We start from the raw sequence: 56,483 nt of genomic DNA on the forward strand, positions 1-56,483 counted from the left end.
GAATTCCTGCACGCATTTCCCAATACCGAACGCGTGCGCTCAGACCAGCCCGTCACGCTCACGCGGGGCAACGACCGTTTCACGGCCGACGGCATGGAGTACGACAACCTCGCTCAGGTGCTGCAATTGCGCGGGCGTGTGCGCGGCATGATCCTGCCGGGCGCCGTCAAGTAAGCCGTGTCCCTGCCCTTGCCCACTGCCGGAACCCGCATGACCCCTCCTCTTGTTTTCATCACCGGTGCGTCCAGTGGTATCGGCCAGGCACTGGCCCTGCGGTTCTACCGAGCAGGCTACCGGTTGGCTCTGGTGGCCCGCCGCACGTCTGAGGTAACAACATGGGCAAGCGCACAAGGAATAAGCACTGATAGCTATGAAATTTATAGTGCAGACGTTGCAGTGACCGACAGCATCATTGCTGCCGGCCAAGAATGTATGGCACGCCAGGGTCTCCCGGATGTGGTGATTGCCAATGCCGGTATCAGCGTGGGGATGGATACGGCCGTGCGGGACGATATTGACGTGATGACCCGCACCTTTGCGACCAACAACATCGGGATGGCAGCCACCTTCCAGCCGTTTGTGGATGCGATGGCGCAGCGGCGCAGTGGCACGCTGGTAGGCATTGGCAGCGTGGCGGGCATCCGTGGCCTGCCGGGGCACGGGGCCTATTGCGCCAGCAAGGCGGCTGTCATCAGCTATTGCGAGAGCCTGCGGGGCGAGATGCGCCCGCACGGCGTGCAGGTGGTGACCATCTCGCCGGGCTACATCGATACACCGCTCACGCAGCACAACCGATACCGCATGCCGTTTTTGATGCAGGCCAGCGATTTTGCAGACCGTGCCTTTCGGGCCATCACCGCAGGCGTGAGCTACCGGGTCATTCCATGGCAAATGGGCGTGGTCGCCAAGCTGTTGCGCATGCTGCCGAATCCACTGTTCGACAAATTGCTCGCAGGCCGTCCGCGCAAGCGCCGCCAGACTGAGGGGCCGTAGCCGCCCTGGGGCGCAGGGTAGCTCAATGCCTCCAGGGGTGGTGAGGCCAAGTGTTTTTGTCACCCGCTCGGTGCCGATCGGGTGGGCACCGCTCCACGGGCGCCATCCAGTGCGATCCGAACAAGGCCCCAGCGGGCCTGGCGCATGAAAAAAGCCCCTGGAGGGGCTTTTTGATGCACCGAGAGGTGCTTGACTCAGTAGCCGTTGTTGCCACCGCCGCCGTAGCCACCACCGCCGCCGCCATTGCGACCGCCACCACCACCACCGCCGCCATTGCGTGAGCCAGAGCCATAAGGGCTGCGAAAGCCGCCTTCGCTGCGGCCACCACCCCCGCCGTAGCCGCCGCCATCACGTCCGCCGCCGCCACCGCCGCCGTAGCCACCACCACCTTCACGGCCACCGCCGTAACCGCCACCACCACCACCACCACCACCACCACCACTGCGGCCACCGCCGCCGTAGCCCCCACCACCGCCGCCACCACCACCAAACCCGCCGCTGCGGGGAGGGCGGGGCTCCATGGGGCGTGCCTCATTGACGACGATGCCACGACCGCCCAATGGCTGGCCGTTCATGCCGTTGATCGCGGCCTGGGCTTCTGCATCGCTGCCCATTTCCACGAAACCAAAGCCTTTGGAACGGCCGGTGTCGCGTTCCATCATGACCTTGGCGCTGGTGACCGCTCCGAATTGGCCGAAGGCCTGTTCCAGATCGCTGTCGCGCACCGAGTACGGCAGGTTGCCAACGTACAGTTTGTTGCCCATCGAGGGACTCCTCAAAAACACATGGATAAAGCGATGGAGTCCCGAAAACGCAGCCAGCTAATCTCAATGACGCTCTCAGCGAAACTGACGGATCACCGCAAACTTGGAAAGCGGGAAGAACCCGCCAACCCATTATGCGCCACACTTTTGTTGAAAAAGCAAGCGGCTATGCGCGTTGTGGCGGCGATGCCGCGCAGGCATGAAAAAAGGAGCCCTGAGGCTCCTTGTTTGCCGTCAGCAGGCGAAAACGTCTGCTGATGAGGTCTTTTTAGTAGCTGCTACGGCCACCGCCGTAACCACCACCACCGCCGCCGCCGCTACGGCCACCGCCGTAACCGCCGCCGCCACCACCACCGTAGCCGCCACCACCACCGTTGCCGCCGCCGAAGCCACCGCTACGGGGAGCACGTGGCTCCATAGGACGGGCTTCGTTGACCACGAGGTCACGGCCGCCGAAGTTGGTGCCATGCACGCCTTGGATGGCGGCTTGGGCTTCAGCATCGCTGCCCATTTCGACAAAGCCGAAACCCTTGGAGCGGCCGGTGTCGCGCTCCATCATGACCTTGGCGCTGCCGACCGAGCCGTATTGGCTGAAAGTCTGCTGCAGGTCTTCGTCGCGGAAAGAGTAGGGCAGGTTGCCCACGTAAAGTTTGTTGCCCATGAAGGACTCCTGAAAAAACACAAAAACGCGATGGAGTCCGACGCAATCAACAAACCTGTGACGACTTCAAAGACGCGAAACTGACCATTCACCGCTTAGCTAACTGCTTTCCTGCAAGCAGAAAAGCGAGGCCATTATTAATCACTTTGTGTAGGTCGTGGCTTTTTATTTCGGTGCGAGACCCTCTAAAACCGCGAAATTGCGTGGTTTTATGGAGAATCTCCCAGCAAACCCTGGGGTAAAATCCGTGGGTCTTTGGGGAGTAGCCCGCCCGGCAGCGCAATGCGCCGGGGGCATGCGTCAACACACTTGGGTTCTTTGAAACCTATGGCGTATGCGGTTTTTTGAACTGGGCGAGACCATTGACTGCAAACCGATCCACATGGCCGGAGTCGGGGTGCAGTCAATGCGTTTTCCACCCATCCGGCCGGATAGGACCCCATGGAAGCTTTTTTTATTTCTACCGCCATCGTCGCGCTCGCAGAGATGGGCGACAAGACGCAGCTGCTGGCGCTCGTGCTGGCTGCGCGGTTTCGCAAGCCCTGGCCCATCGTGCTCGGCATTCTGGTGGCCACGCTGGTCAATCACGGACTGGCCGGAGCTGTGGGTGCGTGGGTAACTACATTTCTGGGCCCCCAGGTTCTGCGCTGGATCCTCGGCGCTTCGTTCATCGCCATGGCGGTGTGGATGCTTATTCCCGACAAACTCGATGAAGGCGAGGCGGATGGAACACCGCGCTGGGGCGTGTTCGGGACGACTGTGGTGGCGTTCTTCCTGGCTGAGATGGGCGACAAGACGCAGATCGCTACCGTCATGCTGGCCGCCAAGTACAACGCTTATCTGTGGGTGGTGGCCGGGACCACGCTGGGCATGATGCTGGCCAATGCGCCGGTGGTCTGGCTGGGCGAGCGCATCACGCGCAAGGTGCCTATCCGTGCGGTGCATCTGGTATCTGCCGTCATCTTTCTGGTGCTGGGGCTGCTGGCGATTTTTTCGTCTGCGGGTTGATCGTCGCCGTGCACGGGGCTGGGCGACGGGGCGCTGCTTTGGTATATTTGCCGAACGCGCCGATTTGCCACAGCTTGCGGGCGCTTTATAAATCCTGCTAAAGACCCGTCCGACATCTCTGCCCGGCCTCGTTTTTAGCGACGTCGGGTTTTTTTATGTCGTTCATTGCCACGCCCCAGACCCTGCATTTTCCGGAGGTGCTGCCGCTGCAAAGCGGTGCGTCCATCCGCGACTACCAACTGGCCTACGAGACCTACGGCACGCTCAACGCCGACCGCTCCAACGCCGTGCTTGTGTGCCACGCCCTCAACGCCTCGCACCATGTGGCGGGCGTTTACGCCGGGCAAGACAAGAGCGAAGGCTGGTGGGACAACATGATCGGTCCCGGCAAGCCGGTGGATACCGACCGCTTCTTCGTGATTGGTGTGAACAACCTGGGTTCGTGTTTTGGCTCCACCGGTCCCATGCATTTGCACCCAGATACCGGAGAGGTCTATGGTGCGGACTTTCCGGTGGTCACGGTGGAAGACTGGGTCAATGCCCAGGCCCGTCTGCTTGATCGCCTGGGCATACAGCAGATGGCGGCGGTGCTGGGCGGCAGCCTGGGTGGCATGCAGGCGCTCTCGTGGACGCTGCAGTACCCCGAGCGCATGCGCCACGCGGTGGTCGTGGCCAGCGCGCCCAATCTCACGGCCGAGAACATTGCCTTCAATGAAGTGGCCCGCCGTGCCATCGTGACCGACCCGGACTTCCACGGCGGCCACTTCTACCGCCACGGCGTGATCCCCAAGCGCGGGCTGCGCATCGCCCGCATGATCGGCCACATCACCTACCTCAGCGACGACGTGATGAACGAGAAGTTCGGACGCCAGCTCCGGGAAGGCCTGGAGCTGAAATACAGCACCCAGGACATCGAGTTCCAGATCGAAAGCTACCTGCGCTACCAGGGCGACAAGTTCAGCGACTACTTCGACGCCAACACCTACCTGCTGATCACCCGCGCGCTCGACTACTTTGACCCCGCCCGCGCGCACGCCGACAACCTCACGCGCGCCTTGGCCCGTGCCACGGCGAAATTCCTGCTGGTGAGCTTCACCACCGACTGGCGCTTTTCGCCCAAACGCAGCCGCGAGATCGTCAAGGCCCTGCTCGACAACCGCCGCAGCGTGAGCTACGCCGAGATCGACGCGCCCCATGGACACGATGCCTTTTTGCTCGATGACGCACGCTACATGGGCGTGATGCGCTCTTACTTCGATAGCATTGCCAAGGAGTTGCAACCATGACCGAAAAAGCGGCGATGCAAGCCCTGGCGCGCCTGGTGCCCCCCGGCTCGCGCGTGCTCGACCTGGGCTGCGGCAACGGCGCCATGCTCGACTACCTGCAGCGTGAACGCGGCTGTAGCGGCTACGGCGTGGAGATCGATGACGCCAACGTGCTGGCCTGCGTACAACGCGGCGTGGATGTGATCCAGCTCAACCTCGACGAGGGGCTGGCCATGTTCGACGACAACAGCTTTGACGTCGTGCTGCAGATCGACACGCTGCAGCACCTGCGCAATGCCGAAACCATGCTGCGCGAGACCGCGCGGGTGGGCCGCACCGGCGTGGTGGCCTTCCCCAACTTTGCGCACTGGCCCAACCGCCTGTCCATCCTGCGCGGGCGCATGCCTGTCACGCGGCGCCTGCCCTACCAGTGGTACGACACACCCAACATCCGCGTCGGCACTTACAAGGATTTCGAGGTGCTGGCCACCAAGAACAGCTTGCGCATCCTGGACGCCTTTGGTCTGCAGGACGGGCAGGCCGTGCGCTGGCTGCCCAATGCCCGTGCGGGTACCGCCGTGTTCCATTTCGAGCGCGCGTAGCCTGTTGGTGCCGTCGGGCTGGCGACACAACACTGTCAAGCGCATCGGCTAAGGTGCGGGGTCTCATCCACAGGAGACCGCATGAAACGCATTGCACTGCGCGCCGTGACCGCTGCCGCGCTGCTGGCCACCTGGGCGCTGGGCGCCGCCGCACAGGCCTGGCCGCCCACGCCCACCGTGATCGCCCACCGGGGCGCCTCGGCCTTGCGGCCTGAGCACACGCTGGCCGCCTATCAACAGGCCATTGACGATGGTGCCGACATCATCGAGCCCGACCTCGTGATCACCAAAGACGGCGTGCTGGTGGCCCGGCACGAGAACGCCATCGCCATCGTCAACGCCGATGGTTCAGTGAAAGAGGCCACCACCGACGTGATGGACCGCTCCGAGTTCGCCGCGCGCAAGGCCACCAAAACCATCGATGGTCAGGCCATCACCGGCTGGTTCACCGAAGACTTCACGCTGGCCGAGCTGAAAACGCTGCGCGCCCGCGAGCGCATCCCCGCGCAGCGCCCGGCCAACGTGGCCTACAACGGCCAGTTCGAGGTGCCCACGCTGCAAGAGGTGATCGACCTGGCAAAGGCGGCCAGCGCCAAGACGGGTCGCACCATCGGCATCTACCCCGAGACCAAACACCCCACCTACTTCCAGTCCATCGGCCAGCCGCTGGAGGCACCACTGCTGGCCGTGCTGGAGAAAAACGGCTGGAACCACAAGGACGCCCCGGTGTTCGTGCAGTCGTTCGAGGTCAGCAACCTGCAGGCGATCCGCAAGCTCAGCAGCGTGCGCCTGGTGCAACTGGTTGCGCCCTCGGGCCGGCCGTATGACTTTGTGGCACAGGGCGCAGCCAACACGCGCAGCTATGCAGACCTCATCACGTCCGAAGGCCTCAAACAGGTGGCGACTTACGCCAACGCCATCGGCCCTTTCAAGACGCTGGTGGTGCCGGTCAAGGACGGTGTGCCGGGCGAGCCCACTCCGCTGGTGGCGCGTGCCCGTGCTGAAGGCCTGGCGGTGCACATCTGGACGCTGCGGCCCGAAAACGCCTTTCTGCCTGCGGGCCTGAAAAAGGCGCCGACCACCGATGGCATCGTGCGTGGTGACAGCGTGGCCGAGATCACGGCCTATCTCAGCGCGGGCATCGACGGCTTCTTCACCGACGACTCGGCCGTCGGCCGCGCTGCCGTCCAGGCATTCAAGGCGAAGGGGATGGCGGCGACGAAGTGACCCGGGCCGGGCGCGGCGTGCCCGGTGTGGCGCGCAGGCCCTGGCGCCACCCCAGTTGCCGCGCCTTCTCTACCCACTGTGCCAGCCGCTCCGCATGCGCGGTGCGCACCGGGCCAAAACTGTGCACCCGCACGGGCCCGATACCGCAGAACTCCAGAATCGCCTTCTTCATCGGGTAGTGGCCCGGCCTGTGTGTCACCCAGCGGAAGTACCAGTGCGGTGAGTCCATGGTCACCAGCAAATCGGCCGAGCGGCCTGTCAGCAGCTGTGTCCCACAGCGATGAGCCCTTGCTGTACTTGAAGGCGTAACCCGGCAGCAACACGCGGTCGACAAAACCCTTGAGCAGCGCGGGCATGGCGCCTCACCAGATGGGGTAGACCCACACCAGGTGGTGCGCCCAGGTGATGTCGCCAGCAAGTCAGACCCCAGCGCCTGAGCCTGGCGGATCAGCAGCACGCGCGCCACATCGGCCGCTTCATCATGGCGGTAGCTGCCCGTGCGGGCCACGGTGCCCATCAGGCCGCGCGCCTCGTCCAGGCGAATGGCCTTGGGGGTGGTGCCGGTGTGTTGGGCGAGTTCTCCGATGCGCATGGGGGTTCTGGAGTGTGTGGAGAGAAAACTATCAAAACAATAGCTGTCAGCGCTTATGAATAAAGCGCCATAGGCCTATTTGATTCAAAGACTGTGCCGGAGAGGCACTGGAAGGGCCACCGGCTCCGGTGCTGCAAGATAAGCTGCGGCGCTCTGACCCCGTCTTCCATCTCCTGCCTGCACCCGCCATGCCCCAGTTCGCCGCCAACCTGAGCCTGATGTACACCGAGTTGCCGTTTCTGGACCGCTTTGCCGCCGCCGCACGCGACCGGTTCACTGCGGTGGAGTTGCAGTTTCCGTATGCCTTCGCGCCAGCCGAGGTGGCTGCGCGGTTGACGGACCACGGTTTGCAGCTGGTGCTCTTCAATGCCCCGGCTGGCGGTACCGACCGCGCCAGCATGGCCACCGCATGGGAGCGGAACGCGCGTGGCACGGCTGCGCAGCCGGGGCGCGAGGCCGAGTTCCGCGCCGGGGTGCAGGAGGCTCTGCGGTACGCCGAACGGCTGGCCTGCCCACGCATCCATGTGCTCTCGGGCACCGTGCCACCCGGGGTGGAGCGCGAGTCGCTCAAGGACCTCTGCGCCAGCAACCTGCGCTGGGCGGCGGCCGAGGCCGCGCGTACGGGCTGCGAAATTCTCATCGAACCCACCAATCTGCGCGATGTGCCGCGCTACTTCTTGAACCGGCAGGACCATGCCCATGAATTGCTCGATGCGGCACAGGCCGACAACCTCAAGGTGATGATGAACCTGTACCACTGCCAGATCGTGGAAGGTGACGTGGCGACCAAGCTGCAAACCTACCTGCCCACCGGCCGCGTGTCACATATCCAGATGGCAGGGGTTCCGCTGCAGCACGAGCCTGACCGTGGCGAGTTGCACTATCCCTTCCTTTTTGAAGCCATCGACGCCCTCGGTTACGCCGGTTGGGTGGGCTGCGCATACCGGCCTGCGGCAGGGACTTCGCAGGGCCTGGGCTGGCGCGATCGGGCCCTGGCTGCACGCCTCTGACACGGCCCTCAGACGGTTGAAGGCGCGCTTCCAATACGCGCGAATGCGTAAGGGAATGCGTTAATAAATGTAACAAGACTCTGGACTTAGAGTGGCAGCAGACCGGCGATAGCCGGCTTGAGAACCTGCTCACGGCCTCTTGAGAGGTCGTAGACGGGTTCTTGGGCTTTCACTTTTCAGGAGACACACTGCATGGCCGCATCCCTTGCCAACAACCGTTCTGTCGCGCGCCAGGTCACGCTGACCGCCATTGCGCTGGTGGCCCTGGTGCTGGTGCTCGTGGGGCTGGCGATTGCCGTGCTGACCGAGCGCAGCACACGCGCCCTGGTGGCGACGAGCGTGGGCGACACGGCGCAAAGCGTGGCGCAGTCGCTGGACGCAGCCGACAACACCAATCGCGAACTGGTGCAGCTCACCATGAAGGGCTTTCAGCGCTACTTCGAGGCCGCCATGCAGCTCGACGAGGCCTCGGGCGAGCTGCGCAGCTACGGTGCGCTGGTCAACGAGGACTACGGCTCGGTCGACAAGTTCGCCAGCGAAACCGGCGGCATTGCCACCGTGTTCGCCAAAAAGGGCGACGACTTCGTGCGCATCACCACCTCCGTCAAGAACGAAAAAGGCGAGCGCCAGCAGGGCACGCCGCTGGGCAAAGACGACCCGGCCTACGCCACTGTCACCAAGGGCGAGCCCTACACCGGCGTCACCCTCGCCGGTGGCAAGCCCTACATGGGGCACTACCTGCCCGCCAAGGATGCGTCGGGCAAGGTGATTGCGCTGCTGTTCATCGGCAATGACATCAGCGTGTTCCACGCCATGCTGCAAAAGCAGGTGGCACAGACGAAATTTTTTGAGCACGGTGGCACGTATGTGATCAACCCCGGCACCTCGCTGGACAAGGCCGTATTTGTGTACCACCCCACCGCGCGCGGCAAGCGGGTGCTGGAGGCCTACCCGCAGGCCCGCCCGTTCTTTGAGGCACTGGCTGCCGCGCAAGACGGCTTTGTGCGCGAAGCGGCGCCCGTGCTGGGCGCTGGCGCCGAGGACCCCTGGGCCCTGGTGCGCAAGACCAGCGGCGGCTGGTGGGTGGTGGCTGAGGTGCCTGATGGCGAAGCCATGGCCAGCCAGCGCCGTGTGACGATGGCCGTCTGGGGCCTGATGGCCGTGGCCGTGGTGCTGCTCGCCATCGGCCTGTTTGTCATGCTGCGCCGGGGCGTGAGCCGGCCGCTGCAGGACCTGACCCAGGCCATCACGCTGGTGGCGCAGGGCGACCTGACCGAAGCCTTCCGCACCACGCGGCGCGACGAAATTGGCGCACTGGTGCAAGAGGTCGAAGGCATGCGCCAGCGCTACACGCAGATGCTGCAACAGGTGCGCAATGCGGTGGACAGCATCAGCACCGCCAGCGCCGAGATCGCCAGCGGCAACCAGGACCTGTCGACCCGCACCGAGGCCACGGCCAGCAGCCTGGCCCAGACGGCACAGAGCATGGAGCACCTCACCTCCACCGTGCGCCAGTCGGCCGACGCTGCGCGGCAGGCCAACCAGCTGGCCAGCAACGCGGCCGCTGTGGCCGCGCGTGGCGGGCAGGTGGTGGGCGAGGTGGTGACCACCATGGGCGACATCAACCAAAGCTCGCGCAAAATCGCCGACATCATTGGCGTGATCGACTCCATTGCCTTCCAGACCAACATCCTGGCGCTCAACGCTGCGGTAGAAGCGGCCCGCGCGGGTGACCAAGGCCGGGGCTTTGCCGTGGTGGCCAGCGAGGTGCGATCGTTGGCAGGGCGCTCCGCAGCCGCCGCGCGCGAGATCAAGGCGCTCATTGGTGCCTCGGTGGAGCGGGTGGAATCGGGCGCGCGCCTGGTGCAGAACGCTGGCACCACCATGGACGAGATCGTGGGCTCGGTCAAACGCGTGGGCGACATCATTGGCGAGATCACAGCGGCGTCGAATGAGCAGTCTGACGGCATCGGCCAGGTCAATACCGCCGTCAACCAGCTTGACCAGATGACGCAGCAGAATGCCGCGCTGGTGGAGGAATCCGCCGCCGCCGCCCAAAGCCTGCGTGAGCAGGCCACCCGCCTGGCGGGGGCCGTGCAGGTGTTCAAGCTCTCGCGGACCGAGGGTGCTGCCGGTGGCGGCATTGGCTATACATCCCGAACGGCCCTGGCAGCGCCCATGGCGCAAACGGGCGATGGCGAGTCGGCGCAGGCCCCCGGCAGCGGAGCGCGTGCGCCAGCACAGCTGCAATGATGACCGGAGCTTGACGGCGCTCGGGTGCAGACGGCCATCGATCGATTTGTGGACAGCGCCCCTTGGTTTATGCTGGGCTGACTCACTACCACCCAGCCCTTTCCGACCTATGGCCGCCCACGTCCCCACCATGCTGGCAATGATCATTGTCAGCTCGCTCATGATGGCGGCCTCCATGGCCGTGGTGGGTTGGGGCCGACGGCGCGACGGCCTGGGCCGCTGGTCGGCCGCCCTGTTGATCAATGCCATTGGGCACCTGCTGATCATGTTGCGCGGCCTGGTGCCCGATGTGTTGTCCATCGTGGTGGGCAACATGCTGCTGTCTTGTGTGTTTGCCGGGATGATCGCGGCGATCTACCAGTTCCAGGGGCGCCCGGTGCGGTGGTGGATGCTGCTGGCGCCTGCTGGGCTGACCACCATTTTTGTCATTGTGTTCATCGACCACTTTCCCGCACGGGTGAGTTTTGTGGGGCTGGTCATAGGGCTCCAGTCGATATGGGCGCTGTGGGCTGCGCTGCAACGCCGCCATGCCACCGTGGGGCGTGGCCAATGGCTGCTGGTGGGCGGGTTGATGCTGGAGGCGCTGGTGCTCGGTGCCCGTGCGCTGGTGGCCCTCACCATGGGCGGTGCTTCGACAGACATCCTGCAAGGCAGTGGGCTGCAGACGCTCACTTTCATGAGTACGTTTTCCGTGGTGCTGGTCAGCTCCATGGGCTTTGTGTTCATGTCGCGCGACCGGGCCGATGAAAGCAACCGCGTGATGGCTGCGCTGGATGCGCTCACGGGCGTGGCCAATCGCCGTTCGCTGATCGCCGCACTCGATCGCGACGTCGCCCGTGCCGTGCGCATGCACGAGTCCATTGCGCTGATGATGGTGGACATCGATCATTTCAAGAATGTCAACGACCAGTACGGCCACCCCGTGGGGGACCAGGTGCTGTGCAGCGTTGTGAATGTGCTGCGCCAGCGCGTGCGTGCACAGGATCTGGTGGGTCGCTACGGCGGCGAGGAGTTCATGGTGCTGCTGCCCGACACCAGCCTGATGGGGGCCGAGCAGCTGGCACGCGAGTTGTGCAAGGCGGTCGAGGAGTCGCGCTGCCCCGCCGACGGCGTACCGGGCCCTGGTATCGCCGTCACGGTGAGCATTGGCGTTTTTGGCGGGCGGCTGGAGTCGGGCGACAGCTGGGACATGCTGATCGCCGCTGCCGACCGCGCGCTCTACCAGGCCAAGAACAACGGCCGCAACCGCGTGGAGGTGGCCACGGGCTTGCGCCGCCCCAGCGCCCAGCTGGCAGCCCAGGCCCATCCAGAGACCCTGCCCGAGTCTCTGTATTGACCCGCGCAAAACAAGGCACGGGCAAGCGGCGAACCCCAATGCGTGCGGGTGCGCAATCCCGATGGGCGTAAGGCCTCTCTGCAGGGGTCCGTGGCGCTCGGCGGGGGGTTGTGTTGGAATGGCGGACTGATCACCTTTCGCCTTCAGGAGCCCCACCATGAACGCCCGCGTGCCCTCCCAAGTCCTTCAGCCTGAGCTTGCCCTGCAGCGTGTGAGCCAAGCCTGGGACAGCGACATTGTTCGCCAGCTCACCGACTACATCGCCATCCCCGCCAAATCGCCCACCTTTGCGGCCGACTGGGCCGAGCTGGGCCTGCTCGACACCGTGGTGCGCAACGCGGCTGCGTGGGTCGAATCGCAAAAGGTCGAAGGCTTGACGCTGGAGATCGTGCGCCTCGAAGGCCGTACCCCCGTGCTGTTCTTCGAAATTGCCGCAACCCAGCCCGGCGCCACCGACACCGTGCTCATGTACGGCCACCTGGACAAACAACCGGAGTTCTCCGGCTGGCGCAACGACCTCGGCCCGTGGACCCCCAAATACGAAGACGGCAAGCTCTACGGCCGGGGCGGCGCCGATGATGGTTATGCCGTGTATGCCAGCATCGCCGCTGTGCAGGAACTCAAGCGCCAGAACGTGCCCCATCCGCGCATCGTGGGCCTCATCGAGACCTGCGAAGAAAGCGGCTCGCGCGACCTGCTGCCCTACATCGATGCGCTCAAGCCCCGCATGGGCAATGTGGCGCTGGTGGTGTGCCTGGACTCGGGCGCTGGCAACTACGAACAGCTGTGGCTCACCACCAGCCTGCGCGGCATGGCCAGCGGCACGCTCAAGGTCGAGATCCTCACCGAAGGCATCCACTCGGGCGACGCGTCGGGCCTGGTGCCCTCCTCGTTTCGCATCATGCGGCAAGTGCTCGACCGCCTGGAAGACAGCGCCACGGGCCGCTTGCTGCCCGCCAGCTTTCATTGCGAAGTACCCGCCGACCGCGTGGCCCAGGCCCGCGCCACGGCGGCCATCCTGGGGGAAGAGGTGTACAAGCGCTTCCCCTGGGCGCACTACGACTGCGGGGGCTCCACCACGTTTGCGCTGCCCACCACCACCGATCCGCTACAGGCGCTGCTCAAGCGCACCTGGGAGCCCACGCTGAGCGTCACCGGCGCCGAGGGCTTCCCCGCGATGCAGGACGCGGGCAACGTGCTGCGCCCTTACACCGCCTTCAAGCTCAGCCTGCGCCTGCCCCCGCTGGTCGATGCGGCCCAGGCTGTGCAGCAGCTCAAGTCGCTGCTCGAAGACAACGCACCCTACCAGGCCAAGGTCACCTTCCAGAGCGGCGGCGGTGCCACGGGCTGGAACGCCCCCGCGACCACGCCCTGGTTCGAGCAGGCCCTCAACGAGGCCTCGCAGGCGCACTTTGGCGCGCCTTGTGGCTACATCGGCCAGGGGGGCACCATCCCGCTCATGAACATGCTCAGCGAAGGTTTCCCCGCCGCGCAGATGATGGTGTGCGGCGTGCTCGGCCCCAAGAGCAATGCGCACGGCCCCAACGAGTTTTTGCATGTGCCCTACGCCAAGCGTCTCACCGCCTCGGTGGCCCATGTGATGGCGGCCATGGCACAGCAACAGGCCACCACGGCGACCACGGCCCGCTGATACCACCGAAAGGTGCCTGGTCAGCGCCAACGGTGCTTTTTCTTCCACGCTTTCCATCATCGGGTCACACCATGGACAAACGCGCATTTCTGCATGCCTGCACTGCCACCACGCTGGCCGCACTCGCGCCCGCGTCTGGCCTGGCGCAGGCCCCAGCGGGGGGCAGTGCCCCTGGCCCTCTTCATGCGCTGTCTGGCACCAACAGCGAGGGCCAGCCGGTCATGCTGACGGACTTTGCTGGCAAGGTGTGCCTGGTCAGTTTTTTTACCGCAGGCTGTGCCCTGTGCACCAACGAACTGCGCCTCATGCGCGAGTTCTACACCAGCAACCGCCAGCGCGACTTTGTGCTGCTGGGCGTGAACATGGACGAGAAATCCGCCGACTTCATGCAGTACATCGAGCTGCTGAAGGTGTCGGTGCCTGCCGAGCAACGCTTTCCCATTGCCTGGCGCAACGCGCCGGGGCACAAGGACAGCTTTGGCGCCATCACCCGCCGGCCCACGCATTTCGTGCTCAACCGCAAACACCAGCAAGTGCTGCGGCGGGAGGGCAATTTTTTACCCACCGACTGGGACGACCTCTGGGTATCGCTCGCCTGAGGGCGGCCACAGGGCATCACGCCCCGCAGGCTGGCTCCTTGCTGCCCTTGCTGGTGCTTTTCGTACCGGCTTTGTGGTGCGGTCCTGACCATTTAATGCAGTGGGTCTTGGGGTGTGCCGGGTATGCTGTCCCATCATGTCTCGAATGCCCTGCTCCCCATGACTTCTGACGAACTGATCCCCTCGACCCTGACCACCTTCACCGCCAGCGACGGTGAAAACCTGGCCGTGCAGGACTGGCCGCTGCCCGAGGGCGAGCCCCAGCGCGGCACCGTGTTGCTGGTGCATGGCCTGGGCGAGCATGTGGGCCGTTACGACGCTGTGGCGCGCCAGCTCAATACATGGGGTTTTGCCGTGCGGGGCTATGACCAGTACGGCCATGGCGAATCGTCCGGGCCGCGTGGCGGGCTGACCGCCGACATGCGCCTGCTCGATGATCTGGCCGACATGGTGGATGCGACCCGCGCCCGCATGCCGGAAGGCCAGCCGCTGGTGCTGCTCGGCCACAGCATGGGAGGCCTGGTGGCGTCGCGTTTTGTTTCCCTGCACCTGCGGCCGGTGGATGCGCTGGTGCTGTCATCGCCCGCGCTGGATGCGGGCCTGGGCGCCGTACAAAAACTGCTGCTGGCCACGCTGCCACGCATTGCGCCCAACCTGCGCGTGGGCAATGGGCTGGATGCGCAGTACCTCTCGCACGACCCTGCCGTGGTCGCTGCCTACCTGGCCGACCCGCTGTGCCACGACCGCATCAGCGCCCGTCTGGCCCGTTTCATTGCCGAAGGCGGCCCGGCCACAGTGGCCCGCGCCGCACACTGGAGCGTGCCCACGTTGCTGATCTGGGCTGGCAGCGACAAGCTGGTGAACCCCGCCGGCAGCCGCGCCTTTGCCGCTGCCGCACCCAAGGCCCTGGTGCAGTCGCACTGCTTTGAGCCTTTGTTCCATGAGCTGTTCAACGAAAGCCCGGAGCTGGCTGCCCCGGTGCTCGATCTGCTGCAGCAATGGCTGCAGCGGCGCTGCCCGGTGAAGGCATAGGCGCTGCGCCCAAAAATAGGCGGAAAATGGCTGCTAGCGCTTGTGTGTAAAGCGCGGGCAGCTATTATTTTTGAAGCAATCCGCCCAACATTCCGAAAAGATCGTTGGCATTGCCAAAGCCACTCTGCGGTGCCTGGCCCTGGGGGCTGAGATGGTCTACCAGGCCTGGCAGTACCTGGGCCAGCTGGCCCGCTGCGGCGCCAGAGCCCACTCCCAGTTGCGCAGCGATCTGCGACAGGGGGCCGCTGCCCAGCACCTGCGAGAGCTGCTCGCCCGAGATCGCCTGGTTGGGGCCGGCACTGAGCCATGAGGCAATCACATTGCCCATCCCAGCCTGCTGGAACTTGGCCATCAGGCCTGGCAGCCCGCCCACCGGGCCATCGTTGCTGATGAGGGACATCACGGCCTGAACCAGCTGGGGGTTCTGCGCGGCCAGGCTCAGCAGGCCACCCAGCCCGCCTGCGGCCCCACTGTTGGCGTTGGCCTGTGCACCGCCTTGCGACGCACTGTTGATGACGGCACCGAGAACGGAATCGAGCAAACCCATGGTGATCTCCTGCAAAAGGGGGGAAGACGGCCTTGTGCCGACAGGCGCCAAGCATGGCACGTCACCGCCGATGGTACGCGGCCAGGCCCCTGCTTCTGTGTCAACCATTGTGAATTCGTCTCCTGCGGCAACCCCCACCCCGGCCACCGCAGATGCCGCGCACCGCAGGGCTGCGCGCGGCATCCCATGGTGCTGATTTACCGGCTGCGCGCGGGCCGCTTTTCCAGCAGGGGCTCACTGACGCCCTGCACGCCCACCAGGCCCAGCACGGTGACCAGCGAGGTCTGCGCGCCCTTCCAGGCATCGGTCAGATCGATCCATTCGGACAGTGCATGAAAGCCGCCGGTCTTGCCGCCACCGCCGATCACGACGGCCGGGATGCCCAGCGACATGGGGACGTTGGCGTCGGTGCTGGCGCCGCCCAGCACGGTTTTGCGGCCAAACGCCGTGTTGGCGCGCACGGCGGCCTCCACAATGATCGAATCCGCTGCGGTGCGGCCACCGGGCCGGTCGCCAATCAGCTTGGTGGATGCGCTCAAGGTGTTCACACCCCAGCGCGCGTTCTCCTCGGTCACAGCGCTGTCGACGGCGCCCAGCACCTGCTTTTCGGTGGCCAGCAGGGGCGCCATTTCGTCGGAGCGGATGTCCACCGCCATGCGTGCATCGGGTGCGATGGTGTTGACGGAGGTGCCGCCGCCCACCGTGCCCACGGTGAAGGTGGTCTTGGGGCTCTTGGGGGTGCGGATTTCAGCAATCTTGGCAATCGCGCGGCCCATGCCGTGGATGGCGCTGGGCACCTCGCCAAATGCGGCGTAGCTGTGGCCCCCCGGGCCCTTGAAGGTGACCTCATGGCGATGGCTGCCTGTGCCCAGCACCAGCACGGTGCCATCGGGGGCAGGCTCCAGCGCCACCAAGCCGTCGATGTCCAGATGCTCCTTGAACAGGTGTTTCATGCCGCGCAGGTTGCCCAGCTCTTCCTCGCCCACATTGCCCACAAACACCAGGTCGCCCACGGTGGCGATCTTCTGGTCATTCAGCACCTTCAGCCACGACAGCAGCACGGCCAGGCCACGCGTGTTGTCCGAAATGCCGGGCGCGTGCAGCTTGCCGTCGCGCTCCTTCACCTTCACGTCGGTGCCAGCCGGGAACACGGTGTCCAGGTGGGCCGAAATCACCAGCTTGGGGCCGTTGCCCGAACCCTTGCGGATGCCCACGACATTGCCCTCGGTGTCGATGGCGGCGCTGGCCAGGCCCAGGGCCTTCAGGCGTGCCAGGAAGGCTTCGGCGCGCTTTTGCTCCTTGAACGGAGGCGCTTCGATCTCGGTGAGCGTCTTCAGGTCATCGATGCTGCGGTCATGGTCGGCTTTCACGGCATCGAGCAACTGCAGGATTTGGGGCGCGGCCATGAGCTGGGTGTAGGCCTTGTCCACAGCGGGGCGCAAAGTGGTCGGCGTGGCCGCGACAGCGCCCTGGGCATGGGCGGCAGGGCCGAGCAGCGTGGCGGCGGCCAGCGCCACGGCGCCCGCCAAGGGGGTGAAGCAGAGGGTATGGACAGGGTTCTTCATGGTCAGGTCAAAGAGAGCAAAGAGGGGCGGGCTGGAGCCAGGGGCCCAGCGCGGTAGCCAGGTGCCTGGCAGCACAGCCATGCAATTGTTGGACCGTTCAGGCCACCGAAGGTCTGCTTTAATCTACCGAGCCGACAGTTTTTCTGACATGCGCAGACATATTCCCAGCACCCGCGCCCTGCTCGTTTTTGACGCCGTGGCGCGCCACCACGGTGTGAGCAAGGCCGCCGAAGAGTTGTGCCTCACCCACAGCGCCGTGAGCCAGCAGCTGCGCCTGCTTGAAGGCCAGCTGGGCCTGCAACTGGTGCAGCGCGGTGCCCGTGGCTCCACGCTGACCGACGTGGGCCGCCGCTACCACGCGCAGATCGTGGGCGACCTGCTGCGCCTGCAGAACCACACACTGGAAGCCATGGCCCAGCGGCCCGATGGCGCGCGCCTGCTGGTGGGCTGCGTGCCCGTGTTTGCCGAGCGCTGGCTGCTGCCCCGGCTGCCCGCCTTTTTGGCCGCGCACAAAGGTTGCAGCCTGCACTTGCAGGTGTACCCCACGCAGATCTACATGGCAGAGGTTCCGTTTGATGTGGCCGTGCAGTACGACGACGCAGCCTGGCCCGGTGTGTTGCCCGAGCCGCTGATGCGCGAGGTCTGTGTGGCCGTGTGTGCGCCCGAGGCGCGCCACCGGCGCGCCATGGAGCGGGGTGACTTTCGGGCAGTGCCTCTGCTGCAACTCAGCTCCCGCCTGGGGGCTTGGGACGACTGGTTCACCCGTGCAGGCATCACGCGCACCCCCGACCACACTTTGGGCGGCCACCGGTTTGATCTGTTCTCGATGCTGGTGGAGGCGGTACGCGCCGACCTGGGCGTGGGCTTGGTGCCCCGCTATTTTGTGGAGCGGGAACTGCAGTCGGGCGAGCTGGTGCTGGCCCATCCCCACCACGACAGCGGGGTGCGGGGCTACAGCCTGTTCGTGGCCCCGGGCCGCCTGGAAGACCCGGCGGTGGCGGCCTTTGCACGGTGGCTGAGCGCTACCGTGGCAACGGAGGGTCTTCAGGCCTGACCGATGGTGTCAGGCGCTCTTGCGCCTGCGCTCCATGGCCAGCCAACCCAGCGCCAGCCCCGTCATCACAATCGGCAGCAACGAGCCCGCGTTCAGCAGCGTCCAGCCCTGCGTGGTGACCAGCACGCCGGATGAGAAAGCGCTCAGCGCCAGCGTGGCGTACACGCAGAAATTGATGGCAGCCTGGGCGCGGTCTTTTTCCTCGGGGCGGTAGGCGGTCATGGCCAGCGTGGTGGAGCCGGTGAACAGGAAATTCCAGCCCACGCCCAGCAAGAACAGCGCAACGCCGAAGTGGTGCAGCTCCACCCCCATCAGCGCCACGGCCACGCAGGCGACGTTGAGCAACACCCCCGTGCCCATGATGGGCAACACGCCAAAACGCTTGATAAGGTGGCCTGTGACAAAACCGGGTGCGAACATGCCGATCACGTGCCACTCCAGCACCAGGGCCGATGCGTCGAAATCAAAGCCACACACCTGCATGGCCAGCGGCGTGGCGGCCATCAGCAGGTTCATCACGCCATAGCCCAGCGCAGCGCCCACAATGGCCACGATGAAGGCGGGCTGGCGCATCAGTTCAGAAAGAGGCCTGCCTTGCGCCGGTTGCCCTGCGGCGTTCAGCACCACAGGCTGCACCTCGAACCGGATGGCCGCCATGCTCAGCATGGACAACAGTGCCACACCGATCAGCGCGATATAGGCACCCGCGAACGGCACCGGGAACAGCGTGCGCGTGGCGCTGGCCAGGTTGGGGCCCGCCACGGCGCCCAGCAGGCCACCGGCCAGCACCAGCGACACGGCCTTTTCGCGGTAGTCCGGCGGGGCCAGCTCGGCGGCGGCAAACCGGTACAAGCCGCCGTTGGCGCTGTAGTAACCCGCCACCACGGTGGCAGTGCAAAGCAACCAAAAGTTGGCACTGAACGCCGCCCAGGCGCACAGCGCAGCCGACGCGACCGCCACGGCCAGTCCGATCTGGAACGACACCTTGCGCCCCCAGCGCATCTGCGTCCTGGCCACCAGGGGCGTGGACAACGCCCCACCCACCACATAGCCCATCACCGGCAGCGTTGCCATCCAGCCAAACGGCGCCAGCTGCAGGCCCACCAGGCCATTGATGGCAATGAAAACGACGTTGTTGGTGAGGAAAAGGCCTTGGCACAGGGCCAACAACCACAGGTTCTTGTTCACGGCAGGGCGGCGCTTGGGGCGCAGAGAAGGTCGCACAGAAGGTCTTAGCGGGAGGGCGGCATAGATGCAAGTCAAGGCCGGACGGCAGTGTGATGCGCCAGGAAGGCGGAGGCACATCAAAGTCCGACTGCTTTGCTCTGGCATTGTGCACTGCCGTTGATGAAGATCAGCAGATGCGCCGGTCTGCCTCAGTAAGGTGGCGCCCAGTGCTGTGGCTCCCCCCGGGGCCAGCGTTTGAATGCTTGTGATGGAACCCCTGAAATTGATGGAGGCCGCGCTGCCCGTGGCCCCGGTACCGACCTCGCCTGCGATGGAGTTGGTGTGCCCCGCAGGCAGCCTGCCTGCCCTGAAGGCGGCCGTGGACCACGGTGCCAACTGCGTCTACCTGGGCCTGCGCGATGCCACCAACGCGCGCAACTTTGCGGGCCTCAATTTTGACGAGGCGTCCATCGCCAGTGGCATTGCCTACGCGCATTCGCACGGCTGCAAGGTCTTCATGGCGCTCAACACCTACCCGCAGGCGGCCAACCCCGGCCCCTGGCGCAGCGCGGTGGACAAGGCCGTGGACATGGGGCTGGACGCTGTCATCCTGGCCGACCCGGGCCTCATGCAGTACGCCGCCCAGCACCACCCACAGCTGCGGCTGCACCTGTCGGTGCAGGGCTCTGCCACCCACTATGAGGCCATCAACTTCTACCGCGAGCAGTTTGGCATCGTGCGCGCCGTGTTGCCGCGCGTGCTGTCGATGGAGCAGGTGCGCCAGGTCATCGACCGCACGCCGGTCGAGATCGAGGTGTTCGGGTTTGGCAGCCTGTGTGTGATGGTCGAAGGGCGCTGCGCGCTGTCGTCGTATGTGACCGGCGAATCGCCCAACACACACGGCGTGTGCTCGCCGCCAAAAGCCGTGCGCTGGGTGGAGACGCGCGAGGGCCGCGAGTCGCGCCTGAACGGCGTGCTCATCGACCGCTATGCGCCCGGCGAGAACGCGGGCTACCCCACCCTGTGCAAGGGCCGCTTTGACGTGGGCGATGACGAGAACTACTACGCCATCGAAGAGCCCACCAGCCTCAACACGCTGGAGCTGCTGCCCCAGCTGCTCAAGATGGGCGTGCGCGCCATCAAGATCGAAGGCCGCCAGCGCAGCCCCGCGTATGTGGCGCAGGTCACCCAGGTCTGGCGCGAGGCCATGGACCAGTGCCTGGCCCACCCCCACCGCTACGCGCCCAAGACCCGCTGGATGGCGAGTCTCGACCAGGTGGCAGAAGGACAGCAGCACACGCTCGGTGCTTACCACCGGCCCTGGAAATGAAGAACAACCCCCTGAGGCGCTTCGCGCCTTCCCCCTTCTCTCGCCTCGCTTACGCGATGCGGGAAGGGGGACACCGCCAGCGCACGCCAGCGAAGCGCCGCATACGCGGCTTGGCGGCCCTTGCGCGGCGGTCGCTGGCTTAGGCTGCGCCAGATTCGAACTCAATGAGCCGCTCCAAGCGTCTGGATTCCACGATAAAACTCCCGGAGACCGCCCCATGAAACTCTCTCTCGGCCCGCTGCTGTACTACTGGCCCCGTGACACGGTGTTCGCTTTTTACGAGGCCATGGCCGCCACGCCTGTGGACGTGGTGTACCTGGGCGAGACGGTGTGCTCGCGCCGCCACGAGCTGCGCCTGGCCGACTGGCTGGCGCTGGCGCGCATGCTGCAGGACGCAGGCAAAGAGGCGGTCTTGTCCAGCCAGGTGCTCATCGAGTCCAGCGCCGACGTGGGAGTGATGCACAAGATCACCGCCAATGGCGAGTTTCTGGTGGAGGCCAACGACATGGGCGCCGTCAGCTGCCTTGCGCGCGCACCCGCCGGGCCGCAGGCCTTTGTGGCCGGCCCGCACCTGAACCTGTACAACGCGCCCTCGCTGCAGTGGATGGCGCAGCTGGGCGCTAAGCGATGGGTGATGTCGCTCGAAATGTCGCAGGACGCGCTCGCTGCCGTGCTGGCGCAGCGGCCCGCAGGCATCGAGACCGAGGTGTTTGCCTACGGGCGCATGCCGCTGGCGTATTCGGCGCGCTGCTTCACCGCGCGCCACCGCAACCTGCCCAAGGACGACTGCCAATTCAGCTGCCTTCAGCACGCCGACGGCCTGACGTTGCGCACGCGCGAGAGCGAGGGTTTTCTGGTGCTCAACGGCACGCAGACGCAATCGGCCCGCGTCTACAACCTGGCCAACGAACTGGCTGCGATGCGCGCCCAGGGCGTGAACGTGTTGCGCCTGAGCCCGCAGGCCCAGCACATGCCACAGGTGATCGCGTCGTTTGACGAAGCCCGCCGTGCCGTGGCTCCCGAAGAAAACGCTGAAAAGGCGCCTGACTTTGTAGAGCGCATGCAGCCCTTCATGCCCGATCTGCCCTGCAATGGCTACTGGTTCGGTCGCCCGGGCCTGGAGCAGGGGCTGCAGGGGGCAGCGAGTGCTGCTGCCGCGCTGCCTGCGATCAATCCATAACGCGAAGGCGAATCACCGCATGTACCCCGGAGAACGTTTCAACAGCATCAGCCACCTGGTCGGAGCCCTGCTGGCCACGGTGGGCACCGCCGTGCTCATCACGCTGGCGGCGCGCCTGGGCGACCCGTGGAAGGTGGTGGCCTTCAGCATCTACGGCGCCATGCTGGTGGCGCTGTACACGGCCTCCACCGCGTACCACAGCGTGCGCCGGCGCGCCATCAAGGCCGTGCTGCAAAAGTGGGACCACTGCAGCATCTACCTGCTGATTGCGGGCAGCTACACGCCGTTTGCACTCGTGTCGCTGCGCGGGCCCTGGGGCTGGACGCTGCTGGGCGTGGTGTGGGGCCTGGCGCTGCTGGGCATCACGCAAGAGATCTGGTGGGCACGCGGCGCGCGCGTGTTGTCGCTGGCCATCTATGTGGTGATGGGCTGGCTGGCGCTGGTGGCCGTGGTGCCGCTGTGGCAGGCGCTCACGCCCGGGGGTTTTGGCTGGCTGTTGGCGGGTGGCGCCTGCTACACGCTGGGCATTGTTTTTTATGCACTGGACCACCGCGTGCGCCATGGCCACGGGCTGTGGCACCTGTTTGTGCTGGGCGGCAGTGCCTGTCATTTTTTCACCGTGTTTTTCTACGTGGCCTGAGTGCCCACCTCTTCCCTATGGCTGCATCTTCTTCGTCGCCTTCATCGCCTTCCCCTCTGCGGGTGGTTCCTTCTCCCGTGGGGGCCCTGCTGTCGCACCTGCCCGCTTATCCCGGCTCGATGTTGCTGGTGACGGCGCTCAACCTGGCGCTGGCGCGGCACCTGCCCGATGACGTGGGCCGGTTGCTGCTGCACAAAAAGATGCGGGTGCAGGTGCGCGATGCGCGCCTGGCGTTTGACTTTGCCTGGTCGGGTCAGCGTTTTGCGCCCCACGCGCCGCTGGTGCCCCCCGCCGTGGCCGACCTGACGCTGAGCGCTACGGCCCATGATTTCTTGCTGCTGGCCCAGCGCCAGCAAGACCCCGACACGCTGTTCTTCAGCCGCCGCCTGTCGATGGAGGGCGACACCGAGCTGGGCCTGGTGGTGAAGAACGCGCTGGATGCGATCGAGCTGCCCGTGCTGGACCCGCGCCAGTGGGCGCACACGCTGACGCCGCGCCAGGTGCTGGGCCGGCTGCGGCGGCGCCTGGATGCAACACCTCGCACCCGAGGGTGAACCATGACCGCCGACACCCACCCCCTGAACCACCCCTTGGTCTATTCCTGCTCCGGCTGCTCCAGCGCCGCGCAGCTGGCCAACCACGTGGCATTGCAGCTCGATCGGCGCGGCGTGGCCGAGATGTCCTGCATTGCGGGCGTGGGTGGCGATGTGCCGCACCTGATGAAAATCGTGCGCTCGGGCCGGCCCCTCATCGCGCTGGACGGCTGCCCGCTGGTCTGCGTCAAGAGCACGCTGGCGCGCCACGGCATCGCCGCCGACCGGCACTACCAATTGCAGCAGTACGGCGTGAAAAAACGCGTGCACGAAGACTTCGACCCCGTGCAGGCCGCACTGGTACTGGAGCATGTCGAGGCCGATCAGCAGGCCGAGCCGCTGCGTGCGCGGGCCAATGAGGAAGTGCCCCATGGCTGAGCAAAACCTCCCGCGCCGCATCATCGTCGCCATCTCGGGCGCCAGCGGCGCCGTGTATGGTGCGCGCCTCTTGCAGGTGCTGCAGGGCCAGAGCGGCATCGAGACGCACCTGGTCGTCTCCGACGCAGGCTGGCGCAACCTGCGCCATGAGCTGGACATGGAGCGGCCCGCCGTCGAGGCCCTGGCGCACCGCGTGCACGACGTGGCCAACGTGGGCGCGGCCATTGCGAGCGGTTCGTTCCAGTGCCACGCCATGGTGGTGGCGCCGTGTTCCATGCGCACCCTGGCCGCCATTGCGCACGGCCTGGCCGACAACCTGCTCACGCGCGCGGCCGATGTGGTGCTCAAGGAGCGCCGCCGCCTGGTGCTCATGGTGCGCGAATCACCCTTGCACCTCACCCACCTGCGCAACATGGTGGCGGTGACCGAGATGGGCGGCATCGTCTGCCCGCCGCTGCCCGCCTTCTACCTGCGCCCGCAGACCGTGGGCGAGGTGGTGGACTACAGCGTGGCCCGCGCCCTCGACCTCATCGATGTGCCCCACGACCTGGCGCCGCGCTGGCAGGGGTTGGAGTCTGACGCTCCTTAATTGATAGCTGTTGGCGCTTATGAAACGTGCGCTAGCAGCCTATTTCATCTAAATATCTGCATCCCCATGGCCTACCGTGACCTGCGCGACTTTATGGCCCAGCTGGAAGCCACGGGCGACCTGCGCCGCGTGGCGGAGCCGGTCTCGCCCCACCTGGAGATGACTGCGCTGAGCGACCGCGTGCTGCGCGCAGGCGGCCCGGCGCTGCTGTTCACGCAGCCCACGGGCCACCACATGCCGGTGTTGACCAACCTGTTTGGCACGCCCGACCGGGTGGCCCGCGCCATGGGCGTGACCGACCTGCATGGCGTGCGCGCTTTGGGCGAACTGTTGGCCACCCTCAGGGAGCCCGAGGCCCCGAAGGGCTTCAAGGACATGCTCGGCATGGGCCAGCTGCTCAAGACGCTGTGGAACATGGCACCGCACACCGTGGCCCGTGGCGCCCCTTGCCAGCAAGAGGTGTGGGAAGGCCCCGATGTCGATCTGGCCCGCCTGCCCGTTCAGCACTGCTGGCCGGGCGATGTGGCCCCGCTTATCACCTGGGGCCTGACCATCACACGCGGCCCGCGCAAGGCGCGGCAAAACCTGGGCATCTACCGCCAGCAGGTGCTCTCGCGCAACCAGGTCATCGTGCGCTGGCTGGCCCACCGGGGTGGCGCGCTGGACTTTGCAGACCACTGCGCCGCCCACCCCGGCCAGCCCTACCCCGTGGCCGTCGCGCTGGGGGCCGACCCGGCCACGCTGCTGGGCGCCGTCACGCCGGTGCCTGACTCCTTGAGCGAATACCAGTTCGCCGGCCTGCTGCGCGGCGCGCGCACCGAAGTCACGCCCGCGCTGGGCGTGCCGCTGCAGGTGCCCGCCACCGCCGAGATCGTGCTCGAAGGCCATATCCAGCCCGACGCCAGCCACGCGAGCGGCTGGCAGCATGCGCTGGAGGGGCCGTATGGCGATCACACCGGCTACTACAACGAATGCGCCGAGTTCCCCGTGCTCACGGTGGACCGCATCACGCTGCGCAAGGACGCGATCTACCACAGCACCTACACCGGCAAACCGCCCGATGAGCCCGCCGTGCTGGGCCTGGCGATGAACGAGCTGTTCATCCCGCTGCTGCAAAAGCAGTTCCCCGAGATCATGGACTTCTACCTGCCGCCCGAAGGCTGCAGCTATCGGCTAGCGGTGGTCAGCATCCGCAAGGCCTACGCGGGCCACGCGCGGCGCGTGATGATGGGCGTGTGGAGCCACCTGCGCCAGTTCATGTACACCAAGTTTATCGTGGTGGTGGACGACGACGTGGACGTGCGCGACTGGAAGGAAGTGATCTGGGCCATCACCACCCGCATGGACCCGGCACGCGACACCCTGCTGGTGGAACACACGCCCATCGACTACCTGGACTTCGCCTCGCCCGTCTCTGGCCTGGGCAGCAAGATGGGGATGGACGCCACCAACAAGTGGCCCGGCGAGACGCAGCGGGAGTGGGGGCGGCCGATGCGGATGGAGGAGGGGGTGCTGAAGCGGGTGGAGGCGCTGTTTGTGGGGCTGGGGTTGTGAGGTGTGCTTTGCGACGCCCTCGCAAACGTCAGGTAGGCGGCGGTTTGAAAGGAGTTGGGAGAACCGAACCTCTTACGCGCGTCCGCACCTCGAATGACTTGGTTGGTACGTCCTCATGAACCTCCTGATCCGTCAAGCTTTCTGTGAACGTACGACACTAGTGCGAACACGTCCAAGGCGTCCTGTTCAGGCATGGGCCAATTCGCCTTCGGTGCATGGGCGAGAGGATTTCGCACAGCACCGAAAAGACCAACGAGCAAGTTGGCCACGCCCTTTTGCTCGCTCCGTTGGGTCTCGCTCTCTAGTGAGTTGAGGCGAATTAGGGGTGCCTTCACCGAGAAAGCTTCGTTCACCAACTCCGCGCCGTCCGAACTCAAGCCGGACAATTTCCTTATGCGATCAGCCAGTCCCTTCGTTGCCTCAAACACCGCATGGAAGTAGTTGTCTTCCAGCAGCTCAGCGCGGCAGTACGCGAAGACTTCTTGGTGCGTTCCGCGAGCTTCGAGATTGCTTTTCAACCGCCCGGCTCGTGCGCGGGCCCCGGTAAGAGTGGTCTCTCTGGTGGTGTGAACCACTTGTCCTCGTTCGTTGACACCGTATCCAGCAAAGGCAAGCGCCACATTGAGTCCATCGCGGCGCCAATCAAAGATATCCGGCTTGGAAACGTACCTAGCGGGATCCATGGCTAGGTTCACGAACAACACAAGATAGTTGCCTATTTGCTTGTCGTTCTGTACCGCAACCAACGCATTGAACAGCCGCTTCCACTTTGTGTTCCCGGCGTCCAAGTCAGGAACCTTAATTTCAGCAAGGATGTATCCGATTTCTGGTCCTGTCAGCCCATTCATAGTGTCTCCGAGGACACGACATGCCGCTTCGAGGACTGACGATGTGAAGCAAGGTAGATTGGCCATCTTGGTCGCAGCCGAAAGTTGAAGTTGGAACGGCACGCAACGGCATTGCGCCGCAAGGCGCAAGCTCATCAGCATGACTTGTGGCGCAATGCCATTGCGTGTCCGCGTCGAGCGATCAGTCAGGCCGCAGGCTCACTTTTGTAGCACTCCGGCAATTGCTTGCGCAAACAGACCAGCGGCAAGGAAAAGGAACCCATAAAGGCCCGTGAACGCCTGTTCTGCGAACGCGTCGCGAAGTTTTTCCGTCAAATCCGCGTCCCATGAATCCGGAATGTCCTTTAGCGCTGCACGCGTCTTAAATCCCGCCACCACCAGGACGCCGGCGCCAATGAGCTGCAACACAATCCCTGCCTCGTTGAACCACCAGTCGCACGACCGATTTGAAAAGAAAAGCTGAAACATCAACGAGTGGCCCAACGCGAAATATCCCGCAAAGCCTGCGTTACCAACTCGACCGTGCGGGATAGTCTGGCCACCGGATTTCTCCTAAAACTGGCTTGCAGCGAGAGTCTGCACGCGTAAAACGATCAACCATCCCAGTATAGAAACTCCGCAAAACCCGGCAAGTACCAATTGCGCAAACCAGGCTAGCAAGCAGTTCCAGCGACCTGTTTTCGAATAGCTCAAGCTCGGGTAGTGACGGCTTGCATTCGCAAAAAGTGATTGGATCGGTTGGCTGAGTCGCCCAGACGACAAGCACCCCCCGCGTTGTTTGCGACGATGTGCCAGCCCCGCCAAAGAGGGCTTTGCACTGGCACACCGATGCCGCAGTGCAGCACAGAGCGCACCCCCAAGGAGACAACGGCAATGCAGCAGCACCAGCCCGGCAGCATGATGGACCGGCCTTTACTGGTTTCGGCCATCCTCGAACATGGCGAGAGCCAATACGGCGACCAGCAGATCGTCTCGCGCGACACCGATGGCAGCTTGCACCGGTACCGCTTTGCCGACCTGGCGCAGCGCGCCCGGCAGCTCGCCAACGCACTGCAGGCGCTGGGCCTGCGCCCTGGCAGCGTGGTGGGCTCGCTCGCCTGGAACAACCACCGCCACCTGGAGGCCTACTACGCCGTCTCCGGCAGCGGCATGGTCATGCACACCTGCAACCCGCGCCTGCACCCCGAGCAGCTGGCCTACATCGTCAACCACGCCGACGACGAGGTGGTGCTCTTCGACACCACCTTTGCGCCGCTGGTGCGCGCCATTGCTGCGTCATGCCCCCGGGTGCGGCATTGGGTGGCCCTGTGTGATGCCGAAACACTGGGCGCCATCGACCTGCAGGGAGTGCCTGGGGTCGAGGCCTACGAACCGCTGATCGCCCGGGAAGGCGGCTCCTTTGCCTGGCCCGAGTGCGATGAGAAATCCGGCGCGGCGCTGTGCTACACGTCGGGCACCACGGGCAACCCCAAGGGTGTGCTGTATTCGCACCGGGCCCTGACGCTGAGCGCGTTGTCGGCCTGTATGCCGGGCGTACTGAGCATCAGCGCGCAAGAGTCTGTGCTGCCCGTGGTGCCCATGTTTCACATCAACGCCTGGTGCCTGCCCTACGCGGCGTTGATCGGCGGCGCCAAGCTGGTGCTGCCAGGCCCGCGCCTGGACGCCGCCAGCCTGTACGAGCTGATGGAGACCGAGCGCGTCACGGTCAGCGCGGGCGTGCCGACCATCTGGATGGGGCTGATCCAGTACGTGGAGCAGCACCAGCTGCGCTTTACCACCATGCGGCGCACGGGCGTGGGGGGATCGGCCATGCCCAAGGCGCTGATTGCCAAGTTCAACGATGTGTATGACGTGGAGGTGCGCCACGGCTGGGGCATGACCGAGACCACGGCCATCGCCACCATGAGCACGCTGTCGGCAACCGATGCCGAACTGCCGCCCGAAGACCGCCATGCGCTGATCGCCAAGCAGGGCAAGTCGGTGTTTGGCATCGAGCTCAAGCTGGTGGACGAGCAGGGTGTCGCCGTGCCGCGCGACGGCGTTGCGCAGGGCGAGCTGATGGTGCGCGGCCAGTGGATCGTGAGCCGCTACCACAAGGCCGAGCGCTCGGCGCTGGTCGATGGCTGGTTCCCCACGGGCGACATCGCCACCATCAGCCCGCAGGGCGTGGTGCAGATCCGCGACCGCACCAAGGACGTGATCAAGTCGGGCGGCGAGTGGATCAGCTCCATCGACCTGGAGAACGCGGCCATGGCGCATCCTGAAGTGGCCATGGCCGCCGTCATCGGGGTCAAGCATCCCCGATGGGACGAACGCCCCCTGCTCTTCATCGTGCGCAAGCCTGGCCAGCCGCTGGACAAGCCGCAGATCCTGGATTTCCTTGCGCAGCGTGTCGCCAAATGGTGGCTGCCGGACGACGTGCTGTTTGTGGACAGCCTGCCGCTGGGCGGTACCGGCAAGGTGCAAAAAAACGAGTTGCGGCAACGCCATGGCTCGGTGTTCAGCGGCGAGTGACAACGCATTCCCTTGATTCGACTCCCCCATCAACCCCCACGGAGACAGGCATGAACATGGTTCCCAGTAAATGGCTCAAAGCCGGCGCATGCGCCGCAGCGCTGGTGATGGCGGCGCATGCCGGCGCGGCCGAGACGGTCAAGATCGGCTTTATCGATCTGCTGTCCGGGCCGTTCGCCCTCACAGGCCAGAGTTCGCTCAACCAACTGCGGGAGGTGGTGTTGCAGGTCAACGCCAAGGCGGCCCCCAACGAACCGAAGTTCGAGGTGGTGGACTTCGACAACAAGGGCACACCGCAGGAGAGCCTGAACGCGCTCAAGGCCGCCACGGACCGGGGCGTCCGCTACATCACCCAGGGGGGCGGGTCGGGGGTGGCGCTGGCGCTGGTGGATGCGCTCAACAAGCTCGCCGAGCGCGACCCGGAGCGCGCGACGGTGTACCTCAACTACGCCGCCATGGACCCGCAGCTCACCAACGAGCGCTGCAGCTTCTGGCACTTCCGCTTCTATCCATCGAGCGAGATGAAGATCGAGGCGCTGACCACCTACCTGCAGGGCCGCAAGGATGTGAAGCGCGTGTACCTGCTCAACCAGGACTACACCCACGGCCGCCAGGTATCCAAGGCCGCCAAGGAATACCTGGCCCGCAAACGGCCCGACATCGAGATCGTCGGTGACGACTTCGTACCCATTGCCCAGACGCGCGACTTTGCCCCCTACGTGGCCAAGATGGCGGCCGCCAAGGCCGACACGGTCATCACCTCCAACTGGGGCAGCGACCTCACCTTGCTGTTCAAATCGTCCCGCGACTACGGGCTCAACATCAACTACTTCACCCTGAACGCCAACAACCCCGGCACCCCCGCGCAGTTGGGCAACTGGGGCGACGGCAAGGTCGGCGTGGTCTGGAACTGGGTCCACAACGCACCCACCCCAGAGCTGGAAAAGATCTACGTGGACTACAAGAAGAAGTACAACGACGAGTTCATCTTCGCTGCGCACTGGAACACCATGCACATGCTGCGCGAGGCCATGCGCAAGGCGCAGTCCACCGACGCCAAGAAGGTGGCCTTTGCACTGGAAGGCATGGCCTACAAGAGCCCTATCGGCGAGGTGCGCATGCGCAAGAGCGACCACCAACTCGAAGCCCCGCTGTACCTGGGCATCTGGGCCAAGCAAGGCAGCAAAGGTGTGAAGTACGACGCCGAGAAAACCGGCTATGGCTTTCGCTCCGAAGTGGTCTGGGACTCTTACATCAGCGCCCAGCCCACCTCTTGCCAGATGAAGCGGCCGTCCTGAGCCCGTTGAAGCCGTGCGCCGCGCTGGCGCACCTTCAACCCACGGGGGTCACCCCAGCAAGCCCTTGGGCACCTTGTCCGCCTTCTTCTCCACCGGGTTGGCCGTGAGCCACTGCGCCGCGTACTGGCGCATGAACTCCTTGGCCTTTTCGGGGCGGGCGGTGAGCCAGGCGTCGTAGGCGCCTTCGTTCAGGATGGCGGGCATGCTTTTTTCGCTGCCCGGCTGGCCGTAGCGGTGCAGCAATGCGTGGTTGTTGGCGTTCACCGTGAGCAGGCAATAGCTGATGATGACCTCGCCATCAGCCCCCTGCCAGCGCGCCCACAGGCCCGCCACGCCCATGGGTTTGCCGTCCACGCGGGCCACGCGCGTGGGCACGGCCTTGCTGCCGTTGCGCAGGTCGTCTTCGTAAAATGCGGTCATGGGCACGATGCAGCGCTGGCCCCTCAGCCACGCATCGCGGAACGCTGTGCCGGTGGAGGCGGTGTCGGACTTGGCGTTGACCAGCTTGGTTGCGCGCAACTTGGCGTCGGATGCGGACTTGACCCAGTGCGGCACCAGGCCCCACTGGGCGGGTACCAGCACGCGGTCGGTGTTGGGTTCGGTGGCTTCCACATCGGCGGCAGCGCTGGCATCGGCATCGACGGCAGGCGCAGCGGGGGGCTGCGCGATGGCCGCCGCCGTGGCGGCGTGGACGATAAAAAAGCCCGGCTTGCGCGGCCACAGGTGGCGTTCGCCCAGCGCCTCGGGGGGCGCGACCGCAAATGCCTCGCGGTAGGTATCGGCGGCGGACAGGGTTTCGTAGTGGGTGCTCATGGGGCGATGGTACCCGCGCTGCGAGCGAATTTGAAGAAAAAATGGCATATAGCGCTTATTGGATAAGCGCCAGTAGCTATCAAAAAAGAAGCAATCAGAAGAAGACCAGAACCCCCAAGCTGGTGCGCCGTGATGTGCGTCAAGCCCGTTGTCGCCTGCGTTGTGACGGGCGCTGACGGTGTTTTCACAATGCCACCATGGACTTTGCACCTTCTCCCCAGGCCCTTCAACTGCGTGAGCGCCTGCAGGCGTTCATGGACCGCTACCTGCTGCCTTACAACGCCGCCTGGCATGCGGCCGTGCTGGCGGGCGACTACCCGCCGCCGTTTCTCGAAGACCTCAAGGCCCTGGCGCGCGACGAAGGCCTGTGGAACCTGTTCCTGCCCACGCTGCGCGATGACGAGCCGGGCACCGGCCTGTCCAGCCTCGACTACGCACCGCTGGCCGAAACCATGGGCCGCCTGCCTTGGGCCGCCGAGGTGTTCAACTGCCACGCGCCCGACACCGGCAATATGGAGCTGTTGCACCGCTTTGCCACGCCCGCGCAGCGCGCAACCTGGCTGGTGCCGCTGCTTGACGGCCAGATGCGCTCGGCCTTTGCGATGAGCGAGCCCGACGTGGCTTCGTCCGACCCCACCAACCTGCAGACCACGGTGCGGCGCAAGGGTGAGGAGCTGGTGCTCAGTGGCCGCAAGTGGTTCATCACGGGCGCGGCCCATCCACATTGCCGGCTGCTCATCGTGTTGTGCCGCAATGCCGACGCTGACGTCGATGGGGTGGAGAGCTACCACCGCCACAGCATGGTGCTGGTGCCCGTGGACACACCGGGCGTGTCGATCGTGCGCAATATCAGCGTGCTGCACCACCACGCGCCCGAAGGGCACTGCGAAATTTTGCTGCAAGGCGTGCGTGTGCCTGCCGACCACCTGCTGGGGGATTGGGGCGCGGGTTTTGCCATGGCGCAGGCACGCCTGGGGCCGGGGCGCGTGCACCACTGCATGCGCACCATTGGCCAGTGCGAGCTGGCGCTCTCGCTGGCCACAGAGCGCGCGCTGGAGCGCACGGCCTTTGGCAAGCCGCTGGCAGAGCAAGCGAATGTGCAGGAGTGGATTGCCGAGTCGCGCATCGAGATCGACCAGGCGCGCCTTTTGGTGCTGCAGGCCGCGTGGCTGCTAGACCAGGGCAGCGCGGCCGATGCGCGGCACACCCGTGCCCAGGTCGCGGCCATCAAGGTGGTGGCAGCGCGCCTGCAGCAGCGTGTGGTGGACCGCGCCATGCAAATTTTTGGCGCCATGGGCCTGTCGCCGGACACGCCGCTGGCGGCCTTCTGGACCTGGGGCCGCGCGCTGCGCCTGATGGATGGGCCCGACGAGGTGCATCTGCGCACCGTGGCGCGGCACGAGCTGGCCCAGGCGCGGGGGCGGCTGGGAGCGTCTGCGGCATGGTTCACCACCCCAGAGCAGTTGCGTGCGCCGCCCCACCTGAGTGCCTGATTCCGTTTTCTCCACCCGGGTTGTTGTTGCTGTTGCTGGGCAGTGCTGCGCCGGAGCACGGGTGACGGGACACGGACTGCCGCCTGCAATGCCTGGATGGCATGCTTGGCAGTTGGGGGCGGGTTGGGGATACTGTCCACCTGTCCACCTGTCCACCTGTCCACCTGTCCACCTGTCCACCTGTCCACCTGTCCACCTGTCCGACCGCCGGCCTTTTTGCCATCCAGCCCAGGGAGTTTTGCCATGCACATGTTTGCCATCGCCGTGACCACTGCCGTACTTCTGCCCGGTGCCCTGGGCCTGGCCCATGCGCAGCCCCAGAAAATGCGGCCCGGGCTGTGGGAGCACAGCGTGGTGATGAAAAGCCAGAGTGGCCAGATGGAAGCCGCCATGGCGCAGGCGCAGAAGTCCATGGCCAGCATGACCCCCGCGCAGCGCAAGCAGATGGAGCAGATGCTGGCCCAGCAGGGGGTGAGCATGGGACCCAGCGGCAATACGGTGAAGGTTTGCGTCAGCGCCGAGCAGGCGGATCTGGACAACCTGCCGGTGCAGGAAGGCTGTACGCAAAAGGTGCAGCGCACGGGGCCGAACTCTGTGGCGATGACCTTCAGCTGCAAGGGGGCCCAGGGCCAGCCGCCCACCTCGGGCGAAGGCACCATGACCTTCAGCGGCCCGACGGCCTACGCTGGCAATTTCAAGGTCAAGACCACCACATCCCAGGGCAAGCCCGACCAGCTGGACATGGCCCAGACTGGCAAGTGGCTGGCGGCCGACTGCGGGGGGCTCAAGCCCGTGCGTTGAGCGGGGGCACGGTGGCCGCGGGGCGGTTCGCAACCACCACCCGGTTGCGCCCGAGCGCTTTGGCGGTGTAGAGCGCCTGGTCGGCGCGCTCCAGCGTGTGCTCTACGGTATCGCCGGGCAGGTGCAGCGCCAGGCCTGCCGACACAGACATCTGAAAACTGCCCGTGGCGTGGGGAATTTCCAGCCTTTCGACCGCGAGCCGGATCCGTTCGAGCAACTCGCGGGCGTCGTCCAGCTGTGTGTCGGCAAGCATCAGCACGAACTCCTCGCCGCCCCAGCGGGCCAGCACGTCGGTGCCGCGCACGGTGGCGCGCACCGTGCCCGCAAAGGCCTGCAGCGCGCGGTCGCCAGTGGCGTGGCCGTGTTGGTCGTTGATGGGCTTGAAGTGGTCGATGTCCAGTTGTGCCAGCACCAGCGGGCGGTGGTTGCGCAGGCTGCGTCGGTGCTCCAGCGCCATCAGGTCCAGCATGGCGCGGCGGTTGATGAGCCCGGTCAGCTCGTCGCGCGTAGCCAGCTCGCGGTTGATGTCGAGCGCCTGCGCCAGGGCTTCGCGTTGCTGCTGCAGCTTGGCCCGGATGCGCTGGATGCGAAGGTTCAGCGCAACGCAGCCCCCGAGCACAATGGCCACCATCAGCGCATAGGCGGTGTCGAGGTAGCCGAAGGGGTTGGCGCTGAAACGGGTGGTGGCCCCAATGGCGCAGGCAAAGGCCAGCAGGGCATAGATGCCGATGCCAATCACCTCGGCCACCGTGAGGCCAAAGGTGCCAAAAAACAAAATCATGGCCAGCACGCTGGGCACCAGCCCGCGCGCTTCGCCCGCCAGCACATAGGCCACGGCGCCGCTGGTGAGCGTCCAGACCATCTGGGGAATGGTGAGCGAGGGGTCGCGCAACCGGGCCGTTGCACCCGACCGGATGAAAGCCGTCATCACCACCAGCCCGCCCACCGACATGGCGGCCCACCATTGCACGGCAGTCGCGTTGACCGCAACGTTGGCATGCGCCACCAGCAGCATCACGCCTGCGCTGCCGGTCATCAACAGCAGGGCCAGCAATGCCATGCTGACCAGCGTGCGCCGCCGGGGCTCGGTGGAGAGGATCACATCCCTGAGGCGTTGCCAGCGGGAAGGGTGGCGCAAGATGGAGGCTCCTGCCAGTGGGGTGGGCCACGCGCGGGGCGTGGAAGTGTCGGCCGCAGGGCTCGGTACGGGCCGGTTGCGCATTCTAGGACGCGGAGCCCCCTGCGTCCAAGCCTTCTACAACAGGGTCAGCGCCGCCAAAGCCGCCAGGGGCGCGGTTTCCGCCCGCAGCACGCGGGGGCCCAGGGTGACCGGTGCAAAGCCGTGCTGCACGGCCAGCTCTTCCTCGGCGCTGCTGAGCCCGCCCTCGGGGCCCGAGAGGAACAGCACGGGCCGCTGGGCGCCATCGGCCCCAGTGGCCTGGCGCAGCGGCGATGTGCCGGGGCGCAGCGACAGCAGCAGGCGCTGGGCCGCGCCTGTGCTGGATGGGGTGGGCGCCGTTGCGGCCTGGGCGCGCACCCAGCCTGCCAGATCGGTGGCGTCGTGCACCACCGGCACGCGGTTGCGGCCACACTGTTCGCACGCGGCCACTGCCACGGCCTGCCAGTGGGCGATCTTCTTGTCGGCGCGGTCGCCCTTGAGCTTGAGCACGCTGCGTTCGGCCACCAGCGGGGTGATGCTGGTCACGCCCAGTTCGGTGGCTTTTTCCACCAGCCAGTCCATGCGCTCGTTGGCGGTGATGCCTGCGAGCAGGTGCACGGCGCGCAGTGTTTCGCGTTCGATGGCATGGTGGGCCCCCACCAGCACACGCACGTCGCTGCGGCCCATGCGCACCACGGTGGCATCAAATTCGCCACCGGGGTCGCCCTCGGCCTGCCCGCCGTGGAACAGGGTGATGCTGTCACCCGGCTGCAGGCGCAGCACCTGCACATGGCGTGCTGCGCCGGGGGGCAGGTCCAGCTCGGCACCGGTGGCCAGAAGGTCCGGGCAATGGAAACGGGGCATTTGCTACTTATTTGATAGCTATTGGCGCTTGATTATCAAGCGTTACAAGCGGATTTAGTTCAAATTCAACACCGAGGGCGGAGCGCCTACATGCGGCCGTAGGCAAAACCGGTCACTGGCTCGGTGCCTTCGATCTGGTCCAGCATCTTGAGCAGCGGCCCCAGTTGCCGGTAGCGGTTGGCGGTGGCGCGGATGTACGCCATGAAGCGGGGCGCATCGGCCAGGTACTTGGGCTTGCCGTCGCGCAGGGTCAGGCGCGCAAAGATGCCCGCGACCTTGAGGTGGCGCTGCAGGCCCATCCACTCCACGGCGCGGTAGAACTCACCAAAATCGTCGCCCCAGCCACTGGCGCTTTTGGCGCCCAGCAAACCTGCCTTGCGCGCCTTTTCCCAGTAACGCACGGTAATGTCGATGACGAATTCTTCTTCCCAGCTGATGAACGCGTCGCGCAACAGGCTGGCAATGTCGTAGGTGATGGGGCCGTACACCGCGTCCTGAAAGTCCAGCACGCCCAGCGGTGCCCCTTCTGTGACGGGCGCCATCAGGTTCCGTGTCATGAAGTCGCGGTGCACGTAGACCTGGGGGGCCGCCAGGTTGTGGGCCACGATGGCATCAAAGGCGTTGGCCAGGGTGGCCTTCTGTGGGTCGCTCAGTGTGACGCCACGGTGCTGGGCCAGGTACCAGTCGGGGTACAGCGCCAGTTCGCGGCGCAACAGCGCCTCGTCGTACGCTGGCAGCACGCCAGGTTGGGAGGCCTTTTGCCACTGCAGCAACACATCCGTGGCTTGCTGGTACCAGGCGTAGGCGTCCTGGGGCTTTTCGGGGTTGAGCCGCTCAATCAACGTCTGGTGGCCCAGGTCGGACAGCAGCATGAAGCCACCGGCTTCGTCCCACGCCAGGATCTGCGGCACGTTCAGGCCTGCGGCGGCCAGAAGTCCCTGAACTTGCACGAAGGGGTGGCAGTTTTCCTTGTCCGGTGGCGCGTCCATCACGATGCGGCTGGCGCCTGTGGCACTGTCGATGCGCAGATAGCGCCTGAAGCTGGCGTCGGCCGACGCGGGGCGCAATGTGGCGGGCAGCAGTTGCTGGGGGCCGACCAAGGGGGCCAACCAGGCGTCGAAGGCCGTTTTCCGGGTGGCGTCAGGCCAGTGGACGGGGGGCAAGGCTGTGCTCGCCACGGCGGCGCCCAGGGGCGCAACGGTGGGTGATGGGGGGAATGGGTGGCTCATGGATAATCCGATTTTACAAACCCGCTCCGGGCAGTGCCTGTGCACTGCCCGGAGCGGGTCCTTTCATCTGCCCCAGCCCGAACCGCCCCACGTGCCACGCTGCAAGCCCCCCACCGTGCAGATTCCTTCTTCTCTCCGGCCCGCCACGGCGAAGGCGGCACGGCTGCATCCTCCCGTGCCGCGCGCACTGGCCTATGGCGTGGCACTGGCCTGGTGTGGCCTGCCGTTTGCGGCCCTGGCCCAGAGCCCGGCGCCCAGTGCCTGGGATGCACCCCCCGTGTTGCGCACATCGCCCCTGTTGCAGGAGAAGATTCCTGAAGCCGTGCGGTCTGAACTGCCCGTTTTTGTGAAGGGCGATCACATCAGCGGCCAGACCGACCTGAATGCGCTCATCGAGGGCAATGCCGAGCTGCGCCGGGGCGACACCGTGATTCACGCAGACCGGCTCGACTACAACGTGCCCGAGGATCTGGCCAAGGCCAAGGGCAAGGTCCGCATCAACCGCGCGGGCAATGTGTACGAAGGCACGGCGCTGGAACTGCGGGTGGAGGCCTTTGAGGGTTTTTTCAGCGACGCACGCTACCGTTTCCTGGCCACGCAGGCGCATGGCGATGCCACGCGCGTGGATTTCATTGACCGCTATCGGGCCGTGGTGCACAACGCCACCTACACCACCTGCGAGCGCGGCAACGAAGAGAGCTGGGAGCCCGACTGGGTGCTGCGCGCGGCCACCATCCGCATTGATAACGAGGAAGAAGTCGGCACGGCTGAAAACGCGGTGCTGGAGTTCAAGGGCATCTCTGTGCTGCCCATCCCCTACATCACATTTCCGCTGTCCGAGAAGCGCAAATCCGGCCTGCTGCCGCCCACCATCGGGCTGGACAGCCGCGACGGTGTGACTTATGCGCAGCCCTACTACTGGAACATTGCGCCCAACCGGGATGCCACGCTGCGCGCCGCGCTCATGACCAAACGGGGTGCCAATCTGGGGGGTGAGTTCCGTTACCTCGAACCCACCTACAAGGGGCAGATCAGCGGCGACATCATGGCCGCCGATCGGTTGCGTGACCGCTCGCGCTGGAGCTTCTCGGGCCAGCACCAGGGCAGTTTCGACAGCGCCATCGGCGGGCTCGGCCTGAACGTCAACCTCAACCGCGTGAGCGATGACAACTACTGGCGCGACTTTGGCCGCGCCTCGGAGCCGCTGCGCCAGCGCCTGTTGCCTGGTGATGCGTCTTTGTCGTGGGCGCGCAATGACATGTCGGCCACCGTGCGCACGCTCAAGTGGCAGACGCTGCAGGATGTGACATCGCCCATCGTGCCGCCGTATGACCGCATGCCGCAGCTACAGTGGCGCTACACACCGTCGCAACTCGGTGGCGGGCTGGATGCCAGCATCGAGCTGGACACCACGCGCTTTCAGGCCGCCCGCGCGCTGACGGGGCAGCCCAACGCCAATCGCAGTTATGCGATGGCACAGATCAGCCGGCCGTTCCTGTCGCCCGGTGGGTTCGTCACGCCGCGGCTGCAGCTGCATGCCACGCAGTACCAGTTTGATTCACCCCTGTCCAATGGCGACCGCTCGGCCAGCCGGACCCTGCCCACTTTCAGCCTGGACAGCGGGCTGGTGTTTGAGCGCGATGCTGCCTACTTTGGCCGCGCGTTCCTGCAGACGCTGGAGCCGCGCGCCTTCTACACCTACACGCCCTACCGCGACCAGAGCCGCCTGCCGGTGTATGACACCGCGGCCAACGACTTCAATTTCGCCACCATCTACACCGAGAACGCTTTTGGCGGCAATGACCGCCTGGCCGACAACAACCTGTTGACGCTGGGCGTGACCACACGACTGCTGGACCCGAATACCGGGGCCGAAGCCGTGCGTTTCGGTATTGCACAGCGCCTGCGTTTCTCGGACCAGAAGGTAACCCTGCCTGGCGTTACGCCGGTGAGCGAACGCCTGTCGGACCTGATGCTGGGGGCTGGTATCAACTGGACACCCCAGTGGGGCATGGACTCCACCGTGCAGTACAACCCGAAGACGGGGCAGTCCATCCGCTCGACGATTGGCACGCGTTACAGCCCCGGCAACTACCGCACCGTGAGCGCGGCCTACCGCCTGCAGCGCGGCACCAGCGAGCAGATCGACATTGGCTGGCAGTGGCCGCTCAACGACCTGTGGGGCGACAAGGGCAAAGACCTGGGTGCGGGCCGTGGGCAGGGTGGTGGGCGCTGGTACAGCGTGGGCCGCCTGAACTACAGCATGAAGGATCGCAAACTCGTGGACACCGTGGTGGGCTTCGAATACGACAGCTGCTGCTGGATCGGCCGCGTGGTGCTGGAGCGCTTGCAGAGCAGCGTGACCACCTCCAATACGCGTCTGCTGTTCCAGATCGAATTTGTGGGCTTCTCCCGCCTCAGCCTGGGCTCCAGCCCTCTCGACACCTTCAAGCAGAATGTGCCGCGTTACCAGAACCTGCGTGAGCAGGTCTCGACGCCCAGCCGTTTCAGCAACTACGACTAACGCTATGAATCACCGTGTTTTTGCCCTGGTCCTTGCCTCCCTGGCCTCTTTGACCTTGCAAGGCGCTGCAGCGCAGGGCCTGCGCCCCTCGGGTGCACAGTCGTCCGGCAAGGGGGGCTGTCGTCGCCCTCTTCTCTGTCGGCGCGTCCGGCCGCTGCGCCCTCGGTCACGCTGCCTGCGCCCTCGGCCAGCACGGCGCCACGCTCGGCGGATTTCATTGTGGCCGTGGTCAACTCCGAACCCGTGACCAACTACGAGGTGCGCTCGCGCCTAGCACGGGCCGAGGCACAGATCGCGAAACAGGGTGGCGCGATGCCCGCGCGCGACCTGCTGGCACGCGAGGTGCTGGAACGCATCATCCTGGAGAAAGTCCAGCTCCAGCAGGCGCGCGACTCTGGCATCAAAGTGGACGATTTTGCGGTGTCCCAGGCCGAACTGGGCGTGGCACGCCAGAACGACATGACGGTCGATCAGCTCTACACACGCCTGGCCCGTGACGGCATGGGCAAGGAGCGTTTCCGTGACGAGCTGCGCAACCAGCTGCTTCAGCAACGCCTGCGTGAGCGCGAAGTGGAAGCGCGGGTGAAGGTGACCGACCTCGATGTGGACCAGTTCCTGCGCGAGGAGCAAAAAGGCACCGACGTTGCGTCCATGGAAATCAACCTGGGCCATGTGCTGGTGCTGGTGCCTGAGAACGCCACCCCCGCACAGGTAGCCGAGCGCCAGGCCCGTGCGCAGCGGGCCGCTGACAAGGTGCGCGCGGGCGAAGACTTTGCCGCCGTGGCGCGCGAGTTCTCGGATGCGGCAGAGGGTCAGCGGGCGGGGGGGCTGCTGGGCCTGCGCCCGGCCGATCGTTATCCCGAGCTGTTTGTGAATTCCACCCTGGGGCTGCCCGTGGGCAGCATCGTCGGGCCGGTGCGCTCACCGGCGGGTTTTCACGTGCTCAAGGTCGTGGAGCGCGTCACGGCAGGCATGCCCACCACGGTGGTGCAAAACCATGCGCGCCACATCCTGCTGCGCACAGGCCCCCAGTTGTCTGAAGGTGCAGCCGCGACGCGCCTGGCCGACTACCGTCGCCGTGTGCTGGCCGGCCAGGCCGACTTTGCGGCGCTGGCCCGCGAGCATTCTCAGGACGCAAGCTCCAAGGAAGGCGGCGACTTGGGTTGGGCCAACCCCGGCCGTTATGTGCCCGAGTTCGAGCAGGCGCTCGAAACCCTCAAGCCCGGTGACATCAGCGAGCCCGTGGCATCCCGTTTTGGCGTGCACCTGATTCAGCTGCTGGAGCGCCGCGAGGCCAAGCTCAACCAGCGTGAGCAGCGTGACATGGCGCGCAGTGCAGTGCGCGAGAAAAAGCTCGACGAAGCCTACGCCACCTGGGCGCAGGAGCTGCGTGGGCGGGCCTATGTGGAATACCGCGACCCACCCCAGTAAGCAGCACCTCCATTCCCCCTTCAGGCACCGACCGACCGAACAGGCAAGACCGCGTTGAAACACATCCCCCGCAAGCGCTTCGGACAGCATTTTCTGTCCGACAAGGGCATCATCGAAGACATCGTGCTGGCCATTGCGCCCCTGCCGGGTCAGCCCATGGTCGAGATCGGGCCGGGCCTGGCGGCATTGACTCAGCCCCTGGTAGAGCGCCTGGGACGTCTCACGGTCATTGAACTGGATCGCGATCTGGCATTGCGCCTGCGGCTGCACGGCCAATTGGATGTGATCGAGTCCGATGTACTCAAGGTCGACTTCACGGCATTGGCGCAGACGATGCGCGCGAAGGCGGCACAACCCGGCCTGCGACTGCGCGTGGTGGGTAACCTGCCCTACAACATCTCCACGCCCATCCTGTTCCATTTGCTGGACCATGTGCAGGTCATCGAAGACCAGCACTTCATGCTGCAAAAGGAAGTGATCGACCGCATGGTCGCCAAGCCGGCCACCAGCGATTACGGGCGGCTGTCGGTCATGCTGCAGTGGCGCTATGCCATGGAGAACGTGCTGTTTGTGCCGCCCGAGAGTTTTGACCCGCCGCCGCGCGTGGACAGCGCCGTGGTGCGCATGGTGCCGCGTGCGGAGCCTGCGCCCTTGTCGATGCCCTTGCTGGAAGAACTCGTGCAGGTTGCCTTCAGCCAGCGCCGCAAGCTGCTGCGCCACACGCTGGGCCGCTGGCTGGAGTCACGCCAGTTTGCCGGCCACTTCGACACCCAGCGCCGCGCCGAGGAGGTGCCGGTGAGCGAGTTTGTGGCCTTGGCGCAAGAGTGCTCATAAATCAATAGCTACTAGCGCTTGATGGATAAGCGCTAGAGTCTGATTTGACTGCAAGACGTCAGCAACTGGCGCACCCTAGGCGAGGGATGCCAAGCAAGGGCCGCCCCGCAGCGAGGGCATCGTCCCCCTTCCCGGCGAAACCGAGAGAAGGGGGAAAGCGCAAAGCGCGCCTCAGGGGATGCCTCTGCTACGCGGCGCTGAGCCAGTAACCGGCGTTGAAGGGGCTGCTCATGCGCAGCGCCATGGGAGATACGTCAACAAGCTTGTCGGTGGGCATTTTTTCGGCAGGTTCGCCACCGATCTCGATGCCCTCGACACCACCCTTGGTGCCGGTAGCCTCGTTCGCCCGTTCTGCTTGGCTGGTGGATGCAGAACGGGCTACAGAAAAGAATAGAAACACCGGAAGGGGATCTTGCGGTCGCCCCAGTAATCGGCGGCGTCGCGGAAGATATCGAGCAATTGCTCTCGCGCTTCCTTGTCGAACTTGCCGGTGGCCGGAATCTGTTCCAGAACCACGATAAAACCAGGCTGTGGGCCCGATTTATGCAAGGGATCCGTCATGCAGTCATACAACGCATCGAAATTCTTGCCGAAGTGCGATGGGAAGGTGAATTGCCCGGCAATCAGGTCCAGCACGTCCTGTTTGGACTGCGCGTGGGCCAGGTTGGCGTACAAGAAATGATGACCCATGGAGGTGGCGGCATCCTGCAGGTCCTGCACGCGGAAGGCGCGAATGGACTGCACGATGTTGGTGCGCACGCCACGCAGTGGCGTTTCCAGGTCTTTACGAAGTGGCGTCTGCATCTCCGCTACTCTTTCTTTTTAAAGTCCACAAACTTCTGGCTTTTCGCTGGCTACGGGGTGTGGCCAGCGAGTGGGGGGGATTCAAGGGCGCGCGATGTACGCTGCCAGTTCATTCCTGGACAACATGCACCGCTTCGGGGTCACTCGACGATCTCGCGAAAACTGGCGTAGTGGTCGCTGGTGTAGTAGCAGGCGTCCGGAACCCGGGGCTTGCCGCCACACACAATGCGCCGGGCTCCCCGGTCACGCGATCCTGTCGTTCTGACGGTGTATTCACGGTAGTAACCCCGCTTGTGGGCGGGTAACAACCGCTCGCGATTGCCGAAAACCGTTCCGTCCTTGTCATACGGAAAGGGCCCGCCTTCACGGATCAGCGCATACGTTGTTCGCCCTTGGGGCGGCAACTCGGCCAGTGTGATGGGGGCGAGGGATCCGTCGGCAGACGGGGCTTTCCGGGCGTGTCCCACTACCGGAGACAGCACGAACGCAACACCCAAAACACACAATAACCCTGCTTTGCGCGCCCGGGTGGCTACAGCCTTCAGCATCAACGAACCTTTCAGAAACTACGGGTTAACCCGAAATTTCGAGCCGCTAGTGTCGCTCAACGGTCCCCAAAAAGCAAGCGTCTGCACAAAGATTGGGCAGACGCTGAGGGACTTTGCAAGCATTAAAAGTTAGTGCTTGCTATCTTGAAATAGCTTACCGCGAGGCATTGGCATCCGCCACTGTCAAGGCTGTCATGTTCACGATCCGGCGCACTGTGGTACTTGCTGTCAGGATATGAACGGGCTGGGCGGCCCCCAGAAGCACGGGGCCAATGGCGATATTGCCGCCGGCAGCTGTCTTGAGCAGGTTGTAGGAAATGTTGGCCGCGTCGATGTTCGGCAGCACCAGCAGGTTGGCATCTCCGATGAGGTCGCTGTGCGGCATGATGGTCGCACGGGCCTTGCCGTCCAGGGCCACATCGCCGTGCATCTCGCCGTCGACTTCGAGCCAGGGAGCCTGCACCCGCAGAAGCTCCAGCGTCTGGCGCATTTTCACGGCGCTGGGCTGGTTGCTGGAGCCAAAATTGGAGTGAGACAGCAGCGCCGCCTTGGGCTTGATACCAAAGCGCATCATTTCCTCTGCGGCCATCACGGTGATTTCGGCCAGCTGTTCGGCGGTCGGGTCGTAGTTCACGTGCGTGTCCACCAGGAAGACCTGGCGATCAGGCAGCAGCAGGCCGTTCATGCAAGCATAGGTGTTCACCCCCGCGCGTTTGCCGATCACCTGGTCGATGTAGTTCAGGTGCAGGGCCGTGTGGCCCCAGGTGCCCACGATCAGGCCATCGACCTCGCCCTTGTGCAGCAGCATGGCGCCGATGAGCGCCAGGCGGCGGCGCATCTCGATCTTGGCGATCGACACGGTCACGCCCTTGCGCTCGGTCATGCGGTGGTACGTTTGCCAGAAGTCGCGGTAGCGGTGGTCCTGTTCCACATTGACGATGTCGTAGTCCACCCCTTCACGCAGGCGCAGGCCAAACTTCTCAATGCGCTCAGCAATGACGGAGGGGCGGCCAATCAGCGTAGGCCGGGCAATTTTTTCATCGACGACGATCTGTGCAGCGCGCAGCACACGTTCTTCCTCGCCTTCGGCATAGGCCACGCGCTTTTTCACAGCGGCTTTGGCCGCCGTGAAAATGGGCTTCATGGTGGTGCCCGAGGCGTAGACGAACGTCTGCAGATGGTCCCGGTAGGCATCCATGTCCGCGATGGGGCGCAGGGCCACGCCGCTGTCAGCGGCAGCCTGGGCCACAGCGGGCGCGATCATCATCATCAGGCGCGGGTCGAACGGCTTGGGGATCAGGTACTCGGGGCCGAACGCCAGGGGCTCGCCCACATAGGCGGCTGCCACGACCTCGCTCTGCTCGGCCTGGGCCAGCTCGGCAATCGCGTGCACGGCTGCGATCTCCATCTCCAGCGTGATCGTGGTGGCGCCGCTGTCGAGCGCCCCCCGGAAGATGTAGGGGAAACACAGGACGTTGTTGACCTGGTTCGGGTAGTCCGAACGGCCGGTGGCCATGATGGCGTCGTCACGCACGGCCTTCACGTCCTCGGGCTGAATCTCGGGGTTGGGGTTGGCCAGCGCAAAAATCAGCGGGCGCGCGGCCATCTTTTTCACCATGTCTTGCTTGAGCACCCCGCCCGCCGACAGGCCCAGGAACACGTCGGCACCGTCGATCACTTCGCTGAGCGTGCGGGCGCTGGTCTTCTGGGCAAAAACAATCTTGTCTTCGTCCATCAGTTCGGTGCGGCCTTCGTAAACGACGCCCGCCAGATCGGTCACCCAGATGTTTTCACGCGGAATGCCCAGCTTGACCAGCAGGCCCAGGCAGGCCAGCGCGGCCGCACCGGCGCCCGAAGTCACGAGCTTCACCTTGGCAGGGTCTTTGCCCGCCACCTTCAGGCCGTTGAGGATGGCTGCGCCCACCGTGATGGCGGTGCCGTGCTGGTCGTCATGGAAGACCGGGATCTTCATGCGCTCGCGCAGCTTGCGCTCGATGTAGAAGCAATCGGGCGCCTTGATGTCTTCCAGGTTGATACCGCCAAACGTCGGCTCCAGGCTGGCGATGATCTCGACCAGCTTCTCGGGGTCCTTTTCGTTGATCTCGATGTCGAACACGTCGATGCCCGAGAACTTCTTGAACAGGACGGCCTTGCCTTCCATGACAGGCTTGCCCGCCAGCGGGCCGATATCGCCCAGACCCAGCACGGCAGTGCCGTTGGTCACCACACCCACCAGATTGCCCCGGGCGGTGTATTTGAAAGCCGCATTCGGGTCCTTGACGATCTCTTCACACGGAGCCGCCACGCCGGGCGAATACGCCAGCGCGAGATCGTGCTGGTTCACCATTTGCTTGGTGGCCGCGATGGAGATCTTGCCGGGCTTGGGAAATTCGTGATATTCGAGAGCGGCACGGCGCAACTGAGCGCGTTTGTCGGGATGGTTGTTGTTCTGGGCCGTGGTGTTCTCGGGCATTCAGTGTCTCCAACTCAAGGGTGGGTGCAAAAAACCGTGCTTCAGGGGGTCTGCAGCGGGCTGTCAGCTTTTTAAGGGTCTGCGATTGTAGGACGAGGGTCGTGAAAACCCTAGTAAGCGAATCTGCTTATGTGGGTGGATCTGTGATGACCTTCCGCATGCCAATCATGCGGTGCAATGAAAACGCCCCACAACCTCGAGGGCTGTGGGGCGTTCGTTGTCTACAAGGACCGTTGCCGTCAGCGGTCAAGCAAACCTTGCTCAGCGGCTGCTTGGAAAGCTGAACACGGCCCCCTCGCGCACACCGGCGCTCGGCCAGCGTTGCGTGATGGTCTTGCGCTTGGTGTAGAAGCGCACGGCATCGGGGCCATAGGCGTGCAGGTCGCCGAACAGGCTGCGCTTCCAGCCGCCGAACGAGTGGTACGCCACGGGCACGGGCAGGGGCACGTTCACGCCCACCATGCCCACCTGGATGTGGTCGGTGAAATAGCGGGCGGCCTCGCCGTCGCGCGTGAAGATGCAGGTGCCGTTGCCGTATTCGTGGTCGTTGATGAGCTGCATGGCCTCTTGCAGCGTCTTCACGCGCACCACGCCCAGCACGGGGCCGAAGATTTCTTCCTGGTAGATCTTCATGCCAGGCTTGACGTTGTCGAACAGGCAGGCGCCCAGGAAGTAGCCTTCTTCATGGCCAGCGACCTTTACGCCGCGGCCATCCACGACCAGCGTGGCACCTTCGGCCACGCCTTGATCCACATAGCCCTTCACCTTCTCAAAGTGCGGCTTCGTGACCAGCGGGCCCATGTCGTTGCTGTTGTCCGTGCCAGGGCCGACCTTCATCTTGGCGATCTCGGTCTTGAGGCCAGCAATCACGGCGTCACCCACGGCGTCGCCGACGGCCACCAGCAGCGGGATGGCCATGCAGCGCTCGCCACACGATCCGTAGGCCGCGCCCATCAGGGCGCTCACGGCGTTGTCCACGTCGGCGTCGGGCATCAGCACGGCGTGGTTCTTGGCGCCGCCCAGGGCCTGCACGCGCTTGCCATGCTTGCAGCCTTCGGCGTAGATGTATTCGGCAATGGGGGTCGATCCGACAAAACTCACGGCTTTGACGCGCGGGTCGCGCAGCAGCGTGTCCACAGCCACTTTGTCGCCGTTGACCACGTTGAGCACGCCCGGTGGCAGACCCGCTTCCTGGGCAAGCTGGGCGATGAACAAGGTGGAGGACGGGTCGCGCTCGGACGGCTTCAAGACAAAGGTGTTGCCGCAGGCCACGGCCATGGGCCACATCCACAGCGGCACCATGGCCGGGAAATTGAACGGCGTGATGCCCGCGGTGACGCCCAACGCCTGGAACTCGCTCCACGAGTCGATGTTCGGTCCCACGTTCCGGCTGTGTTCGCCCTTGAGCAGCTCGGGCGCGTAGCTCGCGTATTCCACGTTCTCGATGCCGCGCTGCAACTCGCCGTGGGCGTCGGCCAGCACCTTGCCGTGTTCGGCGGTGATCAGGGCGGCGATCTTGTCGGCGTTTTCTTCGAGCAGCACCTTGAGCTTGCTCATCACGCGGGCGCGCTTGAGCGGTGGCGTGTTGCGCCAGGCCGGAAACGCAGCTTCGGCCGAGGCAATGGCGGCCTCCACCGTGGCCTGGCTGGCCAGCGCGACGTTGGTGGTGGACTGACCCGTGGCGGGGTCGAACACCGGTTGGGTGCGCGCCGTGTCGGCAACGATCTTGCCGTCAATCAGGTGGCCGACGGTGGTGGTGACGTTCTTGTCGTGGTTCATGGCAGAAATATGAGTCAAAAGTGCCGCTAGCGCTTATTCGTCAAGCGCTAGCAGCTATCAATACAGGAGTGTTTGGCGGTTCGCGGGCTTAAGCCGTCTCTGCCAAAGCATCGCCCAGCGCGTTGATCAGGCGGTCGATCTCGGCGCGCTCGCTGATGAAGGGCGGCGCCAGTTGAATGGTGTCGCCACCGTAGCGCACGTAAAAGCCCTTCTTCCAGCAGTTCATCGCAATCTCGTAGGGGCGCTTGGCGGGCTCGCCCGGCACCGGTGCAATCGTGAAACCTGCCGCCAGACCGAAGTTGCGAATGTCCAGCACGTGTTTGGCGCCCTTCAGGCTGTGCACGGCTTCTTCAAAATACGGCGCCAGCGCTTTCACGCGGCCGATCATGTCTTCGTTTTTCAGGATGTCGAGCGCTGCAATGCCCGCCGCGCAGGCCACGGGGTGGGCCGAATACGTGTAGCCATGCGCAAACTCCAGCATGTATTCCGGGCCGCCCGCCGCCATGAAGGTGTCGTAGATCTCCTTGGTGGCCACCACGCCGCCCAGCGGCTGCGCGCCGTTGGTGACCTGCTTGGCAAAGTTCAGGATGTCGGGCGTCACGCCAAAGGCTTCGGCACCGGTCCAGGCACCGCTGCGGCCAAAGCCACTGATCACTTCGTCAAAAATCAGCAGGATGTTGTTCTGCGTGCAGATCTCGCGCAGGCGCTGCAGGTAGCCCACGGGCGGGATCACCACACCGGCCGAGCCGGAAAACGGCTCCACGATCACGGCAGCGATGTTGCTGGCGTCGTGCAGCGCAATCACGTCCAGCAGGCGGTCGGCCAGCTCTTTGCCCGTGGGCGGCATGCCCTTGTGGAACGAGCCTGCGGGTGGCTGGGTGTGGGGAATGTGGTCGGCTTCGATGCCCTGGCCGAACATCTTGCGGTTGGCCACCAGGCCGCCCACTGAAATGCCACCAAAGTTCACGCCGTGATAGCCCTTTTCGCGGCCGATCAGACGCGTCTTGCTCGCCTGGCCCTTGTTGCGCCAGTAAGCGCGCGCCATCTTCAGCGAGGTGTCGGCCGACTCGGAGCCCGAACCCGTGAAAAACACGTAATCCAGCCCGGCGGGCGTGAGCTCCTTGACGCGGTTGGCCAGCTCGAACGACAGCGGGTGGCCAAACTGGAAGGCCGGCGCGTAGTCGAGCTTCATCGCCTGCTTGCCGATGGCCTCGGCGATCTCGCGGCGGCCATGGCCGAGGCCCGCGCACCACAGGCCCGAGAGTCCGTCAAAAATCTTGCGGCCGTCCGAGTCGGTGTAGTACGCGCCGCTGCCCTCCACGATCATGCGCGGGTTGGCCTTGAACTGGCGGTTGGCCGTGTACGGCATCCAGTGCGCATCCAGCCATTCGGCGTCCATGCGGGGGCCTTCAGCGCCAGCGGCGGGTTTTTCGATGTTGACGAAGCTCATGGGGTTCTCCAGTGCAAGACGGCGACAAAAAGGGCATGTGACGCAAGGCAACCCCCTGCAAAGCGGGGCTTGACGCAGGGCATTGTTGCGCTGGTGTTTAATCTCTCAAATAATCCAATATCAATGTTTACTTGACGATTTATGCAAGTAAAAAACACAGCACCACACCCTCTTATGTCCCCGCCCGCCACCTCGAACAAACACCGGGCGGTTCTGGGCCAACTCAGTGACATGGATCTGCGGCTGTTGCAGGTCTTCAAAAGCGTGGTGGAGTGCGGCGGCATGTCGGCCGCGGAGCTGGAGCTGAATATCGGCACCAGCACCGTGAGCCGCCATATCAAAGACCTGGAAGCCCGCCTCGGCCTCACGCTGTGCCGCCGAGGGCGCGCCGGTTTTGCGCTGACGGCTGAAGGCCAGCGTGTGTATGACGAAACCCTGCGCCTGCTGGCCTCGGTGCGCAGCTTTCGCGACAGCATCGACGACATCCACTCTCGCATGGGGGGCCAACTGGCCGTGGCCGTTTTTGACAAGACGGCCAGCAACCCCGCTGCACGCATCGGGCAGGCCATCGCCGCTTTCACGGCCCTGGCGCCCGATGTGCAGCTGCAGCTGCATGTGGGCTCCATCAACGCCATCGAGCGCGGCGTGATCGACGGAAGCTACCAGGTGGGCATCATTCCTGCGCATCGCAGCTCGCAAAGCCTGGCGTACACCGACCTGTTTGCCGAAACCATGCTGCTTTACTGCGGTGCAGGCCACCCGTTGTTTGGCGCATCCGCCCCCCGGCCGACTGGCACGCGGTGCGCAGCTACCAGTTTGCGGGCCTGGGTTACCACTCGCCCAACATGGAGCTGAGCCACCAGGCGCGGCTGCAACGCGCGGCCACCGGTTTTGACCAGGAATCCATCGCCACGCTGATCCTGTCGGGCCGGTTTTTGGGGTTTTTGCCCGACCACTATGCCGAAGCTTTTGAGCGACAGGGGCGCATGCAGGCCGTGAACCCGGCACTGTTCCACTACAGCTGCCAGTTTGTGGGCCTCATGCGCCGCTCGCCCGCGCCCGCCCGGGCGGCCCAGGCATTTGCGCAGTGCCTGGAGGAGTCGCACCGACCGGATCGCTGACAGGGCCTTCGCTTGCGCCGGGCCCTCAAGCGGCGGACAATTTGGTTTCTTTGCAACCGTGTGTGTCACAGGAGTATTCCATGGCCAGCATTTCCTCGATTGGCAGTTCCGGCTTGCAGGCCGCGCAGTTGCGGCTCGATGCGTCGGCCAACAACGTGGCCAACATGAACACCCCGGGCTACCGCCGCGAGGTGGTGCAACAGGAAGCCGTTGCCGACAGCGCGGGTGTGCGGGCCACCGTGCAGCGCCAGCAAGAGGCTGAAGGCGTGGCGCTGGAAAAAGAGGCGGTAGAGCAGATGTCGGCCACCTACGCTTTCAAGGCCAACCTGCAAACCATCAAGACACAGGACGAAATGATGGGCTCGCTGCTCGACGTGAAAGCCTGACACCGGCCCCCGAACACCGCCCGAACGCCTCAATGCCCCGCTGGCCGGGGCATTGTTGTTTTCAGTGCCCGCCAGCACATGGGACAAGGGTTCTCAACCGCCAGATGCCAGCCCGGCCAGGCGGTGAACCAACCAGCGCTGAAAGGCCAGCCCGGTGGCGGTGCGGCTGCGCAAGGGGATGCTGTACATGGTGGGCTCCTTGAGGGGGTTCAGACTGCTTGCAGGAGAGGGCTGGACGCCTGTGCCGTGGTGGCATCGATGGCCTTGCGCCGCGCGGCCCGGTCCCACGCCTTTTCATGGAAGAAGAAGGCCACGGCCTGCACCGTGGGCTCCAGCAGGCTCAGCGTCAGCGAGGCCCACAGGTTGCCGGTCACGGCATAGGCCACCAGTGCGGCCACGCAGATGTGGATCAGGTAGTAGCTGCCCGTTTTCATCAGCATGGTCTTGTTTTGGCGGGCGGCGTGGCGGATGCGGGACATGGGGAACTCCTTCCTTCTGAACAGGGCCTGCGGCAGGTAGCAGGGATGTTGAAATGGTAGTCATTCTCAATAGCTTTGGCCAATTGATCGTGGCTAAGGCGGAGATAGCCGCTATCAAGACACCCTCCGCCCGCCCCTCGGTGCCCCTGTCTCCAGGGGGTGGGTTCTGCGCGTGAACGGCTTCACATCCCGGCGCAGAAAAAAGCCGCTGTCTGCAAAGCCCCGTTGCTATGATGGCCGCTCTTCTCAACCCCTCTTTTGCTTTGGGAGCACACATGGCCCTCATGGATTTCATCAAGAAACAGTTCATTGACATCATTCAGTGGACCGAGGAGGGGGATGGAACGCTGGCTTGGCGCTTCCCCATGCGCGACATGGAAATCCAGAACGGTGGCACGCTGGTGGTGCGAGAGTCGCAGATGGCGATCTTCGTCAACGAAGGCCAGGTGGCCGACGTCTTCACGCCCGGCACCTACAAGCTCACCACGCAGACCCTGCCGGTGCTGACCTATCTGAAGAACTGGGACAAGCTCTTTGAATCTCCCTTCAAGAGCGATGTGTACTTCTTCAGCACGCGCCAGCAGATCGACCAGAAGTGGGGCACGCCCCAGCCCATCACGATCCGCGACAAGGACTTTGGCGCCGTGCGCCTGCGCGCGTTCGGCAACTACGCGTTCCGCGTGGCCGACCCCAAGCTGTTCCACACCGAAATCTCCGGCACCCGCGAGTCCTACCCCGTGGCCGACGTCGAAGGCCAGTTGCGTGGCCTGGTGCTGCAGAACATCAGCAACGCCATTGCTGGCAGCGGCTTGCCGTTTCTGGACCTGGCGGCCAACCAGGTCATGTTTGCCGATGCGCTGACCAAAGAGCTGGCGCCGGTTTTTGCCAAGATCGGCCTGCTGATCGAAAACCTCACGGTGCAGAACGTCTCGCTGCCCGAAGAGCTGCAAAAGATCCTCGACCAGAAGATCGGCATGGGCATGGTCGGCAACGACATGGGCAAGTTCATGCAGTACCAGACGGCGCAGGCCATCCCCAAGTTCGCCGAAGGCGCGGGCGGTGGTGGCGGCATTGCGGGCGACGCCATGGGCCTGGGCGCTGGCGTGGCGCTGGGCCAGGTGCTGGCGCAAAACCTGCAGCAAGGCCTGCAGACCCCGGCGGCCTCGGGGGCTGCCGCAGCGGCGCAAGCCGCCGCACCCCTGGGCGTCAAGCCTGAGGACGTGATGGCCACGCTGGAGAAGCTGGGTGAACTCAAGTCCAAGGGCATCCTGACCCAGGAAGAGTTCGACGCCAAGAAGGCCGAACTGCTCAAGAAGCTGGTCTAAGCCGTTGCTACTATAAATATAGCTGCTTGCGCTTGAGGGATAAGCGCTAGAGGCCAAAAAGGCTTCAAACAGACCGTGCTGAACGGCGCAAGCAGACCCAGCCGATGGCCATCGACCCCACACAGCGTTCTTACCGCGCGCCCTGCCCGGGCTGCGGCGCGCCGGTTGAATTCCGCAGCGCGCAGTCCACCCACGCCGTCTGCGGCTACTGCCAGAGCACCGTGGTGCGCAGCGGCGAAGTGCTCACCCGCATCGGCAAGATGGCCGAGCTGTTTGACGACCACAGCCCGCTGCAGCTCATGGCCAGCGGGCGCATCCAGCTTGACGGCCAGGACCTTCCCTTCACCCTGATTGGCCGCCTGCAATACAAGGGCGAGGCGGGCACCTGGACCGAATGGGCGGCGTTCCTCAACGACGGCACCCTGGCCACGCTGGGCGAGGACAACGGCGCCTACGTCTTCACCCGCCCCATCGACCCCGGCCGCGAGATGCCCGAGGCAGAGCGTTTTCGCATCGGCACCACCACGGCTATCAATGGCAAGCCCTACAGCGTGGCCTACACGGGCCAGGCACAGCTGATCTCGGCCCAGGGCGAGTTGCCCAAACTGCCACCGCTGGGCCAGCCCTTTGGCATGGTCGAGCTGCGCAGCGCCGACGGCGAGGTGGTCAGCATCGACTACGGCCACACCCCGCCCAACGTCGAGCGCGGCAAGTCGGTGTTGCTGGAAGACCTGCAACTGCAGGGGCTGAAAGACGAATCCGCCAAGGACGAAAAAGGCCGCCAGTTCAACTGCCCGCACTGCGGCGCACCCGTGCAGGTGCAGCTGTCCACGTCCAAAAGCATCACCTGCGGCTCGTGCGCCAGCGTCATTGATGTCAGCAGCGGCGTGGGCGGCGAGCTGCGCTCGGCCGAGCAGGACGAACCCGTTCAGCCCCTCATCCCGCTGGGCAGCAAGGGGCAGTTGCAGGGTGTGCACTGGCAGGTGGTGGGTTTTCAGCACCGCATGGGTGTGGAGCCCGGCGACGATGAGCACTTTGGCTGGAGCGAGTACCTGCTTTACAACCAAAAGCGCGGTTTTGCCTTTTTGGTGGATTCCGAAGAGGGCTGGAGCATGGTGCGCCCCACCACGGGCGCGCCGCAGATGGCGGCCACCGGGCGCTCGGCCACCTACATGGGCACCCAATACGACCTCAAGTACACCTACGAGGCCGAAACCACCTATGTGCTGGGCGAGTTCTACTGGCAGGTCACGCGCGGGCAAAAGACCACCAACCGCGACTTTGCCAGCGCCAAAGGCCTGCTCTCGATGGAGCAAAGCCCGAACGAGATCACCTGGTCCGCTGGCGACAAACTGGCCAGCGACACCGTGGTCAAGGCCTTCAAGCTCGACGACAAAAAAGACATGCTCCAGCGCGACGACCCGGGCCCCTTTGTGGCCAAGTCGGGCCTGGGCTGCGGCACCATCATCCTGATTGCGATCATCATCATCATTTTGCTCATCATCCTGAGCAATTGTTCGGGCTCGTCGGGCAGTGGGTACCGCAGCTCGGGTGGCTCATTTGGCGGGTACTCGTCTGGCGGCAGCCACAAGTAGCCAGCCGAACGCAGACCCCCAGCAGCCCCACGCCACGGCACCGTGCAACAACGTTTCAAGTAAGAAGGAGATCTCCCCATGATTGGCATCGAATGGCTCAAGCCCGCAGCGTTTCTCGGGTCCATCCTGTACGCCGTCATTGGCGTCATCATCTTCTGGCTGTGTTTTGTCATTGTGGACAAGATCACGCCCTACGACCTGTGGCGCGAAATTGTCGAAAAGCAGAACCAGGCCCTGGCCCTGGTGGTGGCGGCGATGTGCCTGGGTATCAGCATCATCGTGGCAGCGGCCATCCACTGACCCCCTTTTTGCCTGAATGAACGAAGCAGCGCACCCCGACGGGCGCGCTGACGATTGCCTTGTCCTCAGACCTGCCTTCTCCCGCGTCCCCCACTGCGACGCAGGTGGCTGCCACTGGCGCCCGCCCCATTGATGTTGCCCTGCTGGCCAGCGTGTTTGTTGTGGCCGCCTGTGGGCTGCTGTACGAGCTGGCGGCGGGTGCTCTCGCGTCCTATGTGCTGGGCGACTCGGTGCTGCAGTTCAGCACCATCATCGGCACCTACCTGTTCGCCATGGGTGTGGGCTCGTGGTTGTCTCGGTACTTTGAGCGGCAGTTGCCCGCGCATTTCTTGCGCATCGAGCTGCTGGTAGCGCTGATCGGCGGCGCCCTGCCCGCCACGCTGTTCCTGGCCAATGCCTACACGCCCGGGGCCTTCCGATTGCTGCTGTACGGCATGGTGTTCATGGTGGGTACGCTGGTGGGGCTGGAGATTCCGCTGGTCATGCGCATTCTCCGGCGCAATGTGGCGCTCAAGGACCTGGTCTCACAGGTGCTCACGTTCGACTATCTGGGCGCGCTGGCAGTGTCGCTGGCGTTTCCGTTGCTGCTGGTGCCACACCTGGGGCTCATCCGCACCGGCCTGTTGTTCGGCCTGATGAATGCAGCCGTGGCGTTGTGGGCCGTGTGGCTGTTTCGGCACGAGCTGCGGCGCCTCAAGGCGCACCTGCTGGCCTGCATGATGGTGGCGGGGCTGCTGCTGGCGGGGCTGGCGGGGGCCGATCAGATCACCAGTTTTGCGGAGGACAAGTTCTACCAGGACCGCATCGTTTTCACCACCGCAACACCCTACCAGCGCATTGTGGTCACCCAGGGCCGCTATGGCCATCGCCTGTACCTCAACGGCAATTTGCAGTTTTCGGAGTCGGACGAGTACCGCTACCACGAGGCGCTGGTGCACCCCGCCATGGCGGCCCACGGCGCGCCCAAGCGGGTGGCCGTGCTGGGCGGTGGCGACGGCATGGCCGTGCGCGAGATCCTGAAGTACCCATCGGTCGAATCGGTCACGCTGGTCGAGCTGGACCCGGCCATGACCAAGATCTTCACCGACAACCCCACCCTGGCGCGGCTGAACGGCAACGCCTTGCAAAACCCCAAGGTGAAGATCGTCAACACCGACGCCTTTGGCTGGCTGCAACAGGGCACAGACACTTTCGATGTCATCGTGGTCGACTTCCCTGACCCCACCAATTTTTCCATCGGCAAGCTCTACACCAACAGCTTTTATGCGCTGCTCGACAAGCGCCTGGCGGCCAGCGGCTATGCGGTAGTGCAGACCACATCGCCCCTGGTGGCGCGGCAAAGTTACTGGACGGTGGCGCAGACCATCGAATCGGTGGGCTTGTCTACAGCGCCGTACCACGCCCATGTGCCCAGTTTTGGCGAATGGGGCTATGTCATTGCCAGCCGCCGACCCTGGCGGTTGCCCGAGGCGTTACCGGGTGACCTGCGCTTCTTGAGCCTGCCCTCGTTGCCGCTGCTGTTCGACTTTCCGCTCGACATGGCGCGCGTGCCTGCCGAGGTGAACCGCCTGTCCAACCAGGCGCTGGTGCATACCTATGAGCGCGAATGGGGCAAGGTCGTGGCGCATTGAGCTGGGCGGCACACTGAGTGCATGGACCGCCGCTGAGGGCATTGGGGGGGTACTGGTACCGCCAGTCTCTGCTGGCTGACAATCCGACAACAACCTCGCCATGACCTGATTGCCGCAAGCAGATTCCATGCTGGACCATTTTTTTCTGAGTAACGCGCTGCCCTACCCCTTGCTCTGGGCGCAACACGACCCCTGGCTGGTGGTGCTGTTCGCGCCGCTGCTGCCGCAGTTGCTGGAGGTTCGCGCCCGCTGGGCCGATTGACGGGACGATGGCATGACCGCATGGACCCTGCAACGCCGCCAGTTCGTGACCGGCGCTACCGCCCTGGCCGCCGCCGTCTTGGGCGGTTGCCAGCGCGCCACACCGCCACTGGACGGCGGCTTCACCGGCATTGACATGGCCCGTGGCCACCAACTGCGTGACCTGCTCACCACCGGCCGGTTGCCCGATCCCGCCGTGGTGCGGCGTGCGCAGGTCATCATCGCGGGCGGTGGCGTAGCGGGGCTGGCTGCGGCGCGGTCGCTGCGGCTGGCGGGGGTAGAAGACTTTGCGCTGCTGGAGCTGGAGGACACCCCGGGCGGCAACAGCCGGGGTGGCGCCGTGAACGGCATTGCCTGCCCGCAAGGGGCTCACTACCTGCCGGTGCCCGGTGACGATGCCCGCGAGGTGCAAGACCTTCTTGAAGAACTGGGCTTGCGTCGCCGCGTGTCGGGGCGTTGGCAATACGACGAGCGCCACCTGTGCCACAGCCCGCAAGAGCGCCTGTTCTTCGACGGTGAATGGCAGGAAGGCCTGCTGCCCGTGCAGGGCGTGGGCGACGCCACGCTGGCGCAGTACCGCCGCTTTGCCCAGGCCGTGGACGCGCAGATCCGCGCTGCGCGGTTTGCCATGCCTGCCTTGACATTGTGGGATACAAAACACCCGCTAGCGCCGTCACATCAAGTGCTGGATGCTATTACTTTTGATAAATGGTTGGCACAAGAGGGACTGGATGACGCCCACTTGCGCTGGTATCTGGACTACTGCTGCCGCGACGACTACGGTGCCGGGGCCGACCGGGTGTCGGCCTGGGCAGGCATCCACTACTTTGCCAGCCGCCACGGTTTTCATGCGCCGGGCGAGGCCGTGGACGAAGCCCGCGAAAGCGTGCTCACGTGGCCTGAAGGCAACGGCTGGATCACCCAGCGACTGGC

At 64.8% G+C, this 56,483-nt stretch carries 52 protein-coding genes, 3 pseudogenes and 1 riboswitch (2 of these 56 cut by a window edge); of the genes and pseudogenes, 35 read left to right on the forward strand and 20 right to left on the reverse strand.

Translation table 11 applies throughout. From position 1 onward, the window contains the following. A protein-coding gene (gene lptC / locus CLU85_RS00760; protein ID WP_100408619.1) for an LPS export ABC transporter periplasmic protein LptC crosses the window boundary here: on the forward strand, positions 1-174 show its 3' portion. 447 nt of this gene lie to the left of the window's left edge; only the last 174 of its 621 coding nucleotides appear in the window; its start codon lies off the left edge, out of view; its stop codon occupies positions 172-174. A 36-nt stretch (positions 175-210) separates the two neighbouring features. Next, positions 211-993 (forward strand): SDR family oxidoreductase, encoded by a 783-nt coding sequence (locus tag CLU85_RS00765; protein ID WP_100408620.1) that lies wholly within the window; start codon positions 211-213, stop codon positions 991-993. 194 nt (positions 994-1,187) lie between these two features. On the opposite strand, the gene CLU85_RS00770 is transcribed toward CLU85_RS00765, so the two are convergent. Together CLU85_RS00770 and CLU85_RS00775 are read right to left on the reverse strand one after the other, a co-directional pair. Continuing rightward, a complete protein-coding gene (locus CLU85_RS00770; RefSeq protein ID WP_100408621.1) occupies positions 1,188-1,757 on the reverse strand; it encodes an RNA-binding protein in 570 nt (189 codons plus the stop codon). A 268-nt stretch (positions 1,758-2,025) separates the two neighbouring features. Beyond that, entirely contained in the window at positions 2,026-2,418 is a 393-nt protein-coding gene (locus tag CLU85_RS00775) for an RNA-binding protein (protein ID WP_100408622.1), read from the reverse strand. 245 nt (positions 2,419-2,663) lie between these two features. Then, positions 2,664-2,857: riboswitch (yybP-ykoY riboswitch) on the forward strand. 2 nt (positions 2,858-2,859) lie between these two features. Between CLU85_RS00775 and CLU85_RS00780 the strand changes: the two genes are divergently transcribed. From CLU85_RS00780 to CLU85_RS00795, 4 genes are all read left to right on the forward strand, one after another. Then, positions 2,860-3,426 (forward strand): TMEM165/GDT1 family protein, encoded by a 567-nt coding sequence (locus CLU85_RS00780; protein WP_100408623.1) that lies wholly within the window; start codon positions 2,860-2,862, stop codon positions 3,424-3,426. A 155-nt stretch (positions 3,427-3,581) separates the two neighbouring features. Beyond that, positions 3,582-4,712 carry a homoserine O-acetyltransferase gene (locus CLU85_RS00785; RefSeq protein ID WP_100408624.1) on the forward strand — a complete coding sequence of 377 codons (1,131 nt, stop codon included), beginning with the start codon at positions 3,582-3,584 and terminating at the stop codon, positions 4,710-4,712. Continuing rightward, a complete protein-coding gene (gene metW, locus CLU85_RS00790; RefSeq protein WP_100408625.1) occupies positions 4,709-5,293 on the forward strand; it encodes a methionine biosynthesis protein MetW in 585 nt (194 codons plus the stop codon). The genes CLU85_RS00785 and metW overlap by 4 nt, the downstream gene beginning before the upstream one ends. A gap of 81 nt (positions 5,294-5,374) precedes the next feature. Then, entirely contained in the window at positions 5,375-6,520 is a 1,146-nt protein-coding gene (locus tag CLU85_RS00795; RefSeq protein ID WP_100408626.1) for a glycerophosphodiester phosphodiesterase, read from the forward strand. Here the strand turns inward: CLU85_RS00795 and CLU85_RS00800 are convergent. Both CLU85_RS00800 and CLU85_RS00805 read right to left on the reverse strand, forming a co-directional pair. After that, positions 6,489-6,930 (reverse strand): annotated as a pseudogene (locus CLU85_RS00800) (NAD(P)H-dependent oxidoreductase); the annotation flags it as partial. The gene CLU85_RS00795 and the pseudogene CLU85_RS00800 sit on opposite strands and share 32 nt — an antisense overlap. 23 nt (positions 6,931-6,953) lie before the next feature. After that, positions 6,954-7,112: pseudogene (locus tag CLU85_RS00805) on the reverse strand (MerR family transcriptional regulator); the annotation flags it as partial. 188 nt (positions 7,113-7,300) lie between these two features. Between CLU85_RS00805 and CLU85_RS00810 the strand changes: the two are divergent. The 6 genes from CLU85_RS00810 to CLU85_RS00835 all read left to right on the forward strand — a co-directional run bounded on the left by CLU85_RS00810 (position 7,301) and on the right by CLU85_RS00835 (position 14,993). After that, positions 7,301-8,122 carry a hydroxypyruvate isomerase family protein gene (locus CLU85_RS00810; protein WP_100412299.1) on the forward strand — a complete coding sequence of 274 codons (822 nt, stop codon included), beginning with the start codon at positions 7,301-7,303 and terminating at the stop codon, positions 8,120-8,122. Between the two features lie 192 nt (positions 8,123-8,314). Continuing rightward, positions 8,315-10,375, forward strand: a complete 2,061-nt coding sequence (locus CLU85_RS00815) for a methyl-accepting chemotaxis protein (RefSeq protein ID WP_100408627.1) — start codon at positions 8,315-8,317, stop codon at positions 10,373-10,375. 109 nt (positions 10,376-10,484) lie between these two features. Next, positions 10,485-11,711: a GGDEF domain-containing protein gene (locus CLU85_RS00820; protein ID WP_100408628.1), complete on the forward strand. Its 1,227-nt coding sequence runs from the start codon at positions 10,485-10,487 to the stop codon at positions 11,709-11,711. A 157-nt stretch (positions 11,712-11,868) separates the two neighbouring features. Continuing rightward, entirely contained in the window at positions 11,869-13,362 is a 1,494-nt protein-coding gene (locus CLU85_RS00825; RefSeq protein ID WP_100408629.1) for a M20 family metallopeptidase, read from the forward strand. 71 nt (positions 13,363-13,433) lie between these two features. Further along, on the forward strand, positions 13,434-13,961 hold the full coding sequence (locus CLU85_RS00830) for a TlpA disulfide reductase family protein (protein ID WP_100408630.1): 528 nt from the start codon (positions 13,434-13,436) through the stop codon (positions 13,959-13,961). Positions 13,962-14,120: 159 nt separating this feature from the next. Continuing rightward, positions 14,121-14,993, forward strand: coding sequence for an alpha/beta hydrolase (locus CLU85_RS00835; protein ID WP_100408631.1), 873 nt, complete (start codon positions 14,121-14,123; stop codon positions 14,991-14,993). Between the two features lie 64 nt (positions 14,994-15,057). On the opposite strand, the gene CLU85_RS00840 is transcribed toward CLU85_RS00835, so the two are convergent. After that, positions 15,058-15,540 carry a YidB family protein gene (locus CLU85_RS00840; RefSeq protein ID WP_100408632.1) on the reverse strand — a complete coding sequence of 161 codons (483 nt, stop codon included), beginning with the start codon at positions 15,538-15,540 and terminating at the stop codon, positions 15,058-15,060. A 197-nt stretch (positions 15,541-15,737) separates the two neighbouring features. After that, positions 15,738-17,105 (reverse strand): M20/M25/M40 family metallo-hydrolase, encoded by a 1,368-nt coding sequence (locus CLU85_RS00845; RefSeq protein ID WP_100412300.1) that lies wholly within the window; start codon positions 17,103-17,105, stop codon positions 15,738-15,740. A gap of 148 nt (positions 17,106-17,253) precedes the next feature. On the opposite strand from CLU85_RS00845, the gene CLU85_RS00850 reads away from it, so the two are divergent. After that, the gene (locus CLU85_RS00850; protein ID WP_100408633.1) at positions 17,254-18,159 is read left to right on the forward strand and encodes a LysR family transcriptional regulator; all 906 of its coding nucleotides are present in this window, start codon (positions 17,254-17,256) and stop codon (positions 18,157-18,159) included. A gap of 9 nt (positions 18,160-18,168) precedes the next feature. Here CLU85_RS00850 and CLU85_RS00855 read toward each other — a convergent pair whose 3' ends face one another. Further along, positions 18,169-19,347: an MFS transporter gene (locus CLU85_RS00855; protein WP_100412301.1), complete on the reverse strand. Its 1,179-nt coding sequence runs from the start codon at positions 19,345-19,347 to the stop codon at positions 18,169-18,171. A gap of 265 nt (positions 19,348-19,612) precedes the next feature. On the opposite strand from CLU85_RS00855, the gene CLU85_RS00860 reads away from it, so the two are divergent. From CLU85_RS00860 to ubiD, 7 genes are all read left to right on the forward strand, one after another. Next, a complete protein-coding gene (locus tag CLU85_RS00860; protein WP_100412302.1) occupies positions 19,613-20,656 on the forward strand; it encodes a peptidase U32 family protein in 1,044 nt (347 codons plus the stop codon). A 217-nt stretch (positions 20,657-20,873) separates the two neighbouring features. Then, on the forward strand, positions 20,874-21,836 hold the full coding sequence (locus CLU85_RS00865; protein WP_100408634.1) for a U32 family peptidase: 963 nt from the start codon (positions 20,874-20,876) through the stop codon (positions 21,834-21,836). A gap of 19 nt (positions 21,837-21,855) precedes the next feature. After that, a complete protein-coding gene (locus CLU85_RS00870) occupies positions 21,856-22,476 on the forward strand; it encodes a hemolysin III family protein (RefSeq protein WP_100408635.1) in 621 nt (206 codons plus the stop codon). Between the two features lie 17 nt (positions 22,477-22,493). Further along, positions 22,494-23,030, forward strand: coding sequence for an SCP2 domain-containing protein (locus CLU85_RS00875; RefSeq protein ID WP_100408636.1), 537 nt, complete (start codon positions 22,494-22,496; stop codon positions 23,028-23,030). A 3-nt stretch (positions 23,031-23,033) separates the two neighbouring features. Beyond that, complete coding sequence (locus CLU85_RS00880) at positions 23,034-23,447, forward strand: putative zinc-binding protein (RefSeq protein WP_100408637.1); 414 nt, start codon at positions 23,034-23,036, stop codon at positions 23,445-23,447. Further along, positions 23,440-24,036 (forward strand): UbiX family flavin prenyltransferase, encoded by a 597-nt coding sequence (locus tag CLU85_RS00885; protein ID WP_100408638.1) that lies wholly within the window; start codon positions 23,440-23,442, stop codon positions 24,034-24,036. Before CLU85_RS00880 ends, CLU85_RS00885 begins: the two co-directional genes overlap by 8 nt. A gap of 66 nt (positions 24,037-24,102) precedes the next feature. Next, entirely contained in the window at positions 24,103-25,590 is a 1,488-nt protein-coding gene (gene ubiD, locus CLU85_RS00890; RefSeq protein WP_100408639.1) for a 4-hydroxy-3-polyprenylbenzoate decarboxylase, read from the forward strand. A 113-nt stretch (positions 25,591-25,703) separates the two neighbouring features. On the opposite strand, the gene CLU85_RS00895 is transcribed toward ubiD, so the two are convergent. Together CLU85_RS00895 and CLU85_RS00900 are read right to left on the reverse strand one after the other, a co-directional pair. Continuing rightward, the gene (locus tag CLU85_RS00895; RefSeq protein WP_232727690.1) at positions 25,704-26,573 is read right to left on the reverse strand and encodes a TIGR02391 family protein; all 870 of its coding nucleotides are present in this window, start codon (positions 26,571-26,573) and stop codon (positions 25,704-25,706) included. 63 nt (positions 26,574-26,636) lie between these two features. Next, the gene (locus tag CLU85_RS00900; protein ID WP_100408640.1) at positions 26,637-26,906 is read right to left on the reverse strand and encodes a hypothetical protein; all 270 of its coding nucleotides are present in this window, start codon (positions 26,904-26,906) and stop codon (positions 26,637-26,639) included. A 405-nt stretch (positions 26,907-27,311) separates the two neighbouring features. Here CLU85_RS00900 and CLU85_RS00905 point away from each other — a divergent pair, with 405 nt between their 5' ends. Both CLU85_RS00905 and CLU85_RS00910 read left to right on the forward strand, forming a co-directional pair. Next, positions 27,312-28,952: a long-chain-fatty-acid--CoA ligase gene (locus tag CLU85_RS00905; protein WP_100408641.1), complete on the forward strand. Its 1,641-nt coding sequence runs from the start codon at positions 27,312-27,314 to the stop codon at positions 28,950-28,952. Between the two features lie 56 nt (positions 28,953-29,008). Next, the gene (locus tag CLU85_RS00910) at positions 29,009-30,250 is read left to right on the forward strand and encodes a branched-chain amino acid ABC transporter substrate-binding protein (protein ID WP_198509235.1); all 1,242 of its coding nucleotides are present in this window, start codon (positions 29,009-29,011) and stop codon (positions 30,248-30,250) included. 48 nt (positions 30,251-30,298) lie between these two features. Here CLU85_RS00910 and CLU85_RS00915 read toward each other — a convergent pair whose 3' ends face one another. Continuing rightward, positions 30,299-31,063, reverse strand: coding sequence for an SOS response-associated peptidase (locus CLU85_RS00915; RefSeq protein WP_100408643.1), 765 nt, complete (start codon positions 31,061-31,063; stop codon positions 30,299-30,301). A 197-nt stretch (positions 31,064-31,260) separates the two neighbouring features. Here CLU85_RS00915 and CLU85_RS00920 point away from each other — a divergent pair, with 197 nt between their 5' ends. Then, entirely contained in the window at positions 31,261-32,556 is a 1,296-nt protein-coding gene (locus CLU85_RS00920) for an acyl-CoA dehydrogenase family protein (protein ID WP_100408644.1), read from the forward strand. Between the two features lie 243 nt (positions 32,557-32,799). Continuing rightward, on the forward strand, positions 32,800-33,357 hold the full coding sequence (locus CLU85_RS00925; RefSeq protein WP_157803896.1) for a DUF3617 domain-containing protein: 558 nt from the start codon (positions 32,800-32,802) through the stop codon (positions 33,355-33,357). On the opposite strand, the gene CLU85_RS00930 is transcribed toward CLU85_RS00925, so the two are convergent. The 3 genes from CLU85_RS00930 to CLU85_RS00940 form a co-directional block, all read right to left on the reverse strand. Beyond that, on the reverse strand, positions 33,341-34,495 hold the full coding sequence (locus CLU85_RS00930; RefSeq protein ID WP_232727691.1) for a GGDEF domain-containing protein: 1,155 nt from the start codon (positions 34,493-34,495) through the stop codon (positions 33,341-33,343). The genes CLU85_RS00925 and CLU85_RS00930 overlap by 17 nt on opposite strands. Positions 34,496-34,612: 117 nt before the next feature. Continuing rightward, entirely contained in the window at positions 34,613-35,380 is a 768-nt protein-coding gene (locus CLU85_RS00935; RefSeq protein WP_100408646.1) for a 16S rRNA (uracil(1498)-N(3))-methyltransferase, read from the reverse strand. An 86-nt stretch (positions 35,381-35,466) separates the two neighbouring features. Beyond that, positions 35,467-36,609: an aminoglycoside phosphotransferase family protein gene (locus CLU85_RS00940; RefSeq protein WP_100408647.1), complete on the reverse strand. Its 1,143-nt coding sequence runs from the start codon at positions 36,607-36,609 to the stop codon at positions 35,467-35,469. Positions 36,610-36,730: 121 nt separating this feature from the next. Between CLU85_RS00940 and CLU85_RS00945 the strand changes: the two genes are divergently transcribed. From CLU85_RS00945 to rsmA, 3 genes are all read left to right on the forward strand, one after another. Beyond that, on the forward strand, positions 36,731-39,133 hold the full coding sequence (locus CLU85_RS00945) for an LPS-assembly protein LptD (RefSeq protein WP_369858300.1): 2,403 nt from the start codon (positions 36,731-36,733) through the stop codon (positions 39,131-39,133). Between the two features lie 225 nt (positions 39,134-39,358). Continuing rightward, positions 39,359-40,564: a peptidylprolyl isomerase gene (locus CLU85_RS00950; RefSeq protein WP_369858141.1), complete on the forward strand. Its 1,206-nt coding sequence runs from the start codon at positions 39,359-39,361 to the stop codon at positions 40,562-40,564. A 54-nt stretch (positions 40,565-40,618) separates the two neighbouring features. Further along, positions 40,619-41,398, forward strand: coding sequence for a 16S rRNA (adenine(1518)-N(6)/adenine(1519)-N(6))-dimethyltransferase RsmA (gene rsmA, locus CLU85_RS00955; protein WP_100408648.1), 780 nt, complete (start codon positions 40,619-40,621; stop codon positions 41,396-41,398). Between the two features lie 187 nt (positions 41,399-41,585). Here the strand turns inward: rsmA and CLU85_RS00960 are convergent, their stop codons facing one another. The 6 genes from CLU85_RS00960 to CLU85_RS00985 form a co-directional block, all read right to left on the reverse strand. After that, positions 41,586-41,798 carry a hypothetical protein gene (locus CLU85_RS00960; protein ID WP_100408649.1) on the reverse strand — a complete coding sequence of 71 codons (213 nt, stop codon included), beginning with the start codon at positions 41,796-41,798 and terminating at the stop codon, positions 41,586-41,588. After that, the gene (locus CLU85_RS00965; RefSeq protein WP_010464776.1) at positions 41,777-42,202 is read right to left on the reverse strand and encodes a barstar family protein; all 426 of its coding nucleotides are present in this window, start codon (positions 42,200-42,202) and stop codon (positions 41,777-41,779) included. The genes CLU85_RS00960 and CLU85_RS00965 overlap by 22 nt, the downstream gene beginning before the upstream one ends. Positions 42,203-42,342: 140 nt before the next feature. Continuing rightward, positions 42,343-42,750 carry a ribonuclease domain-containing protein gene (locus tag CLU85_RS00970; RefSeq protein ID WP_100408650.1) on the reverse strand — a complete coding sequence of 136 codons (408 nt, stop codon included), beginning with the start codon at positions 42,748-42,750 and terminating at the stop codon, positions 42,343-42,345. A gap of 154 nt (positions 42,751-42,904) precedes the next feature. Next, positions 42,905-45,223, reverse strand: a complete 2,319-nt coding sequence (locus CLU85_RS00975; RefSeq protein WP_100408651.1) for an NADP-dependent malic enzyme — start codon at positions 45,221-45,223, stop codon at positions 42,905-42,907. 261 nt (positions 45,224-45,484) lie between these two features. Next, positions 45,485-47,002 (reverse strand): CoA-acylating methylmalonate-semialdehyde dehydrogenase, encoded by a 1,518-nt coding sequence (locus CLU85_RS00980; RefSeq protein ID WP_100408652.1) that lies wholly within the window; start codon positions 47,000-47,002, stop codon positions 45,485-45,487. Between the two features lie 88 nt (positions 47,003-47,090). Then, positions 47,091-48,452 (reverse strand): aspartate aminotransferase family protein, encoded by a 1,362-nt coding sequence (locus tag CLU85_RS00985; protein ID WP_100408653.1) that lies wholly within the window; start codon positions 48,450-48,452, stop codon positions 47,091-47,093. Between the two features lie 141 nt (positions 48,453-48,593). Between CLU85_RS00985 and CLU85_RS00990 the strand changes: the two are divergent. Both CLU85_RS00990 and CLU85_RS00995 read left to right on the forward strand, forming a co-directional pair. Next, a pseudogene (locus CLU85_RS00990) lies at positions 48,594-49,573 on the forward strand (LysR family transcriptional regulator). An 80-nt stretch (positions 49,574-49,653) separates the two neighbouring features. Then, positions 49,654-49,959 (forward strand): flagellar basal body protein, encoded by a 306-nt coding sequence (locus CLU85_RS00995; RefSeq protein WP_100408654.1) that lies wholly within the window; start codon positions 49,654-49,656, stop codon positions 49,957-49,959. A 209-nt stretch (positions 49,960-50,168) separates the two neighbouring features. Here CLU85_RS00995 and CLU85_RS01000 read toward each other — a convergent pair whose 3' ends face one another. Continuing rightward, positions 50,169-50,438 carry a DUF2061 domain-containing protein gene (locus CLU85_RS01000; protein ID WP_100408655.1) on the reverse strand — a complete coding sequence of 90 codons (270 nt, stop codon included), beginning with the start codon at positions 50,436-50,438 and terminating at the stop codon, positions 50,169-50,171. 275 nt (positions 50,439-50,713) lie between these two features. Between CLU85_RS01000 and CLU85_RS01005 the strand changes: the two genes are divergently transcribed. From CLU85_RS01005 to CLU85_RS01025, 6 genes are all read left to right on the forward strand, one after another. Further along, positions 50,714-51,763: an SPFH domain-containing protein gene (locus CLU85_RS01005; protein ID WP_100412306.1), complete on the forward strand. Its 1,050-nt coding sequence runs from the start codon at positions 50,714-50,716 to the stop codon at positions 51,761-51,763. A gap of 104 nt (positions 51,764-51,867) precedes the next feature. Continuing rightward, the gene (locus CLU85_RS01010) at positions 51,868-53,358 is read left to right on the forward strand and encodes a DUF4178 domain-containing protein (RefSeq protein WP_100408656.1); all 1,491 of its coding nucleotides are present in this window, start codon (positions 51,868-51,870) and stop codon (positions 53,356-53,358) included. Positions 53,359-53,436: 78 nt separating this feature from the next. Continuing rightward, positions 53,437-53,658, forward strand: coding sequence for a DUF350 domain-containing protein (locus CLU85_RS01015; RefSeq protein WP_100408657.1), 222 nt, complete (start codon positions 53,437-53,439; stop codon positions 53,656-53,658). A gap of 71 nt (positions 53,659-53,729) precedes the next feature. Next, positions 53,730-55,289, forward strand: a complete 1,560-nt coding sequence (locus tag CLU85_RS01020; RefSeq protein WP_198509236.1) for a polyamine aminopropyltransferase — start codon at positions 53,730-53,732, stop codon at positions 55,287-55,289. Between the two features lie 127 nt (positions 55,290-55,416). Next, entirely contained in the window at positions 55,417-55,551 is a 135-nt protein-coding gene (locus CLU85_RS23495) for a hypothetical protein (RefSeq protein WP_255409623.1), read from the forward strand. Between the two features lie 12 nt (positions 55,552-55,563). Then, positions 55,564-56,483, forward strand: the 5' portion of a protein-coding gene (locus CLU85_RS01025; protein ID WP_100408659.1) for an NAD(P)-binding protein. Its footprint extends 784 nt past the window's final position; only the first 920 of its 1,704 coding nucleotides appear in the window; it begins with the start codon at positions 55,564-55,566; its stop codon lies beyond the right edge, outside the window.

The sequence above is a fragment of the Acidovorax sp. 69 genome (assembly GCF_002797445.1).
In the GTDB taxonomy this organism is placed as follows: Bacteria; Pseudomonadota; Gammaproteobacteria; order Burkholderiales; family Burkholderiaceae_C; genus Acidovorax.

Coding starts and splice junctions, on each gene's coding strand:
- CLU85_RS00765 (WP_100408620.1), top strand. CDS start 211: ATGACCCCTCCTCTTGTTTTCATCACCGGTGCGTCCAGTGGTATCGGC.
- CLU85_RS00770 (WP_100408621.1), bottom strand. CDS start 1,757: ATGGGCAACAAACTGTACGTTGGCAACCTGCCGTACTCGGTGCGCGAC.
- CLU85_RS00775 (WP_100408622.1), bottom strand. CDS start 2,418: ATGGGCAACAAACTTTACGTGGGCAACCTGCCCTACTCTTTCCGCGAC.
- CLU85_RS00780 (WP_100408623.1), top strand. CDS start 2,860: ATGGAAGCTTTTTTTATTTCTACCGCCATCGTCGCGCTCGCAGAGATG.
- CLU85_RS00785 (WP_100408624.1), top strand. CDS start 3,582: ATGTCGTTCATTGCCACGCCCCAGACCCTGCATTTTCCGGAGGTGCTG.
- metW (WP_100408625.1), top strand. CDS start 4,709: ATGACCGAAAAAGCGGCGATGCAAGCCCTGGCGCGCCTGGTGCCCCCC.
- CLU85_RS00795 (WP_100408626.1), top strand. CDS start 5,375: ATGAAACGCATTGCACTGCGCGCCGTGACCGCTGCCGCGCTGCTGGCC.
- CLU85_RS00810 (WP_100412299.1), top strand. CDS start 7,301: ATGCCCCAGTTCGCCGCCAACCTGAGCCTGATGTACACCGAGTTGCCG.
- CLU85_RS00815 (WP_100408627.1), top strand. CDS start 8,315: ATGGCCGCATCCCTTGCCAACAACCGTTCTGTCGCGCGCCAGGTCACG.
- CLU85_RS00820 (WP_100408628.1), top strand. CDS start 10,485: ATGGCCGCCCACGTCCCCACCATGCTGGCAATGATCATTGTCAGCTCG.
- CLU85_RS00825 (WP_100408629.1), top strand. CDS start 11,869: ATGAACGCCCGCGTGCCCTCCCAAGTCCTTCAGCCTGAGCTTGCCCTG.
- CLU85_RS00830 (WP_100408630.1), top strand. CDS start 13,434: ATGGACAAACGCGCATTTCTGCATGCCTGCACTGCCACCACGCTGGCC.
- CLU85_RS00835 (WP_100408631.1), top strand. CDS start 14,121: ATGACTTCTGACGAACTGATCCCCTCGACCCTGACCACCTTCACCGCC.
- CLU85_RS00840 (WP_100408632.1), bottom strand. CDS start 15,540: ATGGGTTTGCTCGATTCCGTTCTCGGTGCCGTCATCAACAGTGCGTCG.
- CLU85_RS00845 (WP_100412300.1), bottom strand. CDS start 17,105: ATGAAGAACCCTGTCCATACCCTCTGCTTCACCCCCTTGGCGGGCGCC.
- CLU85_RS00850 (WP_100408633.1), top strand. CDS start 17,254: ATGCGCAGACATATTCCCAGCACCCGCGCCCTGCTCGTTTTTGACGCC.
- CLU85_RS00860 (WP_100412302.1), top strand. CDS start 19,613: ATGGAGGCCGCGCTGCCCGTGGCCCCGGTACCGACCTCGCCTGCGATG.
- CLU85_RS00865 (WP_100408634.1), top strand. CDS start 20,874: ATGAAACTCTCTCTCGGCCCGCTGCTGTACTACTGGCCCCGTGACACG.
- CLU85_RS00870 (WP_100408635.1), top strand. CDS start 21,856: ATGTACCCCGGAGAACGTTTCAACAGCATCAGCCACCTGGTCGGAGCC.
- CLU85_RS00875 (WP_100408636.1), top strand. CDS start 22,494: ATGGCTGCATCTTCTTCGTCGCCTTCATCGCCTTCCCCTCTGCGGGTG.
- CLU85_RS00880 (WP_100408637.1), top strand. CDS start 23,034: ATGACCGCCGACACCCACCCCCTGAACCACCCCTTGGTCTATTCCTGC.
- CLU85_RS00885 (WP_100408638.1), top strand. CDS start 23,440: ATGGCTGAGCAAAACCTCCCGCGCCGCATCATCGTCGCCATCTCGGGC.
- ubiD (WP_100408639.1), top strand. CDS start 24,103: ATGGCCTACCGTGACCTGCGCGACTTTATGGCCCAGCTGGAAGCCACG.
- CLU85_RS00895 (WP_232727690.1), bottom strand. CDS start 26,573: ATGAGCTTGCGCCTTGCGGCGCAATGCCGTTGCGTGCCGTTCCAACTT.
- CLU85_RS00900 (WP_100408640.1), bottom strand. CDS start 26,906: ATGTTTCAGCTTTTCTTTTCAAATCGGTCGTGCGACTGGTGGTTCAAC.
- CLU85_RS00905 (WP_100408641.1), top strand. CDS start 27,312: ATGCAGCAGCACCAGCCCGGCAGCATGATGGACCGGCCTTTACTGGTT.
- CLU85_RS00910 (WP_198509235.1), top strand. CDS start 29,009: ATGGTTCCCAGTAAATGGCTCAAAGCCGGCGCATGCGCCGCAGCGCTG.
- CLU85_RS00915 (WP_100408643.1), bottom strand. CDS start 31,063: ATGAGCACCCACTACGAAACCCTGTCCGCCGCCGATACCTACCGCGAG.
- CLU85_RS00920 (WP_100408644.1), top strand. CDS start 31,261: ATGGACTTTGCACCTTCTCCCCAGGCCCTTCAACTGCGTGAGCGCCTG.
- CLU85_RS00925 (WP_157803896.1), top strand. CDS start 32,800: ATGCACATGTTTGCCATCGCCGTGACCACTGCCGTACTTCTGCCCGGT.
- CLU85_RS00935 (WP_100408646.1), bottom strand. CDS start 35,380: ATGCCCCGTTTCCATTGCCCGGACCTTCTGGCCACCGGTGCCGAGCTG.
- CLU85_RS00940 (WP_100408647.1), bottom strand. CDS start 36,609: ATGAGCCACCCATTCCCCCCATCACCCACCGTTGCGCCCCTGGGCGCC.
- CLU85_RS00965 (WP_010464776.1), bottom strand. CDS start 42,202: ATGCAGACGCCACTTCGTAAAGACCTGGAAACGCCACTGCGTGGCGTG.
- CLU85_RS00970 (WP_100408650.1), bottom strand. CDS start 42,750: ATGCTGAAGGCTGTAGCCACCCGGGCGCGCAAAGCAGGGTTATTGTGT.
- CLU85_RS00975 (WP_100408651.1), bottom strand. CDS start 45,223: ATGCCCGAGAACACCACGGCCCAGAACAACAACCATCCCGACAAACGC.
- CLU85_RS00980 (WP_100408652.1), bottom strand. CDS start 47,002: ATGAACCACGACAAGAACGTCACCACCACCGTCGGCCACCTGATTGAC.
- CLU85_RS00985 (WP_100408653.1), bottom strand. CDS start 48,452: ATGAGCTTCGTCAACATCGAAAAACCCGCCGCTGGCGCTGAAGGCCCC.
- CLU85_RS00995 (WP_100408654.1), top strand. CDS start 49,654: ATGGCCAGCATTTCCTCGATTGGCAGTTCCGGCTTGCAGGCCGCGCAG.
- CLU85_RS01000 (WP_100408655.1), bottom strand. CDS start 50,438: ATGTCCCGCATCCGCCACGCCGCCCGCCAAAACAAGACCATGCTGATG.
- CLU85_RS01005 (WP_100412306.1), top strand. CDS start 50,714: ATGGCCCTCATGGATTTCATCAAGAAACAGTTCATTGACATCATTCAG.
- CLU85_RS01010 (WP_100408656.1), top strand. CDS start 51,868: ATGGCCATCGACCCCACACAGCGTTCTTACCGCGCGCCCTGCCCGGGC.
- CLU85_RS01015 (WP_100408657.1), top strand. CDS start 53,437: ATGATTGGCATCGAATGGCTCAAGCCCGCAGCGTTTCTCGGGTCCATC.
- CLU85_RS23495 (WP_255409623.1), top strand. CDS start 55,417: ATGCTGGACCATTTTTTTCTGAGTAACGCGCTGCCCTACCCCTTGCTC.